This is a genomic window from Janthinobacterium sp. SUN176 (assembly GCF_030587335.1).
In the GTDB taxonomy this organism is placed as follows: domain Bacteria; phylum Pseudomonadota; class Gammaproteobacteria; order Burkholderiales; family Burkholderiaceae_D; genus Janthinobacterium; species Janthinobacterium kumbetense.
This window is the reverse complement of record NZ_JAPWIA010000001.1, coordinates 4,100,612-4,158,282: the sequence shown is the minus strand read 5'-3', so window position 1 is coordinate 4,158,282 and position 57,671 is coordinate 4,100,612. Positions and strand designations below refer to the sequence as shown.

General features: G+C 57.9%; 49 protein-coding genes and 2 pseudogenes (2 of these 51 running past the window's edge). 41 read left to right on the top strand and 10 right to left on the bottom strand.

What is annotated here, in order from left to right:
* Both O3299_RS18785 and O3299_RS18780 read left to right on the top strand, forming a co-directional pair.
* On the top strand, nucleotides 1-890 hold the 3' portion of the coding sequence (locus O3299_RS18785) for a nucleoside hydrolase (protein WP_305054205.1). The gene continues 55 nt to the left of window position 1, outside the view; only the last 890 of its 945 coding nucleotides appear in the window; its start codon lies off the left edge, out of view; the stop codon is at nucleotides 888-890.
* A gap of 28 nt (nucleotides 891-918) precedes the next feature.
* The gene (locus O3299_RS18780) at nucleotides 919-1,989 is read left to right on the top strand and encodes an adenosine deaminase (protein ID WP_305062897.1); all 1,071 of its coding nucleotides are present in this window, start codon (nucleotides 919-921) and stop codon (nucleotides 1,987-1,989) included.
* 1 nt (nucleotide 1,990) lies between these two features.
* Here O3299_RS18780 and O3299_RS18775 read toward each other — a convergent pair whose 3' ends face one another.
* Complete coding sequence (locus O3299_RS18775; RefSeq protein ID WP_305062896.1) at nucleotides 1,991-3,373, bottom strand: short-chain fatty acyl-CoA regulator family protein; 1,383 nt, start codon at nucleotides 3,371-3,373, stop codon at nucleotides 1,991-1,993.
* A gap of 158 nt (nucleotides 3,374-3,531) precedes the next feature.
* Here O3299_RS18775 and O3299_RS18770 point away from each other — a divergent pair, with 158 nt between their 5' ends.
* The 5 genes and pseudogenes from O3299_RS18770 to mmsB all read left to right on the top strand — a co-directional run.
* Entirely contained in the window at nucleotides 3,532-5,040 is a 1,509-nt protein-coding gene (locus O3299_RS18770) for a CoA-acylating methylmalonate-semialdehyde dehydrogenase (RefSeq protein WP_251351302.1), read from the top strand.
* Nucleotides 5,041-5,049: 9 nt separating this feature from the next.
* Entirely contained in the window at nucleotides 5,050-6,210 is a 1,161-nt protein-coding gene (locus O3299_RS18765) for an acyl-CoA dehydrogenase family protein (RefSeq protein WP_305062895.1), read from the top strand.
* Entirely contained in the window at nucleotides 6,207-6,992 is a 786-nt protein-coding gene (locus tag O3299_RS18760; protein ID WP_305062894.1) for an enoyl-CoA hydratase, read from the top strand. Before O3299_RS18765 ends, O3299_RS18760 begins: the two co-directional genes overlap by 4 nt.
* Complete coding sequence (locus tag O3299_RS18755) at nucleotides 6,985-8,127, top strand: enoyl-CoA hydratase/isomerase family protein (RefSeq protein WP_305054201.1); 1,143 nt, start codon at nucleotides 6,985-6,987, stop codon at nucleotides 8,125-8,127. Before O3299_RS18760 ends, O3299_RS18755 begins: the two co-directional genes overlap by 8 nt.
* A gap of 17 nt (nucleotides 8,128-8,144) precedes the next feature.
* Nucleotides 8,145-9,053, top strand: a pseudogene (mmsB, locus tag O3299_RS18750) (3-hydroxyisobutyrate dehydrogenase); the annotation flags it as partial.
* A gap of 186 nt (nucleotides 9,054-9,239) precedes the next feature.
* Here mmsB and O3299_RS18745 read toward each other — a convergent pair.
* Together O3299_RS18745 and O3299_RS18740 are read right to left on the bottom strand one after the other, a co-directional pair.
* Nucleotides 9,240-9,854: a hypothetical protein gene (locus O3299_RS18745; RefSeq protein ID WP_251351298.1), complete on the bottom strand. Its 615-nt coding sequence runs from the start codon at nucleotides 9,852-9,854 to the stop codon at nucleotides 9,240-9,242.
* 3 nt (nucleotides 9,855-9,857) lie between these two features.
* Nucleotides 9,858-10,457, bottom strand: coding sequence for a hypothetical protein (locus O3299_RS18740; protein WP_305054200.1), 600 nt, complete (start codon nucleotides 10,455-10,457; stop codon nucleotides 9,858-9,860).
* 245 nt (nucleotides 10,458-10,702) lie between these two features.
* Between O3299_RS18740 and O3299_RS18735 the strand changes: the two genes are divergently transcribed.
* Nucleotides 10,703-11,428, top strand: a complete 726-nt coding sequence (locus tag O3299_RS18735) for an HAD family hydrolase (protein ID WP_251351296.1) — start codon at nucleotides 10,703-10,705, stop codon at nucleotides 11,426-11,428.
* A gap of 102 nt (nucleotides 11,429-11,530) precedes the next feature.
* Complete coding sequence (hrcA, locus tag O3299_RS18730) at nucleotides 11,531-12,547, top strand: heat-inducible transcriptional repressor HrcA (RefSeq protein WP_034745713.1); 1,017 nt, start codon at nucleotides 11,531-11,533, stop codon at nucleotides 12,545-12,547.
* Nucleotides 12,548-12,598: 51 nt separating this feature from the next.
* Here the strand turns inward: hrcA and fur are convergent, their stop codons facing one another.
* Nucleotides 12,599-13,030: a ferric iron uptake transcriptional regulator gene (gene fur / locus O3299_RS18725; protein WP_034778781.1), complete on the bottom strand. Its 432-nt coding sequence runs from the start codon at nucleotides 13,028-13,030 to the stop codon at nucleotides 12,599-12,601.
* Between the two features lie 196 nt (nucleotides 13,031-13,226).
* Here fur and O3299_RS18720 point away from each other — a divergent pair, with 196 nt between their 5' ends.
* Genes O3299_RS18720 through O3299_RS18710 form a run of 3 tightly spaced genes read left to right on the top strand, consistent with a single transcriptional unit; the run spans nucleotide 13,227 to nucleotide 15,026 of the window.
* Entirely contained in the window at nucleotides 13,227-13,862 is a 636-nt protein-coding gene (locus O3299_RS18720) for an outer membrane protein assembly factor BamE (protein WP_305062985.1), read from the top strand.
* A gap of 19 nt (nucleotides 13,863-13,881) precedes the next feature.
* Nucleotides 13,882-14,691, top strand: a complete 810-nt coding sequence (dapB, locus tag O3299_RS18715) for a 4-hydroxy-tetrahydrodipicolinate reductase (protein WP_099666270.1) — start codon at nucleotides 13,882-13,884, stop codon at nucleotides 14,689-14,691.
* An 8-nt stretch (nucleotides 14,692-14,699) separates the two neighbouring features.
* Nucleotides 14,700-15,026 (top strand): barstar family protein, encoded by a 327-nt coding sequence (locus O3299_RS18710; protein ID WP_305054198.1) that lies wholly within the window; start codon nucleotides 14,700-14,702, stop codon nucleotides 15,024-15,026.
* A gap of 53 nt (nucleotides 15,027-15,079) precedes the next feature.
* Here the strand turns inward: O3299_RS18710 and O3299_RS18705 are convergent, their stop codons facing one another.
* Both O3299_RS18705 and O3299_RS18700 read right to left on the bottom strand, forming a co-directional pair.
* Nucleotides 15,080-16,327: a CaiB/BaiF CoA-transferase family protein gene (locus O3299_RS18705; RefSeq protein ID WP_305054197.1), complete on the bottom strand. Its 1,248-nt coding sequence runs from the start codon at nucleotides 16,325-16,327 to the stop codon at nucleotides 15,080-15,082.
* Nucleotides 16,327-17,505 carry an acyl-CoA dehydrogenase gene (locus O3299_RS18700; protein WP_034745726.1) on the bottom strand — a complete coding sequence of 393 codons (1,179 nt, stop codon included), beginning with the start codon at nucleotides 17,503-17,505 and terminating at the stop codon, nucleotides 16,327-16,329. Before O3299_RS18700 ends, O3299_RS18705 begins: the two co-directional genes overlap by 1 nt.
* Nucleotides 17,506-17,665: 160 nt before the next feature.
* On the opposite strand from O3299_RS18700, the gene O3299_RS18695 reads away from it, so the two are divergent.
* Nucleotides 17,666-18,571 carry a LysR substrate-binding domain-containing protein gene (locus O3299_RS18695; RefSeq protein WP_289907318.1) on the top strand — a complete coding sequence of 302 codons (906 nt, stop codon included), beginning with the start codon at nucleotides 17,666-17,668 and terminating at the stop codon, nucleotides 18,569-18,571.
* A 6-nt stretch (nucleotides 18,572-18,577) separates the two neighbouring features.
* Here the strand turns inward: O3299_RS18695 and O3299_RS18690 are convergent, their stop codons facing one another.
* Together O3299_RS18690 and O3299_RS18685 are read right to left on the bottom strand one after the other, a co-directional pair.
* On the bottom strand, nucleotides 18,578-18,943 hold the full coding sequence (locus O3299_RS18690) for a VOC family protein (protein ID WP_305062893.1): 366 nt from the start codon (nucleotides 18,941-18,943) through the stop codon (nucleotides 18,578-18,580).
* A 91-nt stretch (nucleotides 18,944-19,034) separates the two neighbouring features.
* Nucleotides 19,035-19,823 (bottom strand): helix-turn-helix domain-containing protein, encoded by a 789-nt coding sequence (locus O3299_RS18685; RefSeq protein ID WP_305062892.1) that lies wholly within the window; start codon nucleotides 19,821-19,823, stop codon nucleotides 19,035-19,037.
* Between the two features lie 145 nt (nucleotides 19,824-19,968).
* Here O3299_RS18685 and leuS point away from each other — a divergent pair, with 145 nt between their 5' ends.
* The 28 genes and pseudogenes from leuS (at nucleotide 19,969) to O3299_RS28100 (ending at nucleotide 55,375) form a co-directional block, all read left to right on the top strand.
* A complete protein-coding gene (leuS, locus tag O3299_RS18680; protein ID WP_099666274.1) occupies nucleotides 19,969-22,608 on the top strand; it encodes a leucine--tRNA ligase in 2,640 nt (879 codons plus the stop codon).
* A gap of 2 nt (nucleotides 22,609-22,610) precedes the next feature.
* Nucleotides 22,611-23,210 (top strand): LPS assembly lipoprotein LptE, encoded by a 600-nt coding sequence (lptE, locus tag O3299_RS18675; RefSeq protein ID WP_099666275.1) that lies wholly within the window; start codon nucleotides 22,611-22,613, stop codon nucleotides 23,208-23,210.
* Between the two features lie 10 nt (nucleotides 23,211-23,220).
* Nucleotides 23,221-24,237, top strand: coding sequence for a DNA polymerase III subunit delta (holA, locus tag O3299_RS18670; protein ID WP_099666276.1), 1,017 nt, complete (start codon nucleotides 23,221-23,223; stop codon nucleotides 24,235-24,237).
* Between the two features lie 23 nt (nucleotides 24,238-24,260).
* Nucleotides 24,261-25,532, top strand: a complete 1,272-nt coding sequence (locus O3299_RS18665; RefSeq protein WP_305054191.1) for a glutamate-5-semialdehyde dehydrogenase — start codon at nucleotides 24,261-24,263, stop codon at nucleotides 25,530-25,532.
* Nucleotides 25,533-25,602: 70 nt separating this feature from the next.
* On the top strand, nucleotides 25,603-26,040 hold the full coding sequence (locus O3299_RS18660) for a CopD family protein (protein ID WP_099666278.1): 438 nt from the start codon (nucleotides 25,603-25,605) through the stop codon (nucleotides 26,038-26,040).
* Between the two features lie 10 nt (nucleotides 26,041-26,050).
* Nucleotides 26,051-26,665, top strand: coding sequence for a 2-hydroxychromene-2-carboxylate isomerase (locus O3299_RS18655; protein WP_251351286.1), 615 nt, complete (start codon nucleotides 26,051-26,053; stop codon nucleotides 26,663-26,665).
* A 119-nt stretch (nucleotides 26,666-26,784) separates the two neighbouring features.
* A complete protein-coding gene (locus O3299_RS18650; RefSeq protein ID WP_099666280.1) occupies nucleotides 26,785-27,954 on the top strand; it encodes a class I SAM-dependent RNA methyltransferase in 1,170 nt (389 codons plus the stop codon).
* A 180-nt stretch (nucleotides 27,955-28,134) separates the two neighbouring features.
* Nucleotides 28,135-29,415, top strand: coding sequence for a multidrug effflux MFS transporter (locus tag O3299_RS18645; protein ID WP_218965298.1), 1,281 nt, complete (start codon nucleotides 28,135-28,137; stop codon nucleotides 29,413-29,415).
* Between the two features lie 202 nt (nucleotides 29,416-29,617).
* Nucleotides 29,618-31,771, top strand: coding sequence for an HDOD domain-containing protein (locus tag O3299_RS18640; RefSeq protein ID WP_305054190.1), 2,154 nt, complete (start codon nucleotides 29,618-29,620; stop codon nucleotides 31,769-31,771).
* A 5-nt stretch (nucleotides 31,772-31,776) separates the two neighbouring features.
* Nucleotides 31,777-33,981, top strand: a complete 2,205-nt coding sequence (locus tag O3299_RS18635; RefSeq protein ID WP_099666283.1) for an EAL domain-containing protein — start codon at nucleotides 31,777-31,779, stop codon at nucleotides 33,979-33,981.
* A 2-nt stretch (nucleotides 33,982-33,983) separates the two neighbouring features.
* Nucleotides 33,984-35,558 carry an SEL1-like repeat protein gene (locus O3299_RS18630; RefSeq protein WP_305062891.1) on the top strand — a complete coding sequence of 525 codons (1,575 nt, stop codon included), beginning with the start codon at nucleotides 33,984-33,986 and terminating at the stop codon, nucleotides 35,556-35,558.
* 342 nt (nucleotides 35,559-35,900) lie between these two features.
* Nucleotides 35,901-36,605, top strand: coding sequence for a DUF4197 domain-containing protein (locus tag O3299_RS18625; protein ID WP_289900092.1), 705 nt, complete (start codon nucleotides 35,901-35,903; stop codon nucleotides 36,603-36,605).
* 424 nt (nucleotides 36,606-37,029) lie between these two features.
* Nucleotides 37,030-39,924 carry a YjbH domain-containing protein gene (locus tag O3299_RS18620; RefSeq protein ID WP_370385291.1) on the top strand — a complete coding sequence of 965 codons (2,895 nt, stop codon included), beginning with the start codon at nucleotides 37,030-37,032 and terminating at the stop codon, nucleotides 39,922-39,924.
* Nucleotides 39,925-39,977: 53 nt separating this feature from the next.
* Nucleotides 39,978-41,906, top strand: a complete 1,929-nt coding sequence (locus O3299_RS18615) for an SLBB domain-containing protein (RefSeq protein ID WP_289900094.1) — start codon at nucleotides 39,978-39,980, stop codon at nucleotides 41,904-41,906.
* 104 nt (nucleotides 41,907-42,010) lie between these two features.
* A complete protein-coding gene (locus O3299_RS18610) occupies nucleotides 42,011-43,231 on the top strand; it encodes a GNVR domain-containing protein (protein ID WP_099666288.1) in 1,221 nt (406 codons plus the stop codon).
* Between the two features lie 57 nt (nucleotides 43,232-43,288).
* Nucleotides 43,289-44,059 (top strand): glucose-1-phosphate cytidylyltransferase, encoded by a 771-nt coding sequence (gene rfbF / locus O3299_RS18605; protein ID WP_099666289.1) that lies wholly within the window; start codon nucleotides 43,289-43,291, stop codon nucleotides 44,057-44,059.
* Nucleotides 44,059-45,126: a CDP-glucose 4,6-dehydratase gene (gene rfbG, locus O3299_RS18600; RefSeq protein ID WP_099666290.1), complete on the top strand. Its 1,068-nt coding sequence runs from the start codon at nucleotides 44,059-44,061 to the stop codon at nucleotides 45,124-45,126. The genes rfbF and rfbG overlap by 1 nt, the downstream gene beginning before the upstream one ends.
* 30 nt (nucleotides 45,127-45,156) lie before the next feature.
* Nucleotides 45,157-46,482, top strand: coding sequence for a lipopolysaccharide biosynthesis protein RfbH (gene rfbH / locus O3299_RS18595; RefSeq protein ID WP_077408253.1), 1,326 nt, complete (start codon nucleotides 45,157-45,159; stop codon nucleotides 46,480-46,482).
* Nucleotides 46,483-46,659: 177 nt separating this feature from the next.
* Nucleotides 46,660-47,916: a hypothetical protein gene (locus tag O3299_RS18590; RefSeq protein ID WP_305054185.1), complete on the top strand. Its 1,257-nt coding sequence runs from the start codon at nucleotides 46,660-46,662 to the stop codon at nucleotides 47,914-47,916.
* Between the two features lie 9 nt (nucleotides 47,917-47,925).
* Complete coding sequence (locus O3299_RS18585; RefSeq protein ID WP_305062889.1) at nucleotides 47,926-48,942, top strand: glycosyltransferase; 1,017 nt, start codon at nucleotides 47,926-47,928, stop codon at nucleotides 48,940-48,942.
* Between the two features lie 3 nt (nucleotides 48,943-48,945).
* Nucleotides 48,946-49,581 carry an acyltransferase gene (locus tag O3299_RS18580; RefSeq protein ID WP_257218832.1) on the top strand — a complete coding sequence of 212 codons (636 nt, stop codon included), beginning with the start codon at nucleotides 48,946-48,948 and terminating at the stop codon, nucleotides 49,579-49,581.
* Nucleotides 49,578-50,711, top strand: a complete 1,134-nt coding sequence (locus O3299_RS18575) for an NAD-dependent epimerase/dehydratase family protein (RefSeq protein WP_099666293.1) — start codon at nucleotides 49,578-49,580, stop codon at nucleotides 50,709-50,711. The genes O3299_RS18580 and O3299_RS18575 overlap by 4 nt, the downstream gene beginning before the upstream one ends.
* Nucleotides 50,708-51,589, top strand: coding sequence for a glycosyltransferase family 2 protein (locus O3299_RS18570; protein WP_099666294.1), 882 nt, complete (start codon nucleotides 50,708-50,710; stop codon nucleotides 51,587-51,589). The genes O3299_RS18575 and O3299_RS18570 overlap by 4 nt, the downstream gene beginning before the upstream one ends.
* 190 nt (nucleotides 51,590-51,779) lie before the next feature.
* Nucleotides 51,780-53,123, top strand: coding sequence for a hypothetical protein (locus O3299_RS18565; RefSeq protein WP_305054184.1), 1,344 nt, complete (start codon nucleotides 51,780-51,782; stop codon nucleotides 53,121-53,123).
* Nucleotides 53,124-53,127: 4 nt separating this feature from the next.
* Nucleotides 53,128-54,114, top strand: a complete 987-nt coding sequence (locus O3299_RS18560; protein WP_305054183.1) for a glycosyltransferase family 1 protein — start codon at nucleotides 53,128-53,130, stop codon at nucleotides 54,112-54,114.
* Between the two features lie 84 nt (nucleotides 54,115-54,198).
* On the top strand, nucleotides 54,199-54,780 hold the full coding sequence (locus tag O3299_RS18555) for an SIS domain-containing protein (RefSeq protein ID WP_077408748.1): 582 nt from the start codon (nucleotides 54,199-54,201) through the stop codon (nucleotides 54,778-54,780).
* A 14-nt stretch (nucleotides 54,781-54,794) separates the two neighbouring features.
* A pseudogene (locus O3299_RS18550) lies at nucleotides 54,795-54,975 on the top strand (D-glycero-beta-D-manno-heptose-7-phosphate kinase); the annotation flags it as partial.
* A 52-nt stretch (nucleotides 54,976-55,027) separates the two neighbouring features.
* Complete coding sequence (locus O3299_RS28100) at nucleotides 55,028-55,375, top strand: adenylyltransferase/cytidyltransferase family protein (RefSeq protein ID WP_369812314.1); 348 nt, start codon at nucleotides 55,028-55,030, stop codon at nucleotides 55,373-55,375.
* A 297-nt stretch (nucleotides 55,376-55,672) separates the two neighbouring features.
* Here O3299_RS28100 and O3299_RS18545 read toward each other — a convergent pair whose 3' ends face one another.
* Both O3299_RS18545 and O3299_RS18540 read right to left on the bottom strand, forming a co-directional pair.
* Entirely contained in the window at nucleotides 55,673-56,770 is a 1,098-nt protein-coding gene (locus O3299_RS18545; protein WP_305054182.1) for a glycosyltransferase family 9 protein, read from the bottom strand.
* Between the two features lie 122 nt (nucleotides 56,771-56,892).
* Nucleotides 56,893-57,671: the 3' portion of an acyltransferase gene (locus O3299_RS18540; protein ID WP_305054181.1), read on the bottom strand. It continues 310 nt past the right edge of the window; only the last 779 of its 1,089 coding nucleotides appear in the window; its start codon lies off the right edge, out of view; it ends in the stop codon at nucleotides 56,893-56,895.

Here is a 57,671-nt window from a genome sequence, read left to right as displayed (position 1 = left end):
GGCTGACGATGTTGCTCTTGGGCAGCAATCCCGATATCGAGTGGCTGGGCGTGAGCGTGGTGGCGGGCAATGCGCCCGTCGACATCACCTACGACAACGCCTTGCGCATCAAGGCCCATGATGGCTTGACGGTGCCGATCTACCGCGGCTGCGAAGAGCCGCTGGCCGGCGTCATCGAAACGGCGCAGCGCATCCTCGGCGACAGCGGCATGCCGACGACGGGCGAGATCCTGCCGCCCGGCGCCGCCAGCGACGCTGCCGGCCACGCCGTCGACGCGCTGATCGCCGCCGTGCGCAAGTATCCTGGCCAGATCACCATCATGGCGATCGCGCCGATGACGAACTTGGCGACAGCCTTGACCCGCGCGCCGGACATCGCGGAAAAAATCGTCGAAATCATCCTGATGGGCGGCTCGACCGACCAGGGCAACCACACGGCGGCGGCGGAATTCAATATCTATGCGGATCCGGAAGCGGCCGCCCAGGTCTTCCAGGCCGGCATCCCGCTGCGCATGTTCGGCTTGAACCTGTGCCGCCAGCTGCTGGTGACGAACGTGGAAGTGGAGCAGCTGCGCGCCATCGGCACGCCGCGCGCGCAGCGTCTGGCCGGCTACCTGGAAGCGTATGTGCGCATCCGCAGTGCCGACGGTTCCGTGCCCATGCCGATGTACGACCCCGTGGTGGCCCTGTACCTGGAAGCGCCGCAGCTGTTCCAGTTCCAGAGCGCCCACGTGGCCATCGAATTGACGGGCGAACTGACGCGCGGCATGACGGTGTGCGAGTTCCGCGTGCCGCGCCGCGCACCCATCAACACGCAAGTGGCGATGCTGGCCGACGGCCCGGCCGCCATCGAGCGCCTGATGCGCCGCCTGGCCGCCATTCTCGTCTGACCCTTTTTCCACTAACGAAGCGAGCTTCATGAGTCATCCTGCCGACACCCTGCCTGCCCTGAGCATCGAACAGTTTTTACGCGCCATGCCGAAAGTGGAGCTGCATTGCCACCTGTTCGGCACGGTGCGGCAAGCCACTTTCCGTGCGCTGGCCGCCAAGACGGGCAATGTCGTCACTCCCGAGGAAATCGACGCGTTTTACACGCGCGGCGACAAGCCTGTCGGCGTGCTGCGCGTGCTGCGCGCGCTCGACGCGCACCTGATCGTCTCGCCGACAGACCTGTATTGCCTGGCCTACGAATACCTGGAAGACGTGCATGGCCACGGCGTGCGCTACGCGGAATTCTTTTGGAACCCCACCGGCACCGTGCGCGTGTCGGGCATCCGCTATGACGCGGCGCAAGACGCCATCGTGGCCGCCATCCGCGACGCGCAGCGCGATTTCGGCGTGATCGGCCGCCTGATCCCCAGCATCGACCGCGAAGCGAGTCCCGCCGAAGCCGTGCAGATGGTGGAATGGATGAAGGCTTACCGCGCGCCGGAAGTCATCGGCATCGGCATCGATTACCGCGAAAACGACCGCCCGCCAGAACTCTTCATCGAAGCCTACCGCGCCGCGCGCGAGGCCGGCTTCAAGTGCACGGCGCACGCGGGCGAATTCGGCATGCCGTGGATGAACGTGGAGACGGCCATCGAGCAGTTGCAGGTGGACCGGGTCGACCATGGCTACACGATTGTTGATAATCCTCAATTGGCGCAGCGCTGCGTGGAGCGCGGCCTCGTATTTACGGTCGTGCCGACCAATTCCTACTATCTGCGCACCCTGGCGCCCGAGCGCTGGGCATTGGACCACCCGATCCGCGCCATGGCCAAGCTGGGCCTGAAACTGCATCCGAATACGGACGACCCGACCCTGCACCACGTGACGCCGACGGGCGCCTGGATGATGATGCGCGAATTCGGCTTCGGCCTGGACGACATGCGCGGCTTCATGCTCAATGGCCTGGACGCGGCCTGGATAGCCGAATCCACGCGGCGCGACTGGCGCGCGGAATTTGCGCGTGAATTCGACGCGCTGCGCGCCCGGGTCGTCGAGTAAGTCAGGCGGACGCTGGCGGCGGTGCCAGCAGCGATGGAAACGCCCGCTGCGGGCAGCTTTGGCGCTCGCACACCTTGCAGCCCGTGCCGATGGGCGTGGCGCTGGTGGGGTCGTGCAAATCGAGTCCCTTCGAATAGATCAGCCGGTGCGCCTGCGAGATATCGCAGCCCAGCGCCACGGCAAAGGTCTTGCCCGGTGCCCGGAAGCCCGGCGACGCCGTGCTGACCTGGCGCGCGATCCACAGATAGGTGCAGCCGTCGGGCATGCTGGCCACCTGCGTCAGTACCTGGCCCGGATGGCTGAAGGCGTCGTAGACGATCCACAGCGGACACGTGCCGCCCACTCTTGAAAAATGGAAGTCCGTGGCTGACTGGCGCTTCGAGACATTGCCGGCCCGGTCGACGCGCACGAAGAAAAACGGCAGTCCCGCCGCCTCGGGGCGCTGCATGGTGCTCAGGCGGTGGCATACGGCTTCGAAGCCCACGCCAAACTGGTGCGCCAGGCGCTCGATATCGTAGGCGCGCGTTTCCGCCGCCTGCAAAAAGCGCTGGTACGGCATCAGCAGGGCGCCGGCGAAATAATTGGAAAAGGCCAGGCGCGCGCTCGTTTGCGCGGCCGCGCCGGAGAATCCCGCCGACAGCACCAGGGCGTCGATCAGCGAACTGTGTTCCAGCAGGCTGATCTGCGCCGCCATCTGGAACGCGCGCTGGCCGCCCGTCAGGGTGTCGGGCAGCCACAAGATGTGTTGCTGGGCGTCATAGCGATGCTTGCGCACCATGCCCGCGTCGCCATCGGACAGTTGCACCCGGATGCCGTGGCGATCCAGCAAGCGGCCTTGCAGCGCGTCGAGCGTGCGCAGGACAGGGTCGAATTGGCCGGCCACGAGCTCCGCCGCCCGGTCCAGCTCATCGATGTAATTTTGCCGCCGGTTCAGGTATTCGCGCACTTCCTCGTCCGTGGACGGCGCGGCCGAACTGGCGCCGCGGCTGCCGTCGTCGAGGCGCGCGGCCAGCGTGTCGGCCCGCTCCGCCATCACCCGGTAGCGCCGCTGCAAGAGCAAAATCGAGCGGGCCAGTTCCGGCATGTTTTCCACCAGCATTTTGAGTTCCGCCATCGAGGTGGGCGGCGCGTCGGGCAATTCGCCGAACACGTCGCGCACGTCGGCCACCAGGCTGGCGCTGTCGTGTTCGGAAAAGATTTGCGGATCGACCCCCAGCACGCTGCCGATGCGCAGCAAAATGGGCACCGTCAGCGGGCGCTGGTTGCGCTCCATCTGATTCAGGTAGCTGGGCGAGATGCCCAGGGACTTGGCCAGCGCCACCTGCGTCATGCGCCGTTCCTCGCGCAGGCGTTGCAGGCGCACGCCCATGAAAACCTTCGCCATCGCGCTTCTCCTTCCCCGGTTTGTGGAGTCTGCAAATTTACAATCTTTGCAGATTAACAGATTCAGCTTTGCATTATCTCGCATTTTCACGCCTTGTTTGCGGCCCGTATTGTGCGAATAATGCAAACAGACCTATACCCCCAATGAGGAGACACCGAGTGACCACGCAAACTTCCATCCCTACCGTTCCACTGCTGATCAACGGCGAGTGGGTCGAATCGACCACCACCGTCTGGCGCGACGTCGTCAACCCTGCCACGCAGGAAGTCCTGGCCCGTGTGCCGTTCGCCACGCCGGAGGAAGTCAATGCCGCCATCGCCTCGGCCCAGCGCGCCTTCAAGACCTGGCGCAAGACGCCGATCGGCGCCCGTGCCCGCATTTTCCTCAAATTGCAGCAATTGATCCGTGAAAACATGGCCGACCTGGCCGCCACCCTGACGATGGAACAGGGCAAGACCCTGCTCGACGCGGAAGGCGACGTTTTCCGCGGCCTGGAAGTGGTGGAACATGCGGCCAATATCGGCACCCTGCAAATGGGCGAGTACGCGCAAAACGTGGCCGGCGGCGTCGATACCTACAGCGTGATGCAGCCGCTGGGCGTGTGCGCGGGCATTACCCCGTTCAATTTCCCCGCCATGATCCCCCTGTGGATGTTCCCGATGGCAATTGCCTGTGGCAATACTTTCGTGCTGAAACCATCGGAACAAGATCCGCTGGTGACGGAAAAACTCGTGCGCCTGGCCTTGCAGGCGGGCATCCCTGCCGGCGTGCTGAACGTGATTCACGGCGGCGAAGACGTGGTCAATGCCCTGTGCGACCATCCGGACATCAAGGCGATTTCGTTCGTGGGTTCGAGCAAGGTGGGTACGCATGTGTACCAGCGCGCCAGCCTGAACGGCAAGCGCGCGCAGTGCATGATGGGCGCCAAGAACCACGCCGTCGTCTTGCCGGATGCAAATAAAGAACAAACCCTGAACCAGTTGCTGGGCGCGGGCTTCGGCGCGGCCGGCCAGCGCTGCATGGCGGCGTCCGTCGCCGTGCTGGTGGGCGAAGCGCGCGACTGGCTGCCGGAACTGGCGGCCAAGGCGCAAACCCTGACGGTGGGCGCGGGCAAGGACAATCCGGACCTGGGCCCTGTCATTTCCTGCGCAGCCAAGGATCGCGTGCACAGCCTGGTCGCCAAGGGCATCGAGCAGGGCGCCGTGCTGACCCTGGACGGCCGCGACGTGAAGGTCGATGGCTATCCGAACGGCAACTTCGTGGGACCGACGATTCTGTCCGGCGTGAAACCCGGCATGGTCGTATATGACCAGGAAATCTTTGGCCCCGTCTTGATCGTCGTCGAAGTCGATACCCTGGATGAAGCGATTGCCCTGGTGAACGCGAATCCGAACGGCAACGGCACGGCCCTGTTCACGCAAAGCGGCGCGGCCGCGCGCTATTTCCAGGAAGAAATCGACGTGGGCCAGGTGGGCATCAACGTGCCCATCCCCGTGCCCGTGCCCCTGTTCAGCTTTACGGGGTCGCGCGGCTCGAAACTGGGCGACCTGGGTCCGTTCGGCAAGCAAGTCGTGCTGTTCTACACGCAGACGCAGACGATTACCCAGCGCTGGTTCACGGATGCGGCCTCGGTGGGCAAGGTCAACACCACCATCAGCCTCAAATAAGGAGCTGGCATGGACTTTGAACTGAGCGACGAGCAGCGCGAGTTCCAGCAGGCGGCGCGCGCGTTTGCCGAAGGCGAACTGGCGCCGCACGCGGCGCATTGGGATGCGGAATCGATTTTCCCGGTGGAAACGATTGCCAAGGCGGGCGAGATGGGCTTTTGCGGCCTGTACACGCCGCAGCGCTGGGGCGGCCTGGGCCTGTCCCGCCAGGATGCGGCCATCGTCTTCGAGGAGCTGGCCGGTGGCTGCACTTCGACCACGGCTTACATCACGATCCACAACATGGCCACCTGGATGCTGTCGCGCTGGGGGCAGGAAGCCCTGTGCGACGAGTGGGTGCCTGCTCTGGCGGCCGGCCAGAAGCTGGCCAGCTATTGCCTGACGGAACCGCAATCAGGCTCCGACGCGGCGTCCCTGCGCACCAAGGCAGTGAAAGAGGGCGATTTTTATGTGCTCGACGGCACGAAAGCCTTCATTTCCGGCGCGGGCCAGACGGATATGCTGATCGTCATGGCGCGCACGGGCGGCGAGGGCGCGGCCGGCATTTCCGCGTTTGCCGTGCCGGCGAATTTGCCCGGCATCGTGTATGGCAAGAAAGAAGAAAAGATGGGCTGGAACAGCCAGCCCACGCGCATCATCAGCTTCGACCAGGTGAAAGTGCCTGTTGGCAACTTGCTGGGCGCGGAAGGCGAAGGCTTTGCCATTGCCATGAAGGGCATCGATGGCGGACGCATCAATATCGCCGTGTGCTCGGTGGGCACGGCGCAGGCGGCCCTCACACGGGCGCAGGCCTACATGAAGGAGCGCACGCAGTTCGGCCGCGAGCTGGCCCAGTTCCAGGCCCTGCAATTCAAGCTGGCCGACATGCTGACGGAGCTGGTGGCGGCGCGCCAGATGGTGCGCCTGGCTGCCTGGAAACTGGACCAGGATAGCCCTGACGCCACGGCATATTGCGCTATGGCAAAACGTTTCGCCACGGATGTGGGTTTCAATGTGGCCAACGATGCGCTGCAATTGCATGGCGGCTACGGCTATATCCGCGAGTATCCGCTCGAGCGCCACGTGCGCGACACGCGGGTGCACCAGATCCTGGAAGGGACGAATGAAATCATGCGCCTGATCGTCGCGCGAGCGATTTTGAAAGACGGCGCCACGGAGACCTTACGATGACCAGAGTGTATACCAATCTGCTGCTGGAACGCCGTGGCCATACGGCCCTGGTGACCCTCGACAACCCGCCCGCCCACACGTGGACCCTGGACAGCCTGCGCGCCCTGAAGGAGCTGGTGGCCGACCTGAATGGGGACCCGGACGTGTATGCGCTCGTGATCACGGGCGGCGGCGCCAAGTTCTTCTCGGCCGGCGCCGATTTAAAGGTGTTTGCCGACGGCGACAAGGATATGGCGTTCGCCATGGCCGCCGCCTTTGGCGAGGCGTTCGAGGCGCTGTCCGCGTTTCGCGGCGTCAGCATCGCCGCCATCAATGGCTACGCCATGGGCGGCGGCCTGGAATGCGCGCTGGCGTGCGATATCCGCATTGCCGAGGAACACGCGCAGATGGCCCTGCCGGAAGCGTCCGTCGGCCTGCTGCCGTGCGCGGGCGGCACGCAGCATTTGCCATGGCTGGTGGGCGAAGGCTGGGCCAAGCGCATGATTCTGTGCGGCGAGCGGGTCGATGCGGCCAAGGCCCTGGCCATCGGCCTCGTCGAGGAAGTCGTGCCAACCGGCAAGGCTGCCGCCACGGCGCTGGCCCTGGCCGCCAAGGTGGCCCGTCAAAGCCCCAGCAGCGTGACGGCGTGCAAGACCCTGATCCAGGGCGCGCGCAGCCATCCGCTGGTCGCTTCCTTGCCCGATGAACGCACCCTGTTCCTGGGCCTGTTCGATACGCAAGACCAGAAAGAAGGCGTGCAAGCGTTCCTGGAAAAACGTCCGGCGGAGTGGAAGAATGGCTGAAAATACTGTGGCTGAAACCTTGGTTGAGACCGTCAAGATAGAAGAGCGCGACTGTCCCGGCGGCATGAAGCTGGGCGTCATCACCCTCGATGCGCCAAAGTCCTTGCACGCGCTGACCCTGGACATGATACGCGCCATCGATGGCGCCCTCGTGCGCTGGGCCGGTGACGAGGCCATCGCCTGCGTGGTGCTGCAATCGTCGACCGACAAGGCCTTCTGCGCGGGCGGCGACGTGCGCAGCCTGCGTTCGGCCGTCGTCGAGCAAGCGGGTGTCGTGCCGAACCCGCAGGCGCTGGCCTTCTTTGCCGAGGAGTACCGGCTCGACCACCGCATCCACACGTATGCGAAGCCGCTGCTGGTGTGGGGCGGCGGCATCGTCATGGGCGGCGGCCTGGGGCTGATGGCGGGCGCCAGCCACCGCGTCGTGACGGAAGGCACGCGCATCGCCATGCCGGAAATCACGATCGGCTTGTTCCCGGACGTGGGCGGCAGCTGGTTCCTGGGCCGCATGCCGGGCCGCAGCGGCCTGTTCCTGGGGCTGACGGGGGCACCGATGAACGCGGCTGACGCCCTGTTTGCGGGGCTGGGCGACTATTTCCTGCGCCAGGAAGAGCGGAACATGGTGCTGGACGCGCTGGCGCTGGCGCAATGGCAAGCCAGCCCGCAGGCGAACAGCGAGCAGCTGGACCGCTTGCTGCGCGGCTTCTCGGCTCCCGCGTCCTTGCTGCCCGTGTCCGAAGTGCGCGCCAACTTCGACGCCATCGCCGCGCTGACGCAAGCGCCCACCTTGCCCGAAGTGGTGGCCGCCATCGCCGCGTATGACGGCGATTCGGCCTGGCTGCAAAAGGCGGCCCACTCGCTGCACAAGGGCGCGCCCAGTTCCGCCGCCCTGGTCTGGGCCATGCGTGTACGCACGCGCCATATGAGTTTGGCGCAAGTGTTCCAGCTGGAATTGATCGTTGCCGTGCAGTGCTGCGCCCATGCGGACTTCAGCGAAGGCGTGCGCGCCTTGCTGATCGACAAGGACAACGCGCCGCAGTGGCAGCCGGCCAGCCTGGCCGGCGTCGGCGACGCGTATCTCAATGGATATTTCACGGCGCCGTGGGATAGCCATCCTTTGCGCGACCTACATTAAAAGAACAACAGGAGACTTTAAAAATGCAACATATCGCTTTCATCGGCTTGGGCAACATGGGCGCGCCGATGGCCCGCAACCTGGTGGCCGCCGGCTTCCACGTATCCGTATTCGACCTGACGCCGGCGGCCGTGGCGTCGCTCGTCGAGGCGGGCGCCACGGCGGCCGCGTCCGCCAGCGCGGCCGTACAGACGGCTGACGCCGTCATCACCATGTTGCCAGCCAACAAGCACGTGCAGGAGCTGTACCTGGCGGCGGGCGGCGTGCTGGACTCGGCCAAGCCGGGCGCCCTGTTCATCGATTGCAGCACCATCGCCGCCGATGTGGCGCGGCAAGTGGCGCAGGCGGCCAGCGAGCGGGGCTTTACCATGATCGATGCGCCCGTCTCGGGCGGCACGGCGGGCGCGGCGGCCGGCACCCTGACCTTTATCGTCGGCGGCAGCGAAGCGGCCTTGCAGCAGGCGCGTCCCCTGCTGGAAAAGATGGGCAAGAACATCTTTCATGCGGGCGAGGCGGGCGCGGGCCAGGTGGCGAAGATTTGCAACAACATGCTGCTGGGCATCTTGATGGCGGGGACGGCCGAAGCGTTGAACCTGGGCGTGGCGCATGGCCTGGACCCGAAAGTGTTGTCCGACATCATGGCCAAGAGTTCGGGCCGCAACTGGACCCTGGAAGTGTACAACCCGTGGCCCGGCGTCATGGACGGTACGCCCGCGTCGCGCAATTACACGGGCGGCTTTGGCACGGCGCTGATGCTGAAAGACCTGGGCCTGGCGCAGCAGTCGGCCCTGTCGGCGAACGCGCCCACGCCCTTGGGCGGCCTGGTGCGTCAGATGTACCAGATGCATGCGCAAGCCGGTTATGCGCAGCAGGATTTTTCCAGCATCGTGCAGATGTTGCAGCCGGGCTTGAATAAACCCGCGTGAGAAATTCTGGGCAAAAAAAAGCCCGCTGGTAAAAGCGGGCTAAATCCAATTCTTGGAAGAGTTGGAGGAGACAGATGCATTATGCTGCATCGCCACATATAACTCCAATTTATCTTTGGAATATCAACTATAGATTTCCATGATATCTCTTCCCGGTAGCCGCCTGGCGGCTACCGTTGCCGCAACTCAGACGGGTTTGCAGGCTATCTTCACCGCCGTTACATTCCCTTCGCCCATGGTGCCTTTTTCGGTACCTGGGGCCAGGTCGCACTGCAGACCCTTCGGCTGAACGGAGACGCTGACGGCATAGGTGTCGCCATAGTCGACTGGGCCGGCCATGGTAAACGTCGTGGTGTCCTTGGCCACCGTTGTTATTGTACTACCGTTAATCAGCACCAGGCCATCCACGGTCAGGCCGGAAATCGTGCCGCCCACGGTATATTTGTTTTGCAAGCAAGTAACAGCGGCGCTGATATTGATGTAATGACCAGCCGAGCCGGAACCGCCGCTGATGCTGCAAGTCATGTGGGCCGGTTGTTTGTTGAAGGTGATGTTGTAGTCGGTGCCATAGTCGATGCGCTTGATAAAAGTGAACGACGTTTTGCCCGCAGGAACCGGGAGGGTGTCGCTGCCATTTGCCAGGATCAGCCCTTCATTGGTCAAGCCAAAGATCGTTCCGCCGACCTCATACGAGGCCTTGCCGCCGCAAGCGGCCAGTCCCAGGGTCAGCAGCAGCGCGGCGAGTGGGCGCAAGCAGGATAACTTCATGTATTTCTCCAAAAAATAGGTGACGGATCGCAAGGATTACTGCGGCGTGCAGTCAAGTGTGGCCGCGGTCGTGGCGGCAGAGCCCATCGTGCCGACCGTATCGCTGGCGTCGGTACTCTTTGAACCCTGGAAGCGGCACGTCAGGCCCGTTGGCTGAGTCAGTATGGAAATACCGTACGGGGCGCCGTCAGCTACCGAAGTGAATGTGTAGGCGGTGGCGCCAGCCGACAGGGTGATGCCTTTGGGGCCCATCACCAGGCGCAAGCCATCGGCGGTCAGGCCTGTGATCGTGCCATTCAGCGGGTAGCTGTTGGTTGTGCAGCTCACCAAGGCCGTGTTCACGGAATAGCTCGATGCCTTGCCGGCGCCATTGGCGATGGTGCAAACGGCGCCCTTGGGCTGTTCCGCGATGGTAATATTGTAGCGGTCATCGTTCTTGACCAGCTTGGTGAAGACGACGGTGCCCTGGCCCACAGGAACCGGCAAGCGTTCCCCGTCATTCAGGAGAATCAGGCCATCCTTGGCCAGGCCGCTGACTGAGACTTGCAGATACAGGTTGCCGCCGCTGCCGCCGCAGGCTGCCAGGGTGACGGCGCAAGCCGCCGCCAGCATCGAGCGCAGGTACAAATTTTTCATACATTCTCCAAAACGAATTAAGTTGGGTAGCGCAACGCGGACGCTGGCGCCGCATTGGAATGGCGCCTATTTTAGTCTATCTGGCAAGCTGGATGACCTTGCCTTGTATCACCCTGTAACAATTTTTCGCCGGGAAGCGCTGGCCCGGCCCCATTTCACGGGGGCGCAGCCATGCCGGCGGCGTCGATCGGTGCGACAATAGACGCATCCTGCGCAGCGTGACGCAGCATCCCATTGTGAGTCCCATGTCCCTTGCCCCCGTAAAACCCGCCGTGCCGCCCAAGGCCATCCTGTTCGACCTCGACGATACCTTGTGGCCCATCGCGCCCGTGATCGCCGCCGCGGAAACCCTGCTGCACGACTGGCTGGCCACGCATGCGCCCAAGGTGGCGCGGCAGTTTTCCATCGAGGTGCTGCGCCAGCACCGCCTGGCCATGCTCAAGGAACAACCGCATTTCCATGGCAACCTGATCGAGTTGCGCCGCGCGGGCTTGCTGGCCGCCTTCGAGGCTGCCGGCGAGGATCCCGCCCTGGTCGACGGCGCTATCCTGCAATTCCTGGCCGCGCGCAACCGCGTCCAGCCCTATGACGACGTCTTGCCGGGCCTGGCCTGGATGCGCCAGCGCATGCTGGTCGGTTCGATCTCGAATGGCAATGCGGACCTTGACATTATCGGCCTGGCGCAGCATTTCAAGGTATCGATCGCCGCCAGCGATTTTGGCGTGGCCAAGCCCGACGCCAGCATCTTCCTGGCAGCTTGCGCCGCGCTGGACGTCGCGCCCCATGAAGCCGTGTATGTGGGCGACGACCTGTATTTCGACGTGACGGGAGCGCAGGGGGCGGGCATGCGCGCCGTCTGGATGAACCGCAAGGGCAGCGATGCGCACCTGGCCGCCGGCGTGCAGCCCGACGCCATCTGCGCCAACTTTGATGAATTGTTGCTGTGGTTGCAAGGGCAACTGGAAGATTGATCGCCGCAGGCCGGGCGAACGTGCATAATAGGCGCTGTTGACGCACGTTCGGCCGCTTTCGTTGCCGCTTGCTTAACAAAATACTTGCCTAAATAAAACACCATGCAACTCGATACACGTGCCCAAACACTGCTGAAAGCCCTGGTCGAGCGATATATCGCCGACGGCCTGCCGGTCGGTTCGCGCGCCTTGTCGAAAATTTCCGGCCTGGACCTGTCGCCGGCCACGATCCGCAACATCATGGCCGACCTGGAAGAGCTCGGTTATGTGTCCAGTCCGCACACCTCGGCCGGACGCATCCCCACGCCGCGCGGCTACCGCATCTTTGTCGACACCTTGCTGACCGTGCGGCACCTGGACGAGCACCTGGTGGAATCGCGCATGCGCCTGCAGACGCCGCAACCGCAAAAAACCATCGCCAACGCGGCGCAGATGCTGTCGTCGCTGTCGCAATTTGCCGGCGTCGTGCTCAGTCCGCGCCGCGAATCCGTGTTCCAGCAAATCGAATTCCTGCGCCTGTCGGAAAAACGCATCCTGCTCGTCATCGTTGCGCCCGGCGGCGACGTGCAGAACCGTTTATTGCTGACGGAGGCCGACTATACGCCGGCGCAACTGGTGCAATCGGCCAATTACATCAACCAGAATTATGGCGGCCTGTCCTTCGATGCCGTGCGCGTGCGCCTGCAGGGCGAATTGCGCCAGTTGCGCGACGATATGGGCAGTTTGATGCAGGCGGCCGTGGAAGCGGGCAGCGAAGCGATGGCGGACCATAGCGATGACATGGTGATTTCCGGCGAGCGCAACTTGCTCAGCGTGAGCGATCTGTCGTCGAACATGCATTCGCTGCGCCAGATGTTCGACATGTTCGAGCAAAAAACGGGCTTGATGCAGTTGCTCGACGTGTCGAGCAAGGCGACGGGCGTACAGATTTTTATCGGCGGCGAATCGAACCTGGTGCCGATGGATGAGATGAGCGTGGTGACGGCGCCGTATGAAGTCAACGGCAAGATCGTGGGAACGTTGGGAGTGATCGGGCCGACGCGCATGGCTTACGAGCGCGTCATCCCGATCGTCGATATCACGGCCAAGCTGCTGTCAAGCGCACTGAGCCATCATTGATCGTACTGCCTGGCGCGCCGGCCGTTCCCTTGCGGAAACGGCCGGCTTGGGTCAGGCTGTTTTGTGCGGGCAAGCCGTCTTGATGCAGTTGCCGTAGATGGCCAAAGCGTGTTCGGCGATCTTGAAGCCGCGCTCTTCGGCCACTTTTTGCTGGCGCACTTCGATGTCTTCGTCGAAGAATTCTTCGACCCGGCCACAGTCGAGGCACACCAGATGGTCGTGGTGGGAACCTTCGTTGAGCTCGAAAATCGCCTTGCCGGTTTCAAAATGGTTGCGATTGAGCAAGCCGGCCTGTTCGAATTGCGTGAGGACGCGGTAGACAGTTGCCAAACCGACATCCATATTGTCGGCCAGCAGAATCTTGTAGACGTCTTCCGCGGTCAGGTGGCGTACCGGGCTACTCTGGAAGATATCGAGTATCTTCAGCCGTGGCAGGGTGGCTTTCAGGCCGCTTGCCTTGAGATCACTAGGATTGTTACTCATGTTTGTTGCTCGTATGTGGGTCAGGTGCTTTATCATATAGCGTTTTGTCGGGGAGTGCCAAAATATGCTTTTTTTTGGCGGGCCGGTCACTCCTGGCGTTTTGTTCATCCAATTGAGGTCATTTATGCGCGTAACACCGGCTGTATTGCCATCTCTCTGGCACCGTATTCCATTTCGAGCACCAGTCTTGGCAGGCATGGTCTGTGTCGCGCTGGCCATGTCCGGCTGCGCCAACCGTGGCATCCTGGGCGAAAAGCCGGCAGCTGCTCAAAAAGAAGGCAAGGAACTGGTTCCCGAACAGGGCGCACAAACGACCACCATTACGCCGCTGCAGAAATTCATGTGGTTTTTCTCGCCCTACCGTCCTGACATTCAACAAGGCAACTTTGTCTCTGAAGAGATGCTGGCCCAGTTGAAAGTGGGCATGACGCGCGATCAGGTGCGTTTCGTCCTCGGCACCTCGCTGCTGACCGATATCTTCCATGCCGACCGCTGGGATTATCCATTCCGCCTGGCACGGGGCAGTGGCGAAACCACCAGCAGCCGCGTGGTCGTGTACTTCGGCAAGGATGGCAAGGTTGAACGTTTCGAAGGCGGTAACTTGCCGACGGAGAAAGAATACATCGACCGTATCGCCGGCCCGTCGCCGTTCGCCAAGGTCGCCAAGGCCGACGCGCCAGCCGCCGCCGTGCCGTCGCCCGTGGCGCCGAGCGCCGTGCCCGTGCCGGCCGATGCCGCCCCTGCCATTCCTGTGAGCAAGCCGGAAGTGACGCCTGCACCTGCCGCCGAGCCTGCACCTGCACCTGCACCTGCTGCCGAACCCACCAAATAAGTTGCTGTAAGAGAATAAAATGACTGAACTGAAAATTGCCATCGCTGGCGCCAGCGGCCGCATGGGCCATATCCTGATCGAAGCGGTCAGCAATGCGCCCGACGCCGTGCTGGCCGGCGCGCTCGACCGTGCCGGTTCGCCATCGATCGGACAGGATGCGGCCGCCTTCCTCGGCAAGCCGGCCGGCGTGCTGACGCAGTCCGACCTGGCGAAGGGCCTGGCGAACGCCGACTTCCTGATCGATTTCACGCGTCCGGAAGGCACTTTGCAGCACCTGGCGTATTGCGCCGAGCACGGCATCAAGATGATCATCGGCACCACCGGTTTCGACGACGCTGGCAAGGCCGCCATTGCCGCCGCCGCCGAAAAGACGGCCATCATGTTCGCGCCGAACATGAGCGTGGGCGTGAATGTCACCATGAAATTGCTGGAACTGGCCGCGAAAAGCTTGTCCGAAGGCTACGACATTGAAATTATCGAAGCCCATCACCGCTTCAAGGTCGATGCGCCATCGGGCACGGCCCTGCAAATGGGTGAAGTGGTGGCCGGTGCCTTGGGACGCGACTTGAAGGAATGCGCCGTGTACGGCCGCGAAGGCGTGACGGGCGAACGCGACCCGTCGACCATCGGCTTTGCCACCATCCGCGGCGGCGATATCGTGGGCGACCATACGGTGTTGTTTGCCGGCATCGGCGAGCGCATCGAGATCAGCCACAAGTCGAGCAGCCGCGTCACCTATGCCCACGGTGCCCTGCGCGCCGCGCGTTTCCTGGCCGACAAGCCCACCGGCCTGTTCGACATGCAGGATGTGCTGTCGCTGAAGAACTGAGGAAGACCATGGCCATTGCCATCCTGAATGGAAAAGACATCACCGACGCAGCGAGCTTTCACGCGCAATGCGTGCAAGCCTTCGGTTTCCCCGAGTTTTACGGCAACAGCATGGATGCCTGGGTCGATTGCCTCAGCTATCTGCGCGACGACGAAAACATGACGCAGTTCCGTTTGAAACCGAACGAAGTGCTCGACATCGTGGTGCAGGACGCCGAAAGCATGAAGGCGCAAGTGCCTGATTTACTGGAAGAAATCACGTTCTGTATCGCCGGCATCAACGAGCGCTATGAAGATTACGGTGAAAAACCGGCGTTGAAACTGGTGCTGAAATAAGGCTGAATCGATAAAAAACGCCGGACAGTGTTGCCACTGGCCGGCGTTTTTCTTTAGACGACTTTGCGTTCGCGCAAACCGTCGATCTGGCCGCCATCGAGGCCCAGCCATTGCTGCAGCACCTCCTGGGTATGCTGCCCCAGCAATGGCGGCGGCAAGCGGTATTGCACCGGTGAAGCCGACAGGCGCACGGGATTGGCCACCAGCGCCACCGTGCCCGCCGTCGGATGCGGCATCTCCACTTTCAAGCCGCGCGCCACCACTTGCGGGTCGGCAAAGACCTGGTCGATGCGGTTGACGGGGCCGCACGGCACGGCTTGCGCCTCGAAGGCGCTGATCCACTCGGCCGTCGTGCGCATCACCGTGGCCTGGCGCATCAGCGGAATCAGGATCGCCCGGTGCGCCACGCGCTGCGGATTGGTGGCGAAACGTTCGTCCTGCGCCCATTCCGGATGGCCGGCGACGGCGCAAAAGCGCGAGAATTGTCCATCGTTGCCGATCGCCAGAATCATGTCGCCGTCGGCCGTGGGGAAGTCTTGATATGGAACAATGTTCGGATGCGCATTGCCCATGCGCTGGGGCACCTTGCCGCCGCACAGGTAATTGGCGGCCTGGTTGCCCAGCGCGGCCACTTGCACGTCGAGCAAGGCCAGGTCGATATGCTGGCCCAGGCCCGAGCGTTCCCGTTCGGCCAGCGCCGCCTGCACGGCGATGGTGGCGTACAGGCCCGTCAGGATGTCCGTCTGCGCCACGCCCACTTTTTGCGGCCCGGCGCCCGGCTGGCCGTCGGGCACGCCCGTGATGCTCATCAAGCCGCCCATGCCCTGGATCAAAAAGTCATAGCCGGCGCGCGCCGCGTACGGCCCATCCTGGCCGAAGCCGGTAATCGAGCAGTAGACGAGGCGCGGGTTGAGTTCCAGCAAGCTGGCCGCATCCAGACCGTATTGCTTCAAGCCATCCAGCTTGAAATTTTCCAGCAAGACATCCGCCTCGGCCGCCAGCCGGCGCACCAGGGCTTGCCCTTCCGGGGCGGCCAAGTCGATGCACAGGGAGCGCTTGTTGCGGTTGGCGCACTGGAAATAGGCGGCCTCGGCGGTGTCGCGGCCATCCTCGTCTTTCAGATACGGCGGCCCCCAGGAGCGCGTGTCGTCGCCGCGGCCCGGCTGTTCAACCTTGACCACGTCGGCGCCCAGGTCGGCCAGCATTTGCCCGGCCCACGGGCCGGCCAGCACGCGCGACAGGTCGAGCACGCGCAAGCCGGTCAGCGGCGCGGGCCGCAGGGTGGAAGCCAAGGCGTCCATTAGTTGAACGCGGCGATGCCGGTGATGGCGCGGCCGATGATCAGCGCGTGCACATCGTGCGTGCCTTCATAGGTGTTGACCACTTCCAGGTTGACCAGGTGGCGGATGACGCCGAACTCGTCGGAAATGCCGTTGCCACCCATCATGTCGCGCGCCACGCGGGCAATGTCCAGCGCCTTGCCGCAGCTGTTGCGTTTCATGATGGAGGTGATTTCCACGGCGGGCGAGCCTTCATCCTTCATGCGACCGAGGCGCAAGCAGCCTTGCAAGCCCATGGTGATTTCCGTCAACATGTCGGCCAGTTTCTTTTGCACCAGTTGATTTGCAGCAAGAGGACGGCCGAATTGCTGGCGGTCCATCGTGTACTGGCGTGCTTTCAGGTAGCAGTCTTCTGCCGCGCCCAGCGCGCCCCAGGCGATGCCGTAGCGGGCGCTGTTCAGGCAAGTGAACGGGCCTTTCAAGCCGCGCACGTCCGGGAAGGCGTTTTCTTCCGGGCAAAATACTTCATCCATGACGATTTCGCCGGTGATGCTGGTGCGCAAGCCGACCTTGCCGTGGATTTCCGGCGCCGACAGGCCTTTCCAGCCTTTTTCCAGCACGAAGCCGCGGATCGCGCCTTCATCGTCCTTGGCCCAGACGACGAACACGTCGGCAATCGGGCTGTTGGTGATCCACATCTTGGCGCCCGACAGGCTATAGCCGCCCGGCACCTTGCGCGCGCGCGTGACCATGCTGCCAGGGTCGGAGCCGTGGTTCGGTTCCGTCAGGCCGAAGCAGCCGATGTATTCGCCCGTCGCCAGTTTCGGCAGGTATTTCTGTTTGGTTTCTTCGTTGCCGAAAGCGTTGATCGGCACCATCACCAGCGACGATTGCACGCTCATCATCGAGCGGTAGCCCGAATCGACGCGCTCGACTTCGCGCGCGGCCAGGCCGTAGCACACGTAGTTCAGGCCGGCGCCGCCGTATTCCTCGGGAATGGTCGTGCCCAGCAAGCCCAGCTCTCCCATTTCGCGGAAGATGGCGGCATCCGTGCGGCCATGGCGGAACGATTCGAGCACGCGCGGCACCAGGCTGCCCTGGCAATAGTCGCGGGCCGCTTCCAGCACGGCGCGTTCGTCGCCCGTCAGTTGTTCTTCCAGCAGCAGGGGGGAATTCCAGTCGAATACGGTTTTGCTCATCACAGGCCTCGCAGGTGAGCGCCGGTGATCGGCGCAAGATTGAATATGACTCATGGTAGATTTTTGCCTAGCCTTGCGCAAACGATTTTTTCGCACCCAGACATGCGTGCTACGCATATCTTGCGGCATACTGGCGTTCTTTTACCGGCCGGATATTCCCATGTCACGCAAAATCCCCATGCTGCAAGCGCTGAACTGCTTCGAGGCGGCCGCGCGCCACCAGAGCTACACGCATGCGGCGCGCGAACTGTCGCTGACGCAAAGCGCCGTGTCGCGCCAGATTTCGTCCCTGGAAACTTTTCTTGGGGTGCAACTGTTTCAGCGCACGCGCCATGGCGTGCTGCTGACCAGCGCCGGCGCCGCGTATGCGCGGCAGATCGCCGCCCGCCTCGACGGTCTGGAGCGCGACACGCTCGACACCATGGCGCGCCAGGGCGGCGGCGGCGCCTTGCAGCTCGCTTCCGTGCCCACGTTTGCCACGCGCTGGCTGATGCCGCGGCTGTCTTCGCTGGCGGACTTGCATCCGGACATCGTCGTGCATATCGACGCGTATACAAAACCGTTTATGTTTGCCGATACGGAATACGATGGCGCCCTGTACGCGGGCACGCCCGAGCAACTGGCGCGCTGGCCCGGCACGCGCGCCACCTTGCTCATGCACGAAGAAATCGTGCCCGTCGCCAGCCCCCGCCTGCTGGCGGCGCGCAGCGACTGGCAGCCGCAGGATTTATTGGAATTGACCTTGTTGCAACAAAGTACGCGCCCGGGCGCCTGGCGCCAGTGGTTTGACGCCATGCAGGTCGAGGGCGAGGGGCGCGACGGGGCGCACTACGGCGCCCGCTATGAACTGTTTTCCATGCTGGCCATGGCGGCCGTGCAAGGGCAGGGCGTGGTCTTGCTGCCACGCATGCTGGTCGAAGCGGAACTGGCGCGTGGCGAATTGCAGATCGCATGCGAGCGACCACTGCGCGGCCAGCGCGCGTATTACCTGATCACGCCCGAAACGGCGCATGAAAAGACGGCCTTGCAGCAGTTCCGGCTATGGCTGCAGGGCGAAGCGGCCTGAGGCAATTCAAACCACCTTGGCCGTATCGAAATGCGGATTGTCGATCAGGCCGATCTGGTTGCCGTACGGGTCGAGCAATTCCACCGTGCGGATGCCGTCGCCCACGTCCGTGATCGGGTGGTGCAGGGTGCCGCCCAGCGCAACGATGCGCTCGACTTCCTGCTCGATGCCGTCCACGCCCCAATACGTCACGCTGCCCTGCGTGCCCGCTTCGCCGCCCGGCAGCAAGCCCAGCTCGAAGCCGCCGATGGCAAAGCCGACATAGAACGGCTGGTCGAAATAGGGCGCCGTGCTGAAAACCTGGCTGTACCAGGCCTTGGCCTTGTCCAGGTCGGGGACGGGATAGGTGACGGTGCGCAAGCCCTTGATCATGTTCTGCTCCTGTTGGTTGAAATAGTCGGCGAAGTACCTGGCGCCATGATGCCACCGGCGCGCGCCGCGCGATTGGAAAAATGGAAGGTGGTCATGCACGCCGGCCCGTCAGCCACGCCTCGGGCGAGCTGCGGGTGAAATCCTGGAAGTCGTGGATCAGGTGCGACTGGTCGAAATAACCATATTGCAAGGCCACTTGCGCCCAGTCCGGCTGTCCCGCCAGGCTTGTCAGGCCCTGGCTGGCGGCGCGAAAACGGCAGATGCGGGCAAACAGCTTCGGGCTGATGCCGACTTGCTGGCGAAATTGCAGCGCCAGGTGCTGGCGCGACACGCCCAGTTGCCGCGCCAGGCCCTCCACGCGCACCTGGCCGCATGCGCGCTCGATGGCCGCGATGGCATGTTCGGCCGCGCCGGGCTGGCGCCGTGGCGGCACGCTGCGCAGACGCAGCAGCAGATAGTCTTGCAGAATAGAAATTCTTTGCGCATTGGACAAGGGCTCGCTCCACAGGGCGTCAGCCAGGCGCGCCGCCAGTTCGCGGCCCCACAGCTGCTGCAATCCCGTGCGGCCATCGCTGAGTTCACACAAGGGCAGCTGGAAGAAGCGGGCCGCCGCGCCCGGCTTGAAGCGGGCCGCCACCGTCTGCACGAGGCCCTGGCTGACGACGGCGATCGGCGCCGTCATCATGCCCACGGCAAAGCTGGCGTCCTGCTGGTCCTGGCACAGGATGTCGATGCAATTGTCGGGCAAGACCTGGTGCGTGAGGGGCGTGGCGCCCGTTTGCACGCGGCACGTCCAGACGCAGTCCAGCCACGGCCGCAGGGCGGGGATGGGCGGATATTCCTGGTAGACGATCATGGCCGGCGTTGATGCAAAGAACAAGATTGTGGCATATGTATTGTTGCATACGACATAGCATAATTGTACGCCGGCCGAAATATGCGAGACCGGGCCGCCGGCGCGCCGCGCTATCGGGCGGCGACAACCAGTATAATGCTCGGTTCATATCCACTATTGGCCGCACATCATGCAAGATAAATATAGTCCCGCCGACGTCGAACAAGCCGCCCAATCGCACTGGAAGGCGATCGACGCCTATAAAGCCGTCGAACACGACCCGCGTTTCCCAAAAGGCAAGTATTTTGCCTGTTCGATGCTGCCTTACCCTTCGGGCAAGCTGCACATGGGTCACGTGCGCAACTATACGATCAATGACGTGATGTACCGCTACCTGCGCATGAATGGCTACAACGTGCTGATGCCGATGGGCTGGGATGCGTTCGGCATGCCGGCGGAAAACGCGGCCATGGCCAACAACGTGCCGCCCGCGCAATGGACGTATTCGAACATCGCCCATATGAAGCAGCAGATGGAATCGATGGGCCTGGCCATCGACTGGTCGCGCGAAATGACCGCCTGCAAGCCTGAATACTACAAATGGAACCAGTGGATGTTCCTGAAGATGCTGGAAAAAGGCATCATCTACAAGAAAACCGGTACCGTGAACTGGGACCCGATCGACCAGACCGTGCTGGCCAACGAACAAGTCGTCGATGGCCGCGGCTGGCGTTCGGGCGCGCTGATCGAAAAGCGCGAAATCCCCATGTACTACGCGCGCATCACCGATTACGCGGAAGAGTTGCTGGCATATGTGGATGACAAGCTGCCGGGCTGGCCCGAGCGCGTGCGCACCATGCAGACCAACTGGATCGGCAAGTCGACGGGCGTGCGCTTCGCCTTCCCGCATGACATCAAGGACGCGAATGGCGCCCTGATCGGCGACGGCAAGCTGTATGTGTTTACCACCCGTCCGGACACCGTCATGGGCGTGACCTTCTGCGCCGTGGCCGCCGAGCACCCGCTGGCCATCCACGCTGCGCAAAGCAATCCTGCGCTGGCCGCCTTCAACGCCGAATGCAAGCTCGGTTCCGTGATCGAAGCGGACATGGCAACGATGGAGAAGAAGGGCATGCCGACCGGCCTGTTCGTCACCCATCCGCTGACGGGCGCGCAAGTGGAAGTCTGGGTCGGCAACTACGTGCTGATCACCTACGGCGATGGCGCCGTGATGGGTGTGCCGGCGCACGACGAACGCGATTTCGGCTTTGCCAAGAAATACGACCTGCCGATCAAGCAAGTCATCGAAGTCAAGGGCCAGGAATTCTCGACGGACGCCTGGCAGGAATCGTATGGCAGCAAGGACGGCGTCTGCGTCGCTTCCGGCAAATACGACGGCCTGCATTTCGCGTCCGCCGTCGATGCGGTGGCCGCCGACCTGGCCGAACTGGGCCTGGGTGAAAAGAAAACCACGTTCCGCCTGCGCGACTGGGGCATTTCGCGTCAGCGCTACTGGGGTACGCCGATCCCGATGATCCATTGCGCCGATTGCGGCGTGGTGCCGGTGCCGGAAAAAGACTTGCCGGTGGTGCTGCCGGAAGACTGCGTGCCGGACGGCACGGGCAATCCGCTGAACAAATACGAAGCCTTCCTGCAGTGCGACTGCCCGCAGTGCGGCAAGCCGGCGCGCCGCGAGACGGACACCATGGATACCTTCGTCGATTCGTCGTGGTATTACATGCGCTATACCTCGCCAGGCTCGAACGACGCGATGGTCGACGCGCGCAACGATTACTGGATGCCGATGGACCAGTACATCGGCGGCATCGAACACGCCGTCATGCACTTGCTGTACGCGCGCTTCTGGACCAAGATCATGCGCGACTTCGGCCTGGTCAAGTTCGACGAGCCATTCGTCAACCTGCTGACGCAAGGCATGGTGCTCAACGAAACATATTATCGCAAGGACGCGGTGGGCAAGACCACCTGGTTCAACCCGGACGACGTGCGCCTGTCGCTCGATGACAAGGGCCGTCCGCAAAGCGCCGTCCTGGTGGCCGACGGCCAGCCGGTAGAAATCGGCGGCACGGAAAAAATGTCGAAGTCGAAGAACAACGGCATCGACCCGCAAGCGCAGATCGAGCAGTACGGCGCCGACACGGCCCGCCTGTTCACCATGTTCGCTTCGCCGCCGGAACAGACGCTGGAATGGTCGGGCAGCGGCGTCGAAGGCGCGAACCGCTTCCTGCGCCGCGTGTGGAACTTCGGCTACGCCCAGTCGGCGACGATTCAAGCCGCGCTGGCCGGCGGCGCCGCACCGGCCACGGGCGACGCGCAGAAAAACCTGCGCCGCGAATTGCACAAGCTGCTGCAGCAAGCCGATTACGACTTGAAGCGCATCCAGTACAACACCGTGGTATCGGCCTGCATGAAGATGCTCAACACGCTGGAATCGGCCAAGCTGGACGATAGCGCGCAGTCGAAGGCGCTGATCGCCGAAGGCTTCTCCATCTTCCTGCGCCTGCTCAACCCCGTCGCGCCGCACATCACCCACGTGCTGTGGCAGGAACTGGGCTACGCGGGCGTGCACGGCGACCTGCTCAACGTCGCCTGGCCGCAAGTCGACCCGGCTGCATTGGAGCAGTCCGAGATCGAGATGATGATCCAGGTGAACGGCAAGCTGCGCGGCTCGATCACCGTGTCCAAGGATGCGGACAAGGCCAGCATCGAAGCGGCTGCGCTGGCGTGCGAAAGTGTGCAGAAGTACGTCGAGACCACGCCGAAGAAGATCATCGTCGTGCCAGGCAAGTTAATCAGCATCGTGGTGTAATCATGACGACTTCCTCTTCCGTATCGCTGTTGGGCCGCCGCGCCGTGCTGGCCTTGGGCCTGACTGTTTTGCTGTCGGCCTGCGGCTTCCATTTGCGCGGTTCGAACGGCAGTTTCATGCTGCCGTTCGCGACGATGTACATCGGCTTGCCCGACACGTCGCCGCTGGCGATCGGCCTGAAGCGCTATATCCGCGCCATTGGCAGCACGGAAGTGGTCAACACCAGGGATGGCGCCGACGCCGTCCTTGAAGTGCTCAGCGACCCAGAGAGGAATCAGACCAAGACCATTTTGTCGCTGAACAAAAATGGCCGGGTACAAGAGTATCAACTCGGCTACTCGATCAATTTCCGCGTGGTGGACAAGGCCGGCAACCAGTTGCTGGCGCCGACGACCATCAGCCTGGTGCGTCCGATCACCTTCGACGACTCGCAGGTACTGGCCAAGGAAACGGAAGAAGCGGCGCTGTACCGCGACATGCGCAATGACCTGGTGCAGCAGATCATGCGCCGCCTGGCCGCCATCAAGCCGGTGCTGCCGGCCATGTCGGTGGCGCCAGTGGCGCCCGTGACGCCGGTTGCGCCGGCAGCCCCGCAGCAGTAACGGGGACGCCATGCAATTGCGGATAGACGCGCTCGATGGGCATGTGGCCAAGCCGCTGGCGCAGCTGTATGTGATCACCAGCGACGAACACCTGCTGGCGCTGGAAGCGGCCGACAAGATCCGCCGCGCGGCGCGTGCGCAGGGATACTCCGAGCGCGACGTGCTGACGGTGGAGCGCAGCTTCAAGTGGGGTGAACTGCTGGCGGCGAACCAGGAGCTGTCGCTGTTCGGTGACAAGAAAATGATCGAGTTGCGCATCCCCACCGGCAAGCCGGGCAAGGATGGCGGCGCGGCGCTGCAAAGCTACGCGAAAAACCTCAGTCCCGACAACCTGACCCTGATTACCTTGCCCAAGCTGGATTGGGCCACGCAGAAGGCGGCCTGGGTCGCCAGCCTGCAGCAGGCGGCCGTGTATATCGACATTCCGAATGTGGAACGGGCGCAGTTGCCGGCGTGGATAGGCCAGCGCCTGGCCGCGCAGGGACAAAGCGCCGAACGGGCCAGCATCGACTTCATCGCCGAACGGGTGGAAGGTAACTTGCTGGCGGCGCACCAGGAAATCCAGAAACTGGGCTTGCTGCATGCCGTGGGCAAGCTGACGTATGAACAAGTGCAGGACGCGGTGTTGAACGTGGCCCGCTATGATGTCTTCAAGCTGTCCGAAGCCATGCTGGCCGGCGACCCGGCGCGCCTGGTGCGCATGCTCGAGGGCTTGAAAGGCGAGGGCGAGGCGCTGCCGCTGGTCTTGTGGGCCGTCTCCGAAGAAATCCGCACGCTGTTAAAATTGAAGGCGGGCATGGCGCAAGGGCGTCCATTGGGCGCGCTGCTGAAGGAATACCGCATCTGGGGGCCGCGCGAGCGGATGATGGAACCGGCCCTGCGGCGCATTTCGCTACCCGTGCTGGAAGCGGCGCTGCAGCAGGCGGCGCAGGTGGACAAGATGATCAAGGGCTTGCGCGCCAAGGGCTACGCGGGCGATGCCTGGGATGCCATGCTGCAGTTGGGCCTGAAGATCGCCCGAGGCTAGTTTTTTACTATATGGATACGAGCATGGACATCACAGAATATATGCAGGACGTGGGCACGCGCGCGCGCGCCGCCTCGCGCGCCATGGCGCGTGCCGACAGCGCCACGCGTAACCGCGCCTTGAGCCTGATTGCCGCCGCCATCGTGCGCGATGCCGACCTGCTGCGCGCGGCGAACCAGCGCGACCTCGATGCGGCCGCCGCCGCCGGCCTGGCGCCGGCCATGCTCGACCGCCTGACCCTGTCCGACGCTGCCATTGCCACCATGGTCGAAGGCTTGACGCAGATCGTGTCGCTGGCCGATCCGATCGGCGAAATCTCGAACATGAAGTTCCGCCCGACGGGCATCCAGGTGGGCCAGATGCGCGTGCCGCTGGGCGTCATCGGCATCATCTATGAAGCGCGTCCGAACGTGACGGTGGATGCCGCCGGCCTGTGCATCAAGAGCGGCAACGCGACGATCTTGCGCGGCGGCTCGGAAGCGATTCACTGCAACCGCGCGCTGGCCAAGCTGGTGGCCGAGGGCTTGCAGGGAGCCGGCTTGCCGGCCGATGCCGTGCAAGTCATCGACACCACCGACCGCGCTGCCGTCGGCGCCTTGATCACCATGCCGCAGTACGTGGACGTCATCGTGCCGCGCGGCGGCAAGGGCCTGATTGCGCGCCTGATGGACGAGGCCACCGTGCCGATGATCAAGCACCTCGATGGCATTTGTCACGTCTATATCGACGCCAAGGCCGATATCAGGAAGGCGATCGATATCGGCTTCAACGCGAAGTGCCACCGCTACGGCACCTGCAACACCATGGAAACGCTGCTGGTGTCGCGCGCCGTCGCCGCGACCGTGCTGCCGCAGCTGGCCGAACTGTACCTGACCAAGCAGGTGGAACTGCGCGCCGATCCGGAAAGCCATGCGATCCTGACCGCCGCTGCCTATCCGCACCTGGTGCCCGCCACCGAGGAAGACTGGCGCACCGAATACCTGGCGGCGATCCTGTCGGTGAAGGTCGTCGACGGCATCGACGAAGCGATGGACCACATCAACCAGTATTCATCGAAGCACACGGAATCGATCATCACGGAAGACTACAGCGATGCGCTGCGCTTCCTGCGCGAAGTCGATTCCGCCTCGGTGATGGTGAACGCGTCGACGCGTTTTGCCGACGGCTTCGAATATGGCCTGGGCGCCGAGATCGGCATCTCGAACGACAAGCTGCATGCACGCGGCCCGGTGGGACTGGAAGGCCTGACCTCGCTCAAGTACGTGGTCTTTGGCCACGGCGAAGTACGCAAATAGTCTCTTTCGCGGGCGGCCCACAAGGCGGCCCGTGCTCTCGTTTCTCTCCACTTCTGACACTGGGAACCCCATGCTCTTTCTCTGGACCAAAGCCTTCCACATCATCTTCGTCATGTCCTGGTTTGCCGGCCTGTTTTATTTGCCGCGCATCTTCGTGAACCTGGCGATGGAGACGGAAACGGTGGCTACCGAGCGCCTGCTGCTGATGGCGCGCAAGCTGTACCGCTTCATGTCCCTGCTGGCGCTGCCGGCCATGGTGCTGGGGTTGGCGTTGATGTGGATGCTGTACGGCGGGGGCGAAGGCCGCATGAAGATGCCGGGCTGGATGCACGCCAAGCTGACGTTCGTGGTGCTGCTGCTCGGTTATCACCATGCCTGCGGCGCCATCCTGCGCAAGTTTGAAAAAGGTCTCAACAAGCGCAGCCACACCTGGTTCCGCTGGTTTAATGAAGTGCCGGTGGTGATGCTGCTGGCCGTCGTCGTGCTGGTCGTGGTCAAGCCTTTCTAAGGGAGTCGAGATGAGTGCAAGTCAGAGCAAAGTCGTGCAGTATTTCTTCGCGCCCCACTCTCCATGGACTTACCTGGGGCACGCACGCCTGATGGCCATCGCCGCGAAGACGGGCGCACAGATCGACGTGCGACCCTTCGACCTGGGCAAGGTTTTCAGCGTCTCGGGCGGCCTGCCGCTGGCCAAGCGCGCACCGCAGCGCCAGGCGTATCGCCTGGCCGAACTGGCACGCTGGTCGGCCTTTTTGCAAGTTCCCCTGACCTTGCAGCCCAAGTTTTTTCCCGTGTCGCCAGAAGCGTCGGCCAAGCTGATCATCGCCACGCGCCTGGCGCACGGCGTGGAGGCATCGCTGAACCTGGCGCACGCCATCATGCGCGGCTTGTGGGCGGAAGAGCGCAACATCGGCGACGAGGAAACCCTGGTGCAGATCGCGCTCGACGCCGGTTTCGATGGCCGCCAGTTGCTGAAAACGTCGGAAACGGCCAGCGTGCAGGCCGAATACGACGCCAACACGGAGGCAGCGACCGCCGCTTCCGTGTTCGGCTCGCCGTGGTACATCGTCGATGGCGAAGGGTACTGGGGCCAGGACCGCCTCGATTTTGTCGAACGGGCGCTGGCAGGGTAGTCAAGCAAAAGCAGTTTTTTAAACGTAGTAAGCAGCGCCTGTAATTTAGCGGGCGTTCAACACAATGGAATAAGGGTACACCAACCATGGCTTCATATTTTTGCCCATGCCCGCGCGGCATGGAAGCGGCGCTGGCCGAGGAACTGGGCGAGATTGCCCACGATAGTTCGACCATGAAGGTCCACAATCAGGTGCCGGGCGGCGTACATTGCTCGGGCGACCTGCTGGACTCCTACCGCATCAACCTGCATTCGCGCATCGCTTCGCGCGTGCTGATGCGCATGGCCCATTCCGGCTACAAGACGGAAAACGATATTTATGACCTGACCCTGGCGCAATCCTGGGAAGACTGGTTCGGCGTGCACCACACGATCCGCGTCGACGTCACGGCCGTCAAATCGCCGCTGCGCAGCCTGGAGTTCACGACCCTGAAAATCAAGGATGCGATCTGCGACCGCTTCCGCGACCAGTTCAACGAGCGTCCGTCGGTCAACACCAAGACGCCGGACATGCGCATCGTCGGCTTCCTCGACGCGCATACGTTTACCGTGTACCTCGATACCTCGGGCGAAGCCCTGTTCAAGCGCGGCTGGCGCGAAGAGACGGGCGACGCGCCGCTGCGCGAAAACCTGGCCGCCGGCCTGCTGCGCGTGTCGGGCTGGAAGCCTGGCATGGTGCTGTTCGACCCGATGTGCGGTTCCGGCACCATCCTGGCCGAAGCGGCGCAGATGCTGCAGGGGATTCCGCCGGGCGCCTCGCGCCAGTTCGCGTTTGAAAACTTCCACGACTTCGATCCCGCGCCGTGGAATGCCATGAAAAACGCCATCAAGGTCAATCCGCTGCCCGCCGAACCGACCATTTTCGGCAGCGACATCTCGGGCGACATGGTCGCCATGACGCGCCACAACCTGCGTTGCGCAGGTGTGCGCTTCGACGTGCCCTTGAAACAGATCGAGGCGCAGGAAGTCAAACCGCCAAGCGACGTGCCGGGCATCATGCTGACCAACCCGCCGTACGGCGAGCGTATCGGTGTGCGCGGCGACAGCACCATCCCGGAAGACGAACTGTCGACGTCCTTCTATTCGGCCATGGGCACGACCCTGAAGCAGCGTTTCGCCGGCTGGACCGTGTTCCTGTTCACGGCCGACCTGGGCCTGCCCAAGCTGCTGCGTTTGAAGGAAGCACGCAAGACGCCATTCTTCAACGGCGCGCTGGAATGCCGTCTGTTCCGCTTTGATATGGTCGCCGGCTACAACCGTAGAGAAGAAGCCAAACCGAAAAACATCTGATTAAACCTACTGCGCGTTGCCACTTGCGGCTTGCGATGCTCACCGTACTTTTGTACGGTTGCGCTTCTCGGCCACAATTGGCGGCCGCTCGCTACGGTTTTCTCAGGTGTTTTACGCGCTAAAAAATGCAGTATCACGCGCGCGGACCGTAACCGGTCCGCGCGCCACTTTGGATCCGCCATGTTTCCCACCCCTCCGGCCGATGTGCCGCCCGACCCGGTTACCCCCGTTCCTCCTCCCACGCCGAGCCATATGGCGCCGCTGAGCCGCGGTGCGCTGGCGATGATGCTGGCCGGGCTGTCGATGCTGGGGCCCCTGTCGATCGATACGTATCTGCCTGCGTTTGGCGCGATCCAGGGTTCGCTGCAAGCGTCGCCGCTGGAAGTGCAGCAGTCGCTGACGTTCTACATGCTGGCTTTTGCCGGCATGGTGCTGTGGCATGGTGCGATCTCGGATACTTTTGGCAGGCGCAACGTCATTCTCGTTTCGCTGCTGATGTTTGCCATCGGTTCGCTCGGCTGCGCTTCGGCGCACACGGTGCACTACCTGTGGTTCTTCCGCATCATGCAGGGCGTCTCGGCCGGCGCCGGCGTGGTGATCAGCCGCGCCATCATCCGCGACCTGTATGCCGATGCGGCAGCGGCGCGGCTGCTGTCGCTGGTGACGATGATCTTTTCCATCGCCCCGGCGGTGGCGCCGATTCTCGGTGGCTGGATCGTCATCTGGTTCGACTGGCGCTCGATCTTCCTGTTCCTCGCCTTTTACACGCTGGTGCTGCTGGCGTTCTGCTACTGGCGCCTGCCCGAAACCCTGCCGATGGAAAAGCGCCAGCCGTTCAATCCGCGCTTTCTCGCCTCGAGCTATGGCCAGATCCTGCGCTCGCCCCTGTTCCACATCAAGGCTGGCATCGTCGCCCTCAATTTCGCTGGCCTGTTCCTGTTCATCACGGCCGCGCCGGAAATGCTGCCCAAGCAGCTGGGCCTGGGGCCATCGCAATTCGGCTGGCTGTTCATTCCCTGCGTGAGCGGCATCTTCATGGGCGCCGCGGCGGCCAACCGCATCGCCGGCAAGGTCACGTTCGCGCGCCAGATCGGCATCGGCTTTGCTTTCCTGCTGTGCGCCGCCAGCGTCAATGTCGTGTATCACCTGTTCCTGCCGCCCTCCTTGCCCTGGTCGGTGCTGCCCCTGTTCTTCTACACTTTCGGTATGTCGCTGGTGGGGCCGGGAGCGACCTTGCTGGCGCTCGACCTGTTCCCGCATATCCGCGGCACGGTGGCCTCGTGCCAGTCGTTTGCCAGCACCTTGCTGGGCGCCGTGGTGGCTGGCGTGATCTCGCCGCTGCTGTCCGGGTCCGTGCTGTGGCTGGCGTCGGGCCAACTGGCGTTTACGGGCCTGGCGCTGGCGCTGTGGCTGATCTCGCGGCGCTTTCGTCACCGTTTGCTGGGTTCCTTCAAGGCATAAGTTTCCACTGCAGAACGCTAGATTTATTTCAACTTAATTTTCTATATTGCAAGTAATATTCGGCGCTTATGATAAGATGACTTCTTTTCCAGGCATCCTCTCAGGCGACATTTTTTGGGTTACAGGAGTAGAGGATTTCTCTGACGTGGCCGCGCTTCGCTGCTAAGCGCTCATCCTTTTCGAACCGGCAATGCCTGATACGATGCATCAATCTGATCAAGATATTCGCAATCGCCTGCTGATTGCCCGCCTGCCGGCCATGCCGCAGATACTCATCAAGCTGATCGCCCACCTGCAGGCCGACGATGCCGGCATGCCGGAGCTGGCCGCCCTGATCGCCAAGGATGCGGGCATGACCAGCAAGATTCTCGGCGTGGCCAACAGCTCGGCCTACCATCGCCAGGGCAAGGTCGTCAGCCTGGAGCAATCGCTCGTGTCGCTGGGCACGGACATGATCAAGACCTTGGTCATCAGCGAATCCGTCTTCCAGACCTTCAACAGCTTTCCCCATTCCGGCAGCACGGATTTGCGCGCCTTCTGGAAAAGTTCGCTGTCGGCCGCCGTCATGGCGCGCGCGCTGGCCAAGGCCATGGCCTATCCGCATGTCGAGGAAGCGTATCTGGCCGGCTTGCTGCACAACGTGGGCCGCCTGGCCTTGCTGGCCACGGCGCCGAAGGAATACGCGTTCAATTTCACGGCGCGCGACGATGCCGCCCTGTGCGCGGTGGAGCAGCGCACCTTGCAGATCACGCATGCTGAAGCGGGCGCCTGGCTGATCGAGCGCTGGCATCTCGATTCCTTCCTGGCCGACAGCGTGCTGTATCACCACGAACCGCTGGCGCGCCTGGAAGCGAGCCATCCCCTGATTCGCATCGTGCGCCTGGCGCACCTGCTGTGCTGCCATGCCGACGATGCGGAATCGATCACGCAGGCGGCAAGCCTGTGCGCGCTGGATGTCGACGTACTGCAAGACCTGGCCGGCAGCGTCGTGCGCCAGGTGGCGCAGGCGGCGCAGCACCTGGGCATCGACCTGGCCGGCGCGGACGACATCGTCACGCCGCCCGCGTATGCGCCGCCATCCGTCGATCCGGTGCAACTGCGCCTGTCCGATGAAGTGCGCAATATGGTGCTGGTGTCCGAAGTGGGCCAGACCTTCTCCCGCCAGCAGGGAGAAAGCAGCCTGCTGGAAGCCATCACGCGCTCGGCGCGCATCCTGTTCGATTTCGACACCGCCGTCATCCTGCTGCAAAACCCCACCGGCCATGCGCTCGTCGGCGTGGAGGCGGGCGAACATCAGCAGCGTCTGGCCGGCTTCTCGATCCCGCTGGCCAAGGGCGGGCCCCTGGCCGCTTCGGCGCTGGAGTGCCAACTGGCGTTCCTGAAGCGCGACATGCCGGCGCTGGGCATCGTCGAAGAGCAGTTGTTCCGCATTCTCGGTACCGACAGCCTGGTTTGCGTGCCGCTAGTGGCGGGCCAGCGCAGCCTGGGCGTGTTGATTGGCGGCGTGGCGGCGTGGCAGATTCCCGCGTGCCAGAAGCGCGAGGGTTTCCTGCGCGCCTATGCCAACCAGGCCGCCACGGCGCTGGAAACGGCCATCAGCGCGCGCGGCCTGGCACGGCGCCAGCTCGATCACGTGGCCGAGGAATACCGCGCCGCGTCGCGTCGCGTCGTGCATGAAGTGAATAACCCGCTGTCCATCATCAAGAACTACCTGAGCGTGCTCGATCACAAGCTGGAGAAGCAGGAGCCGGTCACGGGCGAGATGTCGATCCTGAACGAGGAAATCGACAGGGTCGGCCAGTTGATCAGCGGCCTGGCCGACCTGCAGCCGGTGGCGGCCAGCGGCGTGACCGATTGCGCGCGCGTGGTCGACGATGTGCTGCGGCTGTTCCGCGCCACCGACTTCCTGCCGCCGAAGATCGAGGTGGTCACGCGCATGCAGGATGCACCATGCGAAGTGGAGGCCGATGCCGACATGCTCAAGCAAATCCTGCTCAACCTGCTGAAAAACGCCGTCGAAGCCTTGCCCGATGGCGGGCGCATCGAAGTGGCGAACCGTGGCCACGTCAACCGCGACCGTCGCCTGTACCTGGAATTGTGCGTCAGCGACAATGGCGCCGGCCTGGCGCCGGAAGTGCTGGCCAATCTGTTTTCCCCTGTGCGCAGCAGCAAGGAAGGGGCGCATCACGGCCTGGGCCTGTCCATCGTGCATGACCTGGTCACCCGCCTGCATGGCGTGATCGGCTGCCGCAGCAGCAAGTCCGGCACCTCGTTTGAAATTCTGCTGCCCATTCCCTTGCCAGCGAGTGCTGCAGCCGCGCTGCCCGCGCCCGGCAATACCGCTTTGTCTTCGTAACGTCCATGAACTCCTCCGCCATTCCGTTTGACCTGGAAAACAGCCCGCGCATCCTGCTGGTCGACGACGAGCCCCGTTTGCTCGCCTCTCTTCACGAATTGCTGAAGGACCGCGGCTACCAGCTGTACACGGCCACCTGCGGCAGCGAGGCGCTGGCGCAGTTGTCGAAACTGCGCTTCGACCTGATCCTGCTCGACTTGCGCCTGCCCGACATGAGCGGCCATGAAATCATGGACCACATCAACCGGCGCGGCATCGAGGGCGACGTGATCGTCATGAGCGGCGACGTCGGCATCGAGGCGGCCATCGGCGCCCTGAAACGCGGCGCTTACGATTATCTGCGCAAGCCCTACAGCCGCGAAGAGCTACTCAAGACGGTGGAGAATGCGCTGCAGAAGCGCAAGCTGGCGCTGGAAAACGAGCGCATCGCGCTGCAGCTGGAAAATTCGGAAAAGATGTACCGCTACCTGGTCGACAGCTCGCCCGACATCATCTACACCCTGAACCACGAAGGCCGCATCACCTTCATCAACGATCGGGTGCACCAGTTGCTGGGCTTTAGCCGCGAAGAGCTGATCGGCAGCCATTATTCGATCCTCGTGCACGATGAAGACCAGGAGCGGGCGCGCTATGCCTTCAATGAGCGCCGCATCGACGAGCGCGCGTCGCGCAATGTGGAACTGCGCCTGAAGTGCCATAGCGGCAGCGGCAGTGACCGTACCTTCAACAACACCCTGATGACGGTTCCGCTCAATTCGATCGGCATGCACAGCCACGATCACGAAGCCCGGAAGCAGGAATACTTCGGCACCTACGGCGTGGCGCGCGACATCACCGACCGCAAGCGCGCCGAAGAAGTCATTTCCTACCAGGCCTATCACGACATCCTGACGGACCTGCCGAATCGCATGCTGTTCAAGGACCGCCTGGGGCTGGCCGTGATCCAGGCGCGGCGCAAGCTGACGGAGCTGGCCGTGATGTTCATCGACCTCGATCGCTTCAAGCTGGTCAACGATACCCTGGGCCACGTGAAGGGCGACGAGCTGCTGCAGCAGGTGGCGCTGCGCCTGAAGGATTGCCTGCGCCGCGGCGATACCCTGGCGCGCCAGGGCGGCGATGAATTCACCATCGTGCTGCCGGAACTGCGCGACCGCCAGGATGCGCGCCTGATTGCCGACAAGTTCCTCGAATGCCTGCACCAACCCTTCGACCTCGATGGCAACCAGGTGCATATTTCGGCTTCCATCGGCATCGCCATCTATCCGGGCGACGGCGAGACCATCGACGAACTGCTGCGCCATGCCGACATCGCCATGTACCAGGTCAAGGCGCTGGGCAAGAACGGCCACAGTTTTTATCACGAGTCCATGCTCGACGTGTCGCACCAGAAGATCGCGCTCGAACAAAGCCTGCGCAAGGCGCTGGAGCTGAACCAGCTGGAGATGTATTACCAGCCGCAGGTGGACGTGATGACGGGCCGCATCGTCGGCGCCGAAGGCCTGATGCGCTGGAACCATCCGCAACGGGGCTTGCTGACGGCCGGCGAATTTTTGCCGTTCGCCGAGGAAAACGGCTTGATGCTGCCGATCTCGGACTGGATGCTGGGCGCCCTGTGCCGTGACCTGGTGCAGTGGAACGCGGCCGGCGGCGAAGCCGTGCGCCTGTCGCTCAATCTGTCGCCACAATACCTGGACCGGGGCGACTTTTTCGAGAAGATGCGCGGCGCGCTGACGCGCTATGGCATCGCGCCGGAAAAGATCGAAGTGGAGATCACGGAAAACATCTGCATCCGCAATCCGCAGTATGCGATCGAGCAGTTGAACAAGCTGTGCCAGCTGGGCGTGTCGGTGGCCATCGACGATTTCGGCACCGGTTATTCCTCGCTGTCGTACCTGCACCGCTTCCCCATCCACACCATCAAGATCGACCAGTCGTTTGTGAAGGAAATCCACGACGAGCATGGACACTATCCCGTCATCCTGGCCATCATCTCGATCGCGCGCGGCCTGGGCCTGCACCTGATCGCCGAGGGCGTGGAAACGGAAGGCCAGGCGCGCTATCTGCAGGACAAGGGCTGCACCACGATGCAGGGCTATCTGTATCACCGGCCCATCTCGCTGGGCAGCTTCATCGGCGTGCTGCAGGAGCAGAACCGCCTGATCGCCGATGCCGCTCCCGCGCTATCGCAGACGCTGGCCATCGAAGCTTGACCATGCCGCTTGCCGCCCCCCGCTACACGGCTGCTCATTACACGGCTGACTACCTGCGCCTGAAAGGGCTGGCCGAGAAGGGCAATGCGAACGCCCAGCACAGCCTGGGCTTCATGCATTTCAATGGCCAGGGCATTGAGCAAAGCTATGCGCTGGCGCTGCACTGGTACGGCCTGGCCGCCGCGCAGGGCCTGGAGCATGCGCAATACAACCTGGGTGTGATGTGCCAGAAGGGACAGGGCGTGGCGCAGGATTTTGCGCAGGCGGCGCACTGGTACCAGCAGGCGGCCGAGCAGGGGTACGCTGCGGCCCAGTACAACCTGGGCTGGCTGTATGCAAAGGGCCAGGGACTCGCGCAAGATAGCGGGCAAGCCATGCTGTGGTTCAGCCGCGCGGCGGAACAGGGCGACGCGGGTGCGCAAAACAATCTGGGCATGATGTATGACAATGGTAAGGGCGTGCCGCAGGACTTCGTGCAAGCCATCGCCTGGTACCGCAAGGCGGCCGAACAGGGCTATGCACGGGCGCAGTTCAACCTGGGTCTGCGCTACGATAATGGCCAAGGCGTGCGCCAGGACCGCCAGCAGGCGACGGCCTGGATGCGCAAGGCGGCCGAACAGGGCTATGCGCCTGCCCAGTTCAACCTGGCGCTGCGCTATGAAAATGGCGACGTGCTGCCGCAGGACAGCGGGCAGGCGATCACTTGGTACCGGCGCGCGGCCGAGCAGGGCCACGCCAGTTCGCAATTCAACCTGGGCTTGATCTACGATAATGGCCAGGGCGTGCCCTGCGATAAGCAGGCGGCACTCGCGTGGTACGTGAAGGCAGCGGGCCAGGGGCACGCGGCGGCCCAGCATAACCTGGGCCTGCACCATGAGCATGGCGCGCAGGACTATACCCAGGCACAAGTGTTCTACCGCCAGGCGGCCGGGCAGGGTTTTCCCGCAGCCCAGTATCAGCTGGGACTCCTGTATGAGCATGGGCAGGGCGTGCCTGCCGATGCGCAGGAAGCCATCTTCTGGTACCGCAAGGCGGCCGACCAGGGACATGTGCGGGCGCAGTTCGACCTGGGCCTGCGCTATGAACATGGCCAGGGCGTGCCGCAGGATCTGTCGCTGGCGCTGGAGTGGTACCGCCGCGCCGCCGAGCAGGATTACGCGCCGGCGCAATACATGCAGGGCGTGCTGCACGACCGCGACGATGGTCCGGCGCCCGATAGCCAGCTGGCCTGCGCCTGTTACTGCCGCGCGGCCGCGCAGGGCCACAGCCTGGCCCAGTTTGCGCTGGGCCTGCGGCATGACAATGGCCAGGATGTGCCGCAGGATTATGCCGCGGCCTGGGACTGGTATGCGCTGGCCGCGCGTCAGGGCCATGCGCGGGCGCAAATGAATCTGGGCTTGATGGCGGCCAGCGGCCAGGGTGGCCCGCTCGATTTGCAGCAGGCGTATATCTGGCTGTCGATGGCGGCGGCGGCCGGCGTGGCGGGCGCGGAAAAATCCCTGCGCCAGACGGCGGCGCGCATGCGCGAGACGGATCTGGCGCGGGTGCGCGAACAGCTGGCGGCGATAGCAGGCTGAACCTATCCCGGTAGGGAGCGTCTTCTGCTGGCAGCGTATTCGGGAGCGCGGACAAGGCGTGAGGAGGATGCGTGGCGAGCCACGCGACGACGATCAACGCAGTCCCCGCTTCCGAGGCGCGCCAGCAGGAGATGTATTCATCTGCTGGGATAGGTTCTAAACTATGCCGCCGGCGTTAGCGTGCGCGGATACAACAGCCGGTGTTGTATAGTCCCTTCCCTTCGCCATCTGTGGCACCCCTTGTTTCCCCCAACACGCAAAAAATTGCTGCAGTATTTGCAGTTTTGATGTGCTAAGGTTCCAGCAGAAGGTAGTCTGTCTATTCTTTAGAAAAGGAAAACTATGCGCCTGAACCCTTTCCCTGGCCGTTCGGCCGTCCTCCTGTGCGCGCTGGTGTTGCTGTCGTCGGGCGCAGGCGCCGCCGGTCCCCTGGATGCCCTCAGTAACCAGGATGCGAGCAATGGCTTGAAGGCGGCGCTGGAAGCCGGATCGGCCGCCGCCGTTGCCAAGTTGGGCATCGAAAATGGTTTTCTCAATAACGACAAGGTGAAGATCAAGTTGCCCGGCATCCTGGAACAAGCCAAGCCCTTGCTGAAAATGACGGGCCGCGGCCAGCAACTGGACGATCTGGTGGTGTCGATGAACCGTGCCGCCGAATCGGCCGTACCTATGGCCAAGCCATTGTTGCTCGACGCTGTCAAATCGATGAGCGTGAGCGATGCAAAAAATATCCTGTCCGGTGGCGATACCTCCGTCACGGATTTCTTCCGCCAGAAGACATCGGCACCCCTGGCCGTCAAATTCCTGCCCATCGTGAAATCCGTTACCGACCGTTCCGGCCTGGCCAGCAAGTACAACAGCACCATGAGCCAGATCGGCAAGACGGGACTGGTGCCGCAGCAGCAATCGACGGTGGAAGGCTATGTCACGGACCGTGCGCTTGACGGCCTGTACCTGATGATCGGCGAGGAAGAAAAAGCCATCCGAAGCAATCCGCTCGCATATGGCAGCAAGATTATCGGCAAAGTATTTGGCAGTTTGAAGTGACCTTTCCCGCCTGCCGCAGCGCCGCAGGCGGCGTTTGCGGTGCAGGGGCAGGTGTGGCGCTAGGGAAACAAGTTAAGCATTTGCTACAAGAAAACAATGTTAAAATTCTGCGACATATATTCCTGAGGCATGATTAAGCAACGATCTGTTGCCCGGGAGTGCCTAGTTTTAGTGGCGAACTGATACGTGGCATTGCAAGATGCCCGTGGGTTGGCCTTTTTTCGTTTCATTCACTTTTCCCCAAGCTCATTGATTTTCTGAAGACATTGTCAGGAATTCCAGGTGCAGGATCTTTAGGTAGCCGGATTTGTTAAGCGTACTCAGAAAATCAATCAAATATACCTGGTGTGGCTGTCTGGTGCTTGGCGCGCCTTCGGTGATGGCCGCGACCCCGAATCATGGTGGCCAGTCCGGGTATATCAATATGCCCAGCGCCGTGGTGGAAACGGATGGTACCTTCAGCGTCGGCTACAGCTACGACAGCCCGTATGGCCAGTTATGGGCGACGGCGAATATCCTGCCTTTCCTGCAAATGACGGGACGTTATGTGTCGATCACGGGCATACCCGGTTTTACCAATGTGCCCGGTGAATATGGCAGTGGCTATGGCCGCTACAAGGATAAAGTCGTCGACGGCAAATTGCGCCTGTGGACAGAAACGGAGTGGATGCCGTCCGTTGCCGTCGGCATGACGGATTTGTTCGGTACCGAGCTGTTCAAGGGCCAATATGTGGTTGCCACCAAGACATTTGGCGTCAGCAAGAATATCGAAGCGAGCCTCGGCTATGCTCATAAACGCCCGGACGGGGTGTTCGCCGGCGCGCGCTGGACGCCGGCCGCGCTGCCACGCTGGTCGGTGGTGGCCGAATACGATACAACGAATTACTTGCGCGACTTCCGTGCCAGCGAAACGGACGCCGGCAAGCGCCGCAAAGGCGCGTCCGTGGGCCTGGAGTACCGCTGGGGCTGGCTTGCCTTGCAAGCAGCCCGTAACCGCGACCAGTTCAGCGTGAACGCCTATATCAGCATTCCGTTTGGCGAACGCGAGTTTGTCCCCAAGGTGTACGAACCGCCGTATTTCGTGGATGACAAGAATCCGCCACCGCTACCAAGCAAGGAAGAATGGCACCGCGACGCCGTGTATGGCGCCGACCTGGTCAATGCCCTGGTGAAGCAGGACTACAAGAACATCCGTGTCGAGCAGGAAGGCAATGTCCTGAGCCTGAGCCTGACCAACAGCCGGATTTCGAACATGGGTCGCGCCGTTGGCCGTGCCGCGCGCACGGCTGTCGCCTTCGCGCCAAAGGGCGTGACGACCTTGCGCATCACGTATACCAAGCTGGACCAGCCAATCGCCACCTACGAATTCTTTGATTTGCCAAAACTGAATGACTATTTGGCAGGCAAGATCGACCGCAAGGCCTTCCTCGACGTCGTGCTGCTGCGCTACCCTGAAAAAAGCGATGTCATCCGGGACGATCAGCAAGGCTGGCTGCAGGAATTCCTCGACAAGCCGGCACCCGTCGTTGCCGCAGCACCTGCACCAGTACCTGCGCCCGCGCCGGTACTTGCCGCCGCTTCCGCGACTGCCATGGCGCCCGCGGCGTCTGCTCCTGCCGTTTCCGCACCGGCTCCCGCCAACGCCGCCAATGTCCTGCAGGACGATGGCAAGCTGGCCGTCGGCGTTGGCGTCGATGGCGACGTGGTGCAAATCAAATCGCTGGACCGGGAAGCGAACCGTTTCAAGGTCGCTCCCAAGGTGGGCTTCTTCTTCAATGACCCGAGCGGTGCCTTCCGTTATTCGATCTCGGCCGTGGCCAACTACGACCGCCGCCTGGGCGACGGCCTGTACCTGAATAGCGCCGCCAGCCTGCAGTTGCTGGAAACCGTATCGGGCGTCAAGCAGCCATCGAACAGCAATTTGCCGCACGTGCGTACCGATATCGCGGAGTATTTGCGCGGCGGGCGGTTCTCGCTGAGCCGCGTCTTGCTGAACAAATACAACAATCCCGCCGAGCGCGTGTATACCCGCATGTCGGCCGGCCTGTATGAAGACATGTTCCGCGGCGTGGGCGGCCAGGTGCTGTACCTGCCGAAGGATAGCCGCTGGGCGGCCGACGTGGCTGTCGATGCCTTGCAGCAGCGTGGCTACAAGGGCTTGCTCGATTCGCGCGACTACAAGACGGTGACGGCGATCGGTTCCCTGCATTACCGCTTGCCGCACGATATTACCGTGACGGCGCGCGCCGGCCGCTTCCTGGCCAAAGACACGGGCGTGCGCGTGGAGTTCAAGCGCCGCTTCCAGTCCGGCATCGAAGTCGGCGCGTGGTACACGCATACGAACGGCAACGACATCACCAGCCCTGGCACGCCGTCGAAGCCGTATCAGGACCGTGGCATCTTCCTGTCCGTGCCGCTGAACAGTATGTTGCCGATGGATACGCAATCAACGGCCGGCTTTGCCATTGCGCCATGGACGCGCGACGTGGGGCAGATGGTGGCCTCGCCTGGCGACCTGTACGACATGTTCGAGCGCCCGCGTGCCGACATGCACAGCTACGATGGCCTGGGCAACTTTGCCGAGCGCCCGGACGAACAGCACCTGCCTGCCGTCAATCCGCCAGACCGGCCGTTTGTCAGTCCATGGCCCGCCATGCGCGCGCGCCTGGAGCAATCCGCATCTGCGACGCCCAGCGCCCCTGAGTGGCTCAAGGCGACGGCGGTGGTCGGGGGCGTGGTGCTGGCATCAGCCCTCAGCGACAAGCCCGTCGACCGTTTCGTCAAGAAGCACGAGGATTCCAAGGTCTACCGCAACTGGGACAAGCTGGGCAAGGCCATGCCATACGCGGCAGTGGGCGCCGCTGCCGCCGCCTTCGCCTTGGGCGATGAGCGCATGCAAAATACGGGACTCATTTCCCTGCAATCGGTTGCCGTGGCAACGGGCCTGGCAGTGGCCGGTAAATATGCGTTTGGCCGCGCACGTCCCGAGGAAGACCTCGGGACGTGGAGCCGCGTCGGCAGCGGCAGTTCCCGTTCGAACTCGTCGTTCCCTTCCGCGCATGCCGCGATCGGCTTTGCTGCCGTGACGCCATTTGCCAAGGAATACGATGCGCCATGGTTGTACAGCGTGGCCGCCGTGGGTTCCGCCGGCCGCGTGTTCGGCCGCAAGCACTGGGTGTCCGACACGGTCGCCGGCGGCATCCTGGGCTACGCCATGGGCAGCTGGCTGTGGCACGCGCAGCGCGACCAGAGCAAATCGGGTTTGTCGATCAATCCCGGCCCGAAAGAAATCAGCGTGACCTGGCAGGGCAAGTATTAAGCGCGCATGGCGCTCCCTTTACTCATACAACATTCATCCAGACAAAGACCAGCATGAAAAAGCAATTTCGTACTCCCCCGCCTTTCGTGAAACACATGATTTTCTCGGCTTTCCTGCTGGGTGCAACTTCGGCCTATGCCGTCGAACAGGAACTTGGCCCAACTGACATGCCCCGCACGGATATTTCTCGTGCACAGGCGAATGAAATGGGTGGCAGCAGTTTGCCCAGTATTCGCAGCGGACGCGGTGAGCAGCGTCAGGCAAAAAAAGTCCCCGTCAACAGTAACGGCAAACGGAGCATTGTGGGTACTGGTACTGATGTTGATGCGCCAGTCGGGGCTTTCGAAGAGTATGTCGATGGCGTGACCGGTAAGAAATTGAGGATCTTTGGCCAGGATCTGTTCGGCGACGTGCCGTCCACCTTTGCGCCGCTCGATGGTGTCCAGGTGAACCAGGAATACGTGATTGGCACGGGTGACGAGTTGCAGGTACGCGGCTGGGGCATGGTTGACATTGACGTCAGCGCCACGGTTGACCGCAGCGGTGCGATTTTCATCCCACGCGTCGGCTCCATCAAGGTCAGCGGCGTGCAGTACAAGGATTTGCAGGGCTATTTGAAAAAGGCTATCGGCAAGATATACACCAATTTCGACTTGACTGCGAGCATTGCGCAAACGCGTGCCGTGCAGGTCTACGTGGTTGGCCATGCCGTTCGTCCCGGTACGTATACCCTCAATTCCATGAGCACCCTGCTCAACGCCCTGTTTACCTCGGGCGGTCCGGATGCTACCGGCAGCATGCGCAGTATTCAGCTCAAGCGCGGCAAGGATACCGTCACCACGTTCGACCTGTATGACATGCTGGTCAACGGCGACAAGAGCCGTGACGTCACCTTGCGCGACGGCGACGTGATCTATATTCCTGAGGTGGGCCCGCTGGTGGCCTTGACGGGCAGCGTGAAGCAACCGGCCATCTTCGAGTTGAAAGGCAACGCGACACTGGCTGATGTACTGAGCTGGGCCGGCGGTTTTGATTCGGCGGCGGAAACCAAGCAGATCGTGGTCGAAAAGAACATCGACAATCAATATAAAACCGTGCTGGAACTGGTAGCCGACAAAGGCGTTTCCAGCAGCCAGTTGGCCGGCATTGCCGTCAAGCCTACCGATATTCTGCGCGTGTTCGCACCAGGCGCTGTACCCGTCCAGGCACAAATCCAGAATGAATACGTGCGCGTGGCTGGCGAAGCAAAGCAGAGCGGTATTTTCTTGCTGAAAAAAGGTGAAACCTTGCGCGAACTGATCGCCCGTGTCGGTGGTGCCAATGAAAACGGCTACCTGTACGCCACCCAATTGAACCGCGAATCCGTACGCCGCGCCCAGCAAATCAAATTGAACCAGGTGGCCGACCGCTTTGAGCGCGATCTGGAATCGAATGCCACCCAGCGCATCTCCTCGAGTGGCGACAAGGAGAATGCGGCAAAAACGGCTGCTGAAGTCGAGCAGCAGCGCCGCATCGTGCAAAAACTGCGCACCGTCAAGGCCGAAGGCCGTATTGTGCTCGATTTGCCTGGCGTCGATACGCAAGTGAAAAACCTGCCCGATTTGCCCTTGCAGGACGGCGACTCGATCCTGATCCCGCGCCGCCCCGGCACCGTGGATGTGCTGGGTTCTGTCTTCCAGCAAAACGCGTTCGTTTATCGCTCACAGCGCACGGTCAACGACTATGTACAGCAAGCTGGTGGCATCACCGCGAATGCGGATAAATCCGAAATGTACGTGATTCGTGCGGATGGCACGGCGAAAAGCGGCCAAGGCACCGGCTGGTTCGGTGGCCTCGGCGGCACGGCGTTGAATCCGGGTGATACCGTCGTGGTGCCTGAAAAAATCGAACGCAGCACGTTCATGCAGAGCTTGAAGGAATGGACAGCTATTTTTTATCAGTTTGGTTTGGGTGCGGCTGGTTTGAAAGTGCTGAAAGACTAATGTCAAGTAGATGCCAGGGTATCTTGATAGTTATGCGATATGCGTAAGACAAACGAACCTTGGTGACGCTGAAAATATGACGGGTTATCAACCGAGAGAAAAAGATGTCTGAGCAATTAAAAAATAGAGAGCAGAGCGTACCGATGAATGAAAATAATGATGAAATTCACTTATTGGATATATTGACTGCACTTGCCCGGCAAAAAAAAATATTGTTTATGGTGCCGTTGGTAACGGGAGTATTGGCAATCGCTGTTGCATTCCTGATTAAGCCGACTTTTTTATCGACAGCAGTCATTTTACCTCCTCAGCAGCAAAGCTCGGGAGTCTCTGCCATGTTGGGACAGCTTGGCGGGCTGGCTGGAGCCGCCGGCGGCATTGCAGGGTTGAAAAATCCTAATGATTTGTATGTTGCCATGTTGCAAAGTCGAACCATCGCAGACAAACTGATAAGTCAATTTGATTTGAAAACACGCTTTGATGTGGAAACATTAGACGAGGCGCGCAAGAAATTGGACGGCATGGCGACTGTCGTTAATGATAAAGCCGGAACTATTTCTGTGCTTGTCGAAGATAAAGATCCGAAATTTGCGGCCCAAATAGCCAATGCCTTTGTCATTGAGCTGTCGAATTTGACCAAGGGCCTTGCGATAACCGATGCTGCGCAGCGCCGCCTGTTTTTTGAAAAACAGTTAGTCGCGGTTAAAGACGACTTGGCGAATGCCGAAATTGCTTTGCGCAAGACACAGGAAAGTACTGGCATGCTGCAATTGGATGGACAAGTCGAGGGCATTATCCGTAACGTTGCCCAGTTGGAAGGAACGATTGCAGCCAAAGAAGTGCAACTGAATGCAATGCGGAGCTTTGCAACAAATAACAATCCAGATCTTATGCGTTTGCAGGGGGAAATACAAGGATATCAAGCTCAACTTGGTAGATTGAAAACAGGGAAATCATCCAAGGACGGCGATTTGATGGTGCCAACCGGAAAGATTCCTGAGGTGGGGGTTGAATATATACGAAGCTTGCGTAATGTTAAATATCAGGAAACCATATTTGAATTGCTGTCAAAACAGTATGAGTTGGCAAAAATAGACGAGGCCAAAGAATCGTCGAACATACAAATTCTCGATAGTGCAGTACCGGCAGAAAAAAAATCAAAACCGAAAAAAATGATTATTATTATTTTGGGATTTGTCGGTGGTGGATTCTTGGCATTGTTTTTGGCATTGATGCGTGATGCATATTTGCGGTCTGCTCATGATGAGGGCAGCAAATATCGTTGGAGCGCTCTGAAAAATGCTTGGGCGGGAAAAAATAATTGAATAGCGGGTATGCCTGGGCCTGCCTGCGGGTAGTAAATTGAAGAGTAAGGGAATTAAATGAAAGCTGTTATTCTGGCGGGAGGATTGGGAACCCGTATTAGTGAGGAAACATCAACAAAGCCCAAGCCGATGGTGGAAATTGGTGGCAAACCGATCCTCTGGCATATCATGAAGTCCTATTCTGCACATGGTGTTAATGATTTCATCATCTGTTGCGGCTACAAGGGCTATGTCATCAAGGAATATTTCGCGAATTATTTCCTGCACACGTCGGACGTGACGTTCGATATGCAGAATAATCAGATGGAAGTGCATGCGCGCAATGCCGAGCCGTGGAAAGTGACGCTGGTCGACACGGGCGACGAGACCATGACCGGCGGGCGTCTGAAGCGTGTCCAGCCCTACCTGGAAGGCGAAGAGGCATTCTGTTTCACCTACGGCGATGGCGTGAGCGATGTCAACATTACTGAATCGATCGCCTTCCACAAGGCGCACGGCAAGCTCGCCACCCTGACCGCGACCCAGCCGCCCGGCCGCTTTGGCGCGCTGAATCTGGATGGCAACAAGATCAACAGTTTCCAGGAAAAGCCGCAAGGCGATGGCGCCTGGATCAACGGCGGCTATTTCGTGCTGTCGCCGCAAGTCATCGACTATATCGCCGAAGACAGTACCGTGTGGGAAAAGGCGCCGATGGAGCGCCTGGCGCGGGAAGGCGAAATGCATGCCTTCTTCCATCATGGCTTCTGGCAACCGATGGATACCCTGCGCGACAAGGTACATCTGGAAGAACTGTGGCAATCGGGCAAGGCCCCCTGGAAGGCGGCTTGATGAATCCCGCATTCTGGCAAGGAAAACGTGTTTTCCTCACCGGCCATACCGGCTTCAAGGGTGGCTGGCTGAGCCTGTGGCTGCAGCAGCTTGGCGCCGACGTGACCGGCTATGCGCTGGCGGCACCGACCACCCCCAGCCTGTTTGAGGTCGCCGACGTGGCCAGTGGCATGCAGTCGATCATCGGCGACGTGCGCGATGGCGACGCAGTCAAGCGCGCCATGGCCGCTGCGCGCCCGGACATCGTTATTCACATGGCCGCCCAGCCGCTGGTGCGCTACTCATACGCCAATCCGGTGGAAACGTATTCCACCAACGTCATGGGCGTGGTGCATGTGCTCGAAGCCGTGCGCGCCACGCCTGGCGTGCGTGCGGTGGTGAACGTCACCAGCGACAAGTGCTATGAAAACCGCGAATGGCCGTGGGGCTACCGCGAAAACGAGGCCATGGGCGGTTACGATCCCTACAGCAACAGCAAGGGCTGCGCCGAACTGGTGACAGCCGGCTACCGCAGTTCCTTCTTCCATGCCGACAAATACGCCGAACACGGCGTGGCTCTGGGCAGCGGCCGCGCCGGCAACGTCATCGGCGGCGGCGACTGGGCGCTGGATCGCCTGATCCCGGATATGCTGCGCGCGATCGGCGCCGGCGAGCCGGTAATGATCCGCAATCCCCATGCAATCCGCCCGTGGCAGCATGTGCTCGAGCCGCTTAGCGGCTATCTGACCCTGGCGGAAAAGCTGTATACGGCAGGCCCCGTGCATGCCGAAGGCTGGAACTTCGGTCCGCACGATACCGACGCCAAGCCCGTCGAATGGATCATCGAGCGCATGACGCAAGAATGGGGCGCGGGCGCCTCCTGGTCGCTCGATGGCCAGGATCATCCGCATGAAGCGACCTATCTGAAGCTCGATTGTTCCAAGGCACGCGGCCAGCTGGGCTGGCATCCGCGCTGGGACATCGGCCAGACCATCGCCAAGATCGTCGAATGGCATAAGGCCTGCGACCAGGGCGCGGACATGCGGGCAATGACGCTGGCGCAAATCGCCACCTATCAAAATACCTGATTAATTACCTAATAAATTGAAGGCTGTATCATGAGCGAACAACTGACCCAACAACAAATCCGCGAGCAGATCGCTGCCCTGGTGGCGCAATACGGCGCACTGGCCAGCGTGCCGAAACCCTTCGAGCCGGGCGTGACGGTGATTCCACCGGCCGGCAAAGTCGTCGGCGCCCCCGAGATGGGCTTGATGGTCGAAGCCTCGCTCGACGCCTGGCTGACCACGGGGCGTTTCAATGACGAATTCGAACAGCGTCTGGCCAAGTTCATCGGCGTCGAATTCCTGATCACGGTGAACTCCGGCTCATCGGCCAACCTGGTGGCCTTCTCGGCGCTGACGTCGCCGAAACTCGGCGCGCGCGCCATCCAGCCCGGTGACGAAGTCATCGGCGTGGCGGCTGGTTTCCCGACCACCGTCAATCCGATTTTGCAATATGGTGCGGTACCCGTCTTCGTCGACGTGGAACTGGGCACCTACAATATTGACGCCAGCAAAATCGAAGCGGCCATCACGGACAAGACCAAGGCCATCATGCTGGCCCATACCCTGGGCAATCCGTTCAACCTGGAAGTCATCGTCGCGCTGTGCAAAAAGTACAATCTGTGGCTGGTGGAAGATTGCTGCGATGCCCTGGGCGCCACGTACAACGGCCAGATGTGCGGCACCTTCGGCGATATCGGCACCATGAGTTTCTACCCTGCGCACCATATCACCATGGGTGAAGGCGGCGCGGTGTTCACCAACAATCCGGAACTGAAAGCGATTGCCGAATCGTTCCGCGACTGGGGCCGCGACTGCTATTGCGCGCCAGGCAAGGACAATACCTGCGGCCAGCGCTTCTGCTGCAAGCTGGGCACGTTGCCGGACGGCTATGACCACAAGTACACCTACAGCCACCTGGGCTACAACCTGAAGATTACCGACATGCAGGCCGCCTGCGGCCTGGCGCAGATGGACCGCGCAGCCGGTTTCGTGCAGGCGCGCAAGGACAATTTCAACTACATGAAAAATGGCCTGCAGAGCTGTGCGGAGTTCCTGATCCTGCCGGAAGCGACGCCGAACTCGGATCCCTCGTGGTTCGGTTTCCCGATCACCCTGCGTCCGGAAGCGAATGTGGACCGTGTCAGCCTGCTGACTTTCCTGGATCAACACAAGATCGGTACGCGTCTGCTGTTTGCCGGCAACCTGACGCGCCAGCCGTACATGATCGGGCGTAACTACCGTGTCTCGGGCGAGCTGACGAATACCGACCGCATCATGCACGACACGCTGTGGATCGGCGTCTTCCCGGGCCTGACCCGCGAAATGATGGACTTCTCGATCAGCAAGATCGAAGAATTCTTTGGCGTGAATTTCTAATACATCTGAGTATGCATATCGTCGCTGAACTTTTGCAGGGCACTCTTTTGTTGCAACCAGATCGCTTCGATGAGATGCGGAGCTTTTTTGTAAAAACCTGCAATGAAAAATTATTGCCCGCGCTCGATATCGATTTTGAGTTGAAAGACGACGTTTAGTATGCTTCTCAAGTACAACATGCTCGCGGTTCTCGGCGCCGGAATTGGCCTGATGAACTCGGTGCTGGTATGGAAATTGTTTGGTACGGATATTAACTCTGATATCTGGTTATTGAATGTTGGAGTTATAGCGATACTAAGCTTGTTGGTACTGATTGGAGTAGAGCAGTTCCAGGTATTTTATACCGAGATATATCTAAGAAATAAAGAGGATGCTGCTGATTTCTTGGGAGGTGCATTTGTATGGGCAATAGTCAGTGGCTTAGTATTTAGCGCAGTTTGCTTTGTAATTGTTGATGCAATAATGGATGGATTTGCAGGAGGATTTGGAAGGCAAGCCAAGGAACTTGCCATCCCCGTATTTTTAATATTACTAATCCAGGTAGCTTTTTCGCCGCTGCTTCATGTAGTGCGCTGCACCTTGAATGTGCATCACTATTATGGTGCATCTTATTGCCTATCCTTGATATTGCCTTTAGGTCAATTATTAAGTTTGCTTGTTTTTATTTTTATTGATGAGCATGATGTTGTTGAACTTGCTAAATGGAGCAGTTTTTCGATATTGGTGCAGTTGGTGTTGTATCCATTAATTTTGATCAAATGGGCAAGTTTACCCAAAAATATAGATGCAAAATTTTTCATTTCGTTCATAAAAAATAGTTTTACGATGCGTATTGGACATTCCTTTCATAATTTCTTTGTCGGAATGATATTAAACAATGCGCTTTCATATCTGGCGCCAGGAATGATATCCATTTTCCAATATGCCAAGAAGTTTTCGGACGGTTTGGCGGGCGTTGCAATAGGACCGCAAGCCAATATATATCATGCCAGGCAGGCCAAAGCATGGGTTGAGCGTGATAAAAAACTATTTTATGTCAATGTAAAAGTTTATTTGAAAAATACCCTCCCGATTTATATGGTGGGAGTATTTTTAGTTTGGTTTATTATGCCATGGCTTCTGGAGATTCTATCTCAAGGACGTGATGCCGACAGCGTTATCGGGATTAAATTTGTATTTCTTGCTTTGGCTGCATGGCAAGGAATTATTTCGATAGAAACAATATTCGCGGGAGTCGTCGTTATCGCAAAGCGCAGCATGATTCTATGGATGGTCAATGGATTATTTATTATCAGCTTTTTTGTTACGGTAAAATTTATTCCAAATAATTTTTCTGTATGGTGGCTTGCCATTGCTGGACTGCTAACCCAGTGCATAAACTTTATTTTTTACGCTGCCTTTGCATGGCGATTAACCAATAAACATTTTCCATAAAGATAAATTATGCATTTGCCAAAAATTAGTGTGGTTATCCCTACTTATAATCGTGCTAAATATCTTGATCAAACAATAGGTAGTGTAATCTGCCAAAAGAATGCCGATTTCGAAATAATAATTTCCGATAATTGCTCAATTGATAATACTTCTGAGGTGGTCGAGAAATATTTAATGAATCCACGTGTTAAGTATTTTAAAAATACAACAAATATTGGGATGGTAAATAATTGGAAAGAGGCAGTGTTTAATCGCTCTAGCGCGGAGTGGTTTATTATTTTATCGGATGATGATTATTTTGTTAATGATGATTACTTGAGAAGCGTACTAAGCTGCATAGAGAAAAACGAAAACATTGTACTTGTGTACGGTGAAGGTACTATTTTTGATGAAACAAAGAAAGAAAGTACATTTCTTTCCTTGCCATTTCCCGATGTTGTCTCAGGTATAGATATTTTTATGTCGCGGGGTACAGTGAAACCCCAAGATGCAACTTTATGTAATATGGCATTCAATCGAAGATTAGCGATGGAGTTGAATGCATTCTCCAATCCGGATAATTTATCCTGCGACTCTGAATTGTATCTAAAATGTGCATTGCTTGGAAATGTTGGTATTGTCAAGGGAAACAATTCTGTCTATCGGTTTCATTCAAGCAACTTAGTTAATACAATTTCATCTTCTCCATCATTAAGATTGGGAAATCTTGATTTTATTTTTAATGTGCATGATTTTGCAAAAGATAAATTAAGTGCAAGTCAGATTAATAAATTTCTTGAGAATGTGAATGCAAAAAATGGAGTCCAATCATGCTTGTTGAAATCTGCAGCTATTGGTTTGGATCAATACATCCTGTGCAAAAAATATTTTCTTGAAAAAAATCATGGTTTGACAAATTTATTTATTGAAGAGCCGGCTTTCAAAATAAAATTATTTTTATGTCGTTATTTTGGAAGGGCATTACCTTTTTATCTTGGTTTAAAAATGAAATTTTTACGGATGAAAATATCCAATTCTATTGGATGATAAATGATGATTTTGAAAATTGTTAAATTTCTCCATTTGCCATTCCATGAGAAAATTAATAGATGCTTTCTAATATTGGCTATTTTAAAAACAAAAATTTATTATAATTTTGTTTTTAAGAAAATTGGCAAGCGATCTTTATTATTTAAGCCACTTTACATCGGAAATCCTCAATGTATAGAAATTGGGAATAATACGATGATACGTTCGGGGGCTCGACTGGAAGTTGTTGGAGAGAATAATGCATGGGAGCCAGAATTGTTAATTGGCGATAATGTAAATATAGAGCAAAATGTACACATTGTTTGTGGTTCGAGAATATCGATAGGGAATAATGTTTCGATAACGGGGCATGTTGCTATTGTTGATGTGAATCATCCTTATAATGATATTTATAATTCAATAAAGGTTGGAGACAGAGTTCAATGTGAAGGTAATTATGTTGAAATCGGCGATGGTGTTTTTATCGGCTATGGTTCGATAATTCTACCAAATACCAGGATCGGAAAAAATTCTATCATTGGTGCTCATACGGTAGTTAATTCTGACGTACCAAGTTACTGCATAGTTGGTGGGAATCCGATGCGGATTATAAAAAAATATAATTTTGAGTTAAACGAGTGGGTAAAGATGCAATGAATATATTGATAACAGGTGGTGCAGGTTTTATCGGATCAAATCTTGCTTTGCAATTAATAAAAGCAGGACATGTAGTTACGATTCTGGATAATTTATCCCCACAAATTCATGGCCCGAATCCAGCCGTAACATCAATGCTGTATCGCAGTATCAAAGACAAAACAAATTTTGTACTTGGGTCTGTTACGGACCGCGCCGCTTGGGAATCTGTTTTACCTGGTCAAGATGCGATTGTGCATCTTGCTGCGGAAACTGGTACTGGGCAATCCATGTATGAAATACGCCGTTACGTAGATGTTAATATTGGTGGTACGGGTTTGATGCTGGATTTATTGGCAAATGGTTCATATCAAATCAAAAAAATTGTAATAGCGTCGTCGCGCTCGATTTATGGCGAAGGGAAGTATCATTCTTCTGCATTGGGCATTATCTATCCCGGTGCACGCAAGGATGAAGATATGCAAGCAGGTCGATTCGAACCTTTATGTCCAAAGACGGGAGAACCGTTGATGCTGCTTGCTACCGATGAAGACTCAAAAATTCATCCATCGTCAGTTTATGGTATTACCAAACAAAATCAGGAACAGATGGTAATGACGGTCTGCGCTTCAATCGGAATTGGCGCCACAGCTTTGCGCTATCAGAATGTCTATGGCCCTGGCCAGTCCCTGAGTAATCCTTATACCGGTATTTTGTCGATTTTTTCAACCCGGATTAAAAATGGAAATGGTCTGAGTATTTTTGAAGATGGTAAGGAGAGCCGTGATTTTGTATTCATTGAAGATGTCGTTGCTGCAACGACCCTTGCATTGACGAGTGACGCGGCGAATGGAGAAGTATTTGGTATCGGAGCTGGCGTTGCGACGGATGTACTCACTGTTGCCAAGTCATTGGTTGGTCTGTTTGGCAAGGAAGTACCCATCGAGGTGACCGGTGCTTATCGTCTCGGTGACATTCGTCACAATTATGCTGATATAGCCAAAGCGAAACGTTTACTTGGATTTCAACCTAAAGTGCCGTTTAGCGAAGGCATTGCTAGTTTCACAGCTTGGGTAAACGAACAGGAAGTACAGACGGATAACTACGAGTCAAGCATCGAAGAAATGAAAAAACGGGGATTGTATAAATGACCCCTCAAGTTGGTTTGGTAACTGTTTTATTCAACAGTGCTGATGTGTTGCCTGGTTTTTTTGAAAGTTTAACACGTCAAAAATTCTTGGATTATTGGCTATTCATCATTGATAATAGTTTAGATGATCTATCTTTTTTAAAGTCGCAAGAGTTGATAAAAAAGACTGGCATGCAGAATGTTACGTTGATAAAAAATGATCAGAATGTCGGTGTAGCAAAAGCGAATAATCAAGGTATTGCACTTTCACTGAAAATGCAGTGTGAATATGTCTTGCTTCTTAACAACGATATTGAGTTTAAAGATGCCGATTTATTGAGTCGCATGCTTGCATTGGCGAAAAAACGTGATGAGAAAATAGTTGTTCCAAAAATCTACTTTCACGACTCTGGATTGATCTGGTGTGCGGGTGGAGAGATTAAGAAGTGGCGCGGCAGCACGATTCATCGAGGCGAAGGTGATGCTGATATTGGGCAATATGATATGGCCGAATATACAGCTTATGCTCCAACATGTTTCATGTTGATCCACGCATCGGTATTTGAAAAGGTAGGAATCATGGATGAGCGGTATTTCGTATACTACGATGATACCGATTTTGTACTGCGTTGTAACCAGAATAATATTCATGTTTATTATTGGCCCGAAGGCCAGGTATGGCACAAAGTAAGTAGCAGTACCGGAGGGGATATGACACCTTTTTCGGTATATTTCGGATCGAGAAATCGTATATATTTTATAAAGAAAAATTACCCTGCATTCGTAGCGTTAGTTGCTTTGACTTTTTTTATTTTGACAAGGTTTTTGAAATTTAAGCTATATAGGTTGGATTTACGTAAGAAGTTAATCTCAGGTATTTTTGATGGTTTCAAGATGTAATATCTTCCACTGCGTGGTAGAAGCAGTGCCATTTAAAGATATGCTGTATTGCAATATGCCACTACTGAAGAATTCACTGAGAGCATTGTCATGCCAAAATGACTGTGATGTATCTCATGATAGTCGGCGACGTTGTCAACAGCACTTCTTTCAGATTTATTTTTAGTTGTATTAGCATTTGGCAAAATAGATGAAAAATTATTTTTTGCTTGAGAAAAATAATCAAATGGGGTTGATGCAGGGTCTGTTTATTGCAGCAGCTTTTACATCCTCATTCGATATTTTTTTAATTATAAATCTTGGTCTAAATTTCAGAATTTCACAAATATTTTTGCTATTTCCTATTTGTATAGTGATGGCGAGCATGCTTGAAAAGAAATTTACTGTGCCATTGGGACTGAAGTGGCTGTGTTTATGGGCAGTATTTATTTTATTGTTTATTCCCAATGGAAGTTTCCCTGAGCGGAGTATTGGATATTTTGCCTGGCTAATTATCAATATTGCCACTATTTTCGCATGCGTCCAGATTTTTTCCAGTAAGGAAAAGGTGAGGCTGCTGATGAGATGGTATATTTATTCTTTTGTTGCCATTGCATTATATGGGGTGCTGCAGTTTATTTCTCCATTGATTGGCCTTGGTAGTTTTTTACTGGTTCAACAATGGTGGATTCCTGGTGTTTTGGCCAGGATCAATGGATTCTCATATGAACCATCTTTCTATGCCACTTATCTGTTAATGGGCTGGGTTGTTTGCGCATATTTTATGGAAGTTAAGAATACATTATTTTCCAGAAGAGTTTTGAAATTTTGCTTCTTAACAATTACCCTTTCAATAGTCCTAAGTTCTTCGCGAATGGGACTGCTGATGATAATTCTTTGGTATTTACAGCACCCTGTACGTTTCTTCGTGAAACTCGCATGCGGAAAAGTGGATCGAAAACTGGCGAAAATCGTATTATTCATGAGCGCCCTATTGATTTGCCTGGTGTCAGCTATCGTATATGTGATTGGCATCGACAATATTGCTTTTTTGTTTCAAGGTGTTGGGTTATTTGGCGGGTCTTCTCACTCGGTCAATGATCGTGAGAATGGATTGCGTGATACTTTAACGCTGTTTCTTAATAATCCGATTATTGGCACAAGTTTGGGAGGGATTGCTCCTGGAATTGCCAAGTTACACGGAGTAACCAGTCTCGATTTTGAAACTGTCAAATTATACGAGGGTAATGCAGTATTTGCAGAAGTTTTAGCTGCCAGCGGATTTTTTGGATTCATTCCCTTCATGATTTATATCTTCATGATCGTTGTCGAACCCATGCGCCTAGCCAGAAAATTGCCGCCTGAGCAGGCACAGATTTTGAAAGGTCTGGGTCTGGCACTGCTGTTTGAGTTTTTGATATTGCAATTTAATCAAAACATTTTACGTCAATATTTATGGATACATATCTCAGTAATGGCAGCCGTTTATGCAGTATTCAAACGCCAAAACTTGTCTGTAATAATTCTTGATAACCAAAATTCTTTGAAGGTATAGTATTTTGAAATTTTTCTATGACGCCCGCTGGATTGGGGATCATGGCATTGGCCGGGTTGCTCGCGTATTGGACAATGCGCTGAAATTTCCCCATCTGGAGGTGGAGGGCTCGCCCTCAGCACCGTTTGACGCGTTGCGTTTGTGGTTGGCAACATTGAAGCGTATTCCAAAAGGGAGCGGTTTATTCAGTCCAGGTTATAACGCACCGCTGTTTTTTTCGCGCCGCTTTGTGTTCACGATTCATGACCTAAATCATATTGATCGCACAGAAAATAGCAGTTGGCTGAAGACATTGTATTACACCATAATTATGCGTCGCGCTTGCCATAATGCTTCGGCAGTATTAACCGTCTCTGATTTTTCCCGGCAGCGAATTATCGATTGGTCGGGCATTAACCCTTCCAGGGTAATTAATGTCGGCAATGGAGTCGATCCATCATACAACGTTAATGTTGCACCGTATAGTCCTGGTTTTTCTTATCTGTTGAGTGTAAGCAATCGAAAACCACATAAGAATGAGCCACGCATATTACAGGCATTTGCATTGTCCAATATTGATCCAGAAATTCGTCTGGTACTTACGGGGAAGCCGACTGAGGAGTTACTGCTTCAGGCGAAGACGCTGGGAATTTCTGAACGACTGGTATTTGCCGGACGGGTTGAGGAAAGCGAATTGCCTGGACTTTATCGCGGAGCGCTAGGACTGGTTTTCCCGTCTCTCTACGAAGGATTTGGTTTGCCCGTGATTGAGGCGATGTCATGTGGTATTCCGGTATTGACGTCGAATACCACTTCATTACCGGAGGTAGCGGGCGATGCCGCATTGCTGGTAGATCCGGATTCGGCCGAGTCTATCGCCAAAGGTATTTATACCTTGTGTAATGATACCGACATGCGTGGATTCCTGCGCACCAAGGGCTTGCTCCAGGCCAGAAAATTTTCTTGGGACGAAACAATCCGCAAGGTACAGGCAGCCTTGGCTAGCGTATGAAAAACTTTGGCTGTTAATGATTGCATGTCAATAATTAGAGCAGGTTAATGGTTTATTTGAAATTTCTTTATTTGAAGGTGTTTAATGAGTATTGCCCTGATCAGAAATTCCTTGCTGGAAGCACAGTCAGCTCTCAGTGACTTGCTCAACAATGAAGTGGTGCTTGCAAATGTAGACCGGGCGGCGAATCTGATCGTTGAATCGTTGCGCAATGACGGTAAGGTGCTTTCCTGTGGTAACGGTGGATCGATGTGCGATGCAATTCACTTTGCTGAAGAACTATCCGGCCGCTACAGGAAAAACCGCAAGGCGCTGGCGGCCATGTCCATCAGTGATCCAGCCCACATTACTTGTGTGGCGAATGATTATGGCTATGACTACGTGTTCTCGCGTTTTATCGAAGGTCATGGTCGTAAAGGAGACGTCGTGTTGGCAATCAGTACCAGCGGTACCAGCCCGAGCATTTTGAACGCGGTCAAAGCCGCCCAAGACAAGGGCATGATCGTGGTTGGCCTGACAGGGCGTGCTGGTAGCGCTCTTGACGTCATGGCAGACGTCAGTATTTGCACGAAGGCCGGCCAGTTTGCAGATCGTGTTCAAGAACTGCATATTAAAATGTTACATATCATTATTGAACTTATTGAGGAAAAGCTGGGTTTGTCCTGATTGTTAGGGAATTTATGTCGAATGATGGGAATGCTTGTTTACAATTGAATGGTGCGCGGGTGCTGGTAAAGGGGCGATTTAATGCTGGATCGTTACTGGTTTGGCAGTACGGGCCGTATATCATCAGAGGCGCCAGTGCCACTGGTTAATATTGCCAAGGACGACTTGCGTCCGGGCGGTGCAGCCAATGTTGCAGTGAGGGAAGTTCGGTACCGCGACTGTGACGTCACTGGAACTTGAGCGTGTCATGCATCTATCTGGTGGTGAGCCCTCGTTGGTGTTGCGGGAAGGGGACTTATTACAACGGGTACTCGAAGCAAAGGCGGCGGGAAAACGCATTGTATTTACCAATGGCTGCTTCGATATTCTGCATGTTGGGCATGTCCGCTATCTGGTCGCTGCAAAGTTGTTGGGCGACTTGTTAGTAGTGGCTGTCAATGAAGTTGCATCGGTTAAACTAATCATTGCTCTGACCGGATGCAAGTCTTGGCGGGGGGGGGGGGGAAAGCGTCGACTGGGTGGTCCAATTTTCGGAGAGTACACCCGAGCGTTTGATCAATCTGTTTGTGCCCGACATCTTGGTCGAGGGCGGTGATTATGTTCCTGAAAAAATCGTTGGCTATGATGCGGTTAAAAATGCAGGTGGCAGAGTTATCGCGCTGGAATTCCATAATGGATATTCGACGACAAAGATACTTGACCGTTCCAAATTGACGTGAGTCTGGTAATTCTCCGCTATTGACGCACCTTCCTTGAATTCTAGGGGCAGGCTGCAGCGCTACTGGCTGCTATTCTTACGGCAGCAAGCCTGACCTATGTGTTCAAGACAGGAAGTGAAGTGTTGCTACCTGTGCTTCACTTCACATCGCTGGCATGCACATGGTTGACCTGATCAGTTGCTTGCTGTCCAGCAAAGCAGTTCACGGCTGGCATTTATGACGTCACTGTCGTCGATGCCGCTCATGTAATCGGTTTCAAGAGTGTATTCAAAGCCCAGATTCAAGGTCCCTGCACCTTTGCTTTTGCTGACGACTGAGCGAGTACGTGGTCCGACAGGCCCCCAACGTCTCGGGTCCGTCGGGCCGTGCAGGCCAACAGTTGGCACTCCCATTGCCGCCCCCACATGCATGATGCCTGTATTGACGCTGACCAACAGCGCAGCTTGCTGTAACAACGATAGTGTGTTGCTGAAAGATGTCCCCGCGTGACTGATAAATCGCGGGCGCAGTGACGCCGGCAGGGTTGCTAGAAAAGCTTCGCAGCCGGAAATGTCTTCTCGTCCCCCAGTCAATACGAACGAGTAATTTCCCAGTAATAGCAATTCGTTCGCAAGAGTGTGCCATTTTTCGGCCGACCATTCTTTCAGATGACTCTGGGTGCCACTTGGCCACATATGGAAGACGATGGTGTTTCCACCTTCTTTCCAAGAGTGCTGTAATTGCTGCGGCAAATTTGCAGCATTCAGGCCAATCACTCCAAGCAGGTCGCGATAGTTCTCCAGTTCATGCTGGTCATTACGGTGAAGTACGGGGATGTCTTGCATGAAGTGGCGATATTGCTGCGATGTGTTGAAGCCAATCCGTATTTTTGCACGCGACAGTGCTGCGAGTAGAGCACTGATACGTGGCCACGAGTCGAAGTCAATAAAAATGTCGATTTGATGGGAGCGTATGATTTTGACGCAGGCGAAAGGATTGGTCAGCGGTAGCTTGACAATCTGGTCGGCACCCGATAACAGCTTGGCAAACTCAAAATTTGAGGCGCCGGTGAACAGAACAATTTTCATATCTGGATTGGCGACACGTAGATCGGTGATGGCTGCGGATAGCAACACGGTATCGCCAATGGCTGCTGTTTTCAGCAATGCAACCGAATTAATTAACTTTGGCACTTGCCTGGTGCGAAATAAACGCAAGGGGGTGAGAGCGAGTAATAGGACAGGCCCAAGATATTTGTCAAAAAATTTCAGTTTTGTATTTCCGCGTTCCATGAGAATTCAATATAGTAAACGTAAGATTAAAAGAGTGAGGGGCTGTTGCAATGAATATAGGAGAGTTAAGAATTATATTGTTGCAGTGCCGTTTGTATCGTCTATTTTTGAATGATGATTAATTACCTGCCGCCAGTAGTTGCGGCAGTAAATTTCGGGAATGTTTTTATTAGTATTTTATGTAGAACTATGGATGTGATGATGGTAATGATTGCCGAGAAAAAATAGATAAAAATAATTGATAAGTTATGTTCTGGCTGGATTAATTTATACGATATTTTTTTGAATACAGTAAGTGTCGGTTCATGCATGGCATATAAAAAGAAACTGGTGGATCCAAGAGCAATAAGCATTTTTTTCAGACGGGGAAGGGCCAACGCCGGTCGCGTCAAATACAAGATGATTGGTATCCCGAGAATAATGCCAGTCTTATGCATGTATTGATAACTTGGTGCTTCCGGGAATAATGCATTGGCGATGATCAGAAGAGTATAAATTATTAGTGTTGGCGTTAGAAATTTTGAGAGTGGCTGGTCAAGCAAAAAGATGCTTTGTGAATAGATGCCGAAATAACAGCCAAGTACGAAAAAAAATGCTGATTCAGAACTGTTTTCGCCAATATTCAAAAACCACAGAACAAATAGTGCTCCAAGCACAGTTTTTGGTAGCCATTTGAGGGAGAAATGTATCAATGGTGTCAATAGGGCCAATATCATCAAATCTCGGATGAACCAAAATTGATAGGAAATAGGATATCTGGTAAGCCCGAAGATTGCATTGAGGTAGTCGAAGAAACTATAATTGGCAATTAATATTTTATTGCCGGAGAAGTATGACAGTGTTGCCGGAACTGACTGTGCGAGAAAAAAAATCAGTAACGTCAAAATGTTCCAGAAAAGAA

Excerpts from the sequence above, each read along its gene's own strand:
- O3299_RS18780 (WP_305062897.1), top strand. The coding sequence starts at position 919 with ATGAGTCATCCTGCCGACACCCTGCCTGCCCTGAGCATCGAACAGTTT.
- O3299_RS18775 (WP_305062896.1), bottom strand. The coding sequence starts at position 3,373 with ATGGCGAAGGTTTTCATGGGCGTGCGCCTGCAACGCCTGCGCGAGGAA.
- O3299_RS18765 (WP_305062895.1), top strand. The coding sequence starts at position 5,050 with ATGGACTTTGAACTGAGCGACGAGCAGCGCGAGTTCCAGCAGGCGGCG.
- O3299_RS18760 (WP_305062894.1), top strand. The coding sequence starts at position 6,207 with ATGACCAGAGTGTATACCAATCTGCTGCTGGAACGCCGTGGCCATACG.
- O3299_RS18755 (WP_305054201.1), top strand. The coding sequence starts at position 6,985 with ATGGCTGAAAATACTGTGGCTGAAACCTTGGTTGAGACCGTCAAGATA.
- O3299_RS18740 (WP_305054200.1), bottom strand. The coding sequence starts at position 10,457 with ATGAAAAATTTGTACCTGCGCTCGATGCTGGCGGCGGCTTGCGCCGTC.
- O3299_RS18735 (WP_251351296.1), top strand. The coding sequence starts at position 10,703 with ATGTCCCTTGCCCCCGTAAAACCCGCCGTGCCGCCCAAGGCCATCCTG.
- hrcA (WP_034745713.1), top strand. The coding sequence starts at position 11,531 with ATGCAACTCGATACACGTGCCCAAACACTGCTGAAAGCCCTGGTCGAG.
- fur (WP_034778781.1), bottom strand. The coding sequence starts at position 13,030 with ATGAGTAACAATCCTAGTGATCTCAAGGCAAGCGGCCTGAAAGCCACC.
- O3299_RS18720 (WP_305062985.1), top strand. The coding sequence starts at position 13,227 with ATGGTCTGTGTCGCGCTGGCCATGTCCGGCTGCGCCAACCGTGGCATC.
- dapB (WP_099666270.1), top strand. The coding sequence starts at position 13,882 with ATGACTGAACTGAAAATTGCCATCGCTGGCGCCAGCGGCCGCATGGGC.
- O3299_RS18710 (WP_305054198.1), top strand. The coding sequence starts at position 14,700 with ATGGCCATTGCCATCCTGAATGGAAAAGACATCACCGACGCAGCGAGC.
- O3299_RS18705 (WP_305054197.1), bottom strand. The coding sequence starts at position 16,327 with ATGGACGCCTTGGCTTCCACCCTGCGGCCCGCGCCGCTGACCGGCTTG.
- O3299_RS18700 (WP_034745726.1), bottom strand. The coding sequence starts at position 17,505 with ATGAGCAAAACCGTATTCGACTGGAATTCCCCCCTGCTGCTGGAAGAA.
- O3299_RS18695 (WP_289907318.1), top strand. The coding sequence starts at position 17,666 with ATGTCACGCAAAATCCCCATGCTGCAAGCGCTGAACTGCTTCGAGGCG.
- O3299_RS18690 (WP_305062893.1), bottom strand. The coding sequence starts at position 18,943 with ATGATCAAGGGCTTGCGCACCGTCACCTATCCCGTCCCCGACCTGGAC.
- leuS (WP_099666274.1), top strand. The coding sequence starts at position 19,969 with ATGCAAGATAAATATAGTCCCGCCGACGTCGAACAAGCCGCCCAATCG.
- lptE (WP_099666275.1), top strand. The coding sequence starts at position 22,611 with ATGACGACTTCCTCTTCCGTATCGCTGTTGGGCCGCCGCGCCGTGCTG.
- holA (WP_099666276.1), top strand. The coding sequence starts at position 23,221 with ATGCAATTGCGGATAGACGCGCTCGATGGGCATGTGGCCAAGCCGCTG.
- O3299_RS18665 (WP_305054191.1), top strand. The coding sequence starts at position 24,261 with ATGGACATCACAGAATATATGCAGGACGTGGGCACGCGCGCGCGCGCC.
- O3299_RS18660 (WP_099666278.1), top strand. The coding sequence starts at position 25,603 with ATGCTCTTTCTCTGGACCAAAGCCTTCCACATCATCTTCGTCATGTCC.
- O3299_RS18655 (WP_251351286.1), top strand. The coding sequence starts at position 26,051 with ATGAGTGCAAGTCAGAGCAAAGTCGTGCAGTATTTCTTCGCGCCCCAC.
- O3299_RS18650 (WP_099666280.1), top strand. The coding sequence starts at position 26,785 with ATGGAAGCGGCGCTGGCCGAGGAACTGGGCGAGATTGCCCACGATAGT.
- O3299_RS18645 (WP_218965298.1), top strand. The coding sequence starts at position 28,135 with ATGTTTCCCACCCCTCCGGCCGATGTGCCGCCCGACCCGGTTACCCCC.
- O3299_RS18640 (WP_305054190.1), top strand. The coding sequence starts at position 29,618 with ATGCATCAATCTGATCAAGATATTCGCAATCGCCTGCTGATTGCCCGC.
- O3299_RS18635 (WP_099666283.1), top strand. The coding sequence starts at position 31,777 with ATGAACTCCTCCGCCATTCCGTTTGACCTGGAAAACAGCCCGCGCATC.
- O3299_RS18630 (WP_305062891.1), top strand. The coding sequence starts at position 33,984 with ATGCCGCTTGCCGCCCCCCGCTACACGGCTGCTCATTACACGGCTGAC.
- O3299_RS18625 (WP_289900092.1), top strand. The coding sequence starts at position 35,901 with ATGCGCCTGAACCCTTTCCCTGGCCGTTCGGCCGTCCTCCTGTGCGCG.
- O3299_RS18620 (WP_370385291.1), top strand. The coding sequence starts at position 37,030 with ATGCCCAGCGCCGTGGTGGAAACGGATGGTACCTTCAGCGTCGGCTAC.
- O3299_RS18615 (WP_289900094.1), top strand. The coding sequence starts at position 39,978 with ATGAAAAAGCAATTTCGTACTCCCCCGCCTTTCGTGAAACACATGATT.
- O3299_RS18610 (WP_099666288.1), top strand. The coding sequence starts at position 42,011 with ATGTCTGAGCAATTAAAAAATAGAGAGCAGAGCGTACCGATGAATGAA.
- rfbF (WP_099666289.1), top strand. The coding sequence starts at position 43,289 with ATGAAAGCTGTTATTCTGGCGGGAGGATTGGGAACCCGTATTAGTGAG.
- rfbG (WP_099666290.1), top strand. The coding sequence starts at position 44,059 with ATGAATCCCGCATTCTGGCAAGGAAAACGTGTTTTCCTCACCGGCCAT.
- rfbH (WP_077408253.1), top strand. The coding sequence starts at position 45,157 with ATGAGCGAACAACTGACCCAACAACAAATCCGCGAGCAGATCGCTGCC.
- O3299_RS18590 (WP_305054185.1), top strand. The coding sequence starts at position 46,660 with ATGCTCGCGGTTCTCGGCGCCGGAATTGGCCTGATGAACTCGGTGCTG.
- O3299_RS18585 (WP_305062889.1), top strand. The coding sequence starts at position 47,926 with ATGCATTTGCCAAAAATTAGTGTGGTTATCCCTACTTATAATCGTGCT.
- O3299_RS18580 (WP_257218832.1), top strand. The coding sequence starts at position 48,946 with ATGATGATTTTGAAAATTGTTAAATTTCTCCATTTGCCATTCCATGAG.
- O3299_RS18575 (WP_099666293.1), top strand. The coding sequence starts at position 49,578 with ATGAATATATTGATAACAGGTGGTGCAGGTTTTATCGGATCAAATCTT.
- O3299_RS18570 (WP_099666294.1), top strand. The coding sequence starts at position 50,708 with ATGACCCCTCAAGTTGGTTTGGTAACTGTTTTATTCAACAGTGCTGAT.
- O3299_RS18565 (WP_305054184.1), top strand. The coding sequence starts at position 51,780 with ATGAAAAATTATTTTTTGCTTGAGAAAAATAATCAAATGGGGTTGATG.
- O3299_RS18555 (WP_077408748.1), top strand. The coding sequence starts at position 54,199 with ATGAGTATTGCCCTGATCAGAAATTCCTTGCTGGAAGCACAGTCAGCT.
- O3299_RS28100 (WP_369812314.1), top strand. The coding sequence starts at position 55,028 with ATGCATCTATCTGGTGGTGAGCCCTCGTTGGTGTTGCGGGAAGGGGAC.
- O3299_RS18545 (WP_305054182.1), bottom strand. The coding sequence starts at position 56,770 with ATGGAACGCGGAAATACAAAACTGAAATTTTTTGACAAATATCTTGGG.